Annotated in this window: 54 protein-coding genes and 1 pseudogene (1 of these 55 only partly in view); 48 read left to right on the top strand and 7 right to left on the bottom strand. The window is 58.0% G+C overall.

Annotated features, from left to right (window positions below):
- Nucleotides 1-231: 231 nt before the first annotated feature.
- The 27 genes from P0R31_RS28140 (at nt 232) to P0R31_RS28010 (ending at nt 28,472) form a co-directional block, all read left to right on the top strand.
- Complete coding sequence (locus P0R31_RS28140; RefSeq protein ID WP_275517646.1) at nt 232-1,341, top strand: hydrogenase small subunit; 1,110 nt, start codon at nt 232-234, stop codon at nt 1,339-1,341.
- A gap of 7 nt (nt 1,342-1,348) precedes the next feature.
- Nucleotides 1,349-3,139 carry a nickel-dependent hydrogenase large subunit gene (locus tag P0R31_RS28135; RefSeq protein WP_275517633.1) on the top strand — a complete coding sequence of 597 codons (1,791 nt, stop codon included), beginning with the start codon at nt 1,349-1,351 and terminating at the stop codon, nt 3,137-3,139.
- An 8-nt stretch (nt 3,140-3,147) separates the two neighbouring features.
- A complete protein-coding gene (cybH, locus tag P0R31_RS28130; protein ID WP_275517632.1) occupies nt 3,148-3,876 on the top strand; it encodes a Ni/Fe-hydrogenase, b-type cytochrome subunit in 729 nt (242 codons plus the stop codon).
- Nucleotides 3,877-3,882: 6 nt separating this feature from the next.
- The gene (locus P0R31_RS28125) at nt 3,883-4,458 is read left to right on the top strand and encodes a HyaD/HybD family hydrogenase maturation endopeptidase (protein ID WP_275517631.1); all 576 of its coding nucleotides are present in this window, start codon (nt 3,883-3,885) and stop codon (nt 4,456-4,458) included.
- 36 nt (nt 4,459-4,494) lie between these two features.
- The gene (locus P0R31_RS28120) at nt 4,495-4,785 is read left to right on the top strand and encodes a HypC/HybG/HupF family hydrogenase formation chaperone (protein WP_275517630.1); all 291 of its coding nucleotides are present in this window, start codon (nt 4,495-4,497) and stop codon (nt 4,783-4,785) included.
- 262 nt (nt 4,786-5,047) lie between these two features.
- Nucleotides 5,048-5,911: a hydrogenase expression/formation protein gene (locus P0R31_RS28115; protein WP_275517629.1), complete on the top strand. Its 864-nt coding sequence runs from the start codon at nt 5,048-5,050 to the stop codon at nt 5,909-5,911.
- Nucleotides 5,908-6,123 carry a rubredoxin gene (locus P0R31_RS28110; RefSeq protein WP_128266466.1) on the top strand — a complete coding sequence of 72 codons (216 nt, stop codon included), beginning with the start codon at nt 5,908-5,910 and terminating at the stop codon, nt 6,121-6,123. The genes P0R31_RS28115 and P0R31_RS28110 overlap by 4 nt, the downstream gene beginning before the upstream one ends.
- On the top strand, nt 6,113-6,640 hold the full coding sequence (gene hybE, locus P0R31_RS28105) for a [NiFe]-hydrogenase assembly chaperone HybE (protein WP_275517628.1): 528 nt from the start codon (nt 6,113-6,115) through the stop codon (nt 6,638-6,640). The genes P0R31_RS28110 and hybE overlap by 11 nt, the downstream gene beginning before the upstream one ends.
- On the top strand, nt 6,637-7,734 hold the full coding sequence (locus tag P0R31_RS28100; protein WP_275517626.1) for a nickel-dependent hydrogenase large subunit: 1,098 nt from the start codon (nt 6,637-6,639) through the stop codon (nt 7,732-7,734). Before hybE ends, P0R31_RS28100 begins: the two co-directional genes overlap by 4 nt.
- Nucleotides 7,727-8,068, top strand: coding sequence for a hydrogenase maturation nickel metallochaperone HypA (gene hypA / locus P0R31_RS28095; protein WP_275517625.1), 342 nt, complete (start codon nt 7,727-7,729; stop codon nt 8,066-8,068). Before P0R31_RS28100 ends, hypA begins: the two co-directional genes overlap by 8 nt.
- Nucleotides 8,068-9,027 (top strand): hydrogenase nickel incorporation protein HypB, encoded by a 960-nt coding sequence (gene hypB / locus P0R31_RS28090; protein ID WP_275517623.1) that lies wholly within the window; start codon nt 8,068-8,070, stop codon nt 9,025-9,027. The genes hypA and hypB overlap by 1 nt, the downstream gene beginning before the upstream one ends.
- Nucleotides 9,024-11,285: a carbamoyltransferase HypF gene (gene hypF, locus P0R31_RS28085; protein WP_275517622.1), complete on the top strand. Its 2,262-nt coding sequence runs from the start codon at nt 9,024-9,026 to the stop codon at nt 11,283-11,285. Before hypB ends, hypF begins: the two co-directional genes overlap by 4 nt.
- A gap of 49 nt (nt 11,286-11,334) precedes the next feature.
- Nucleotides 11,335-11,523 carry a HypC/HybG/HupF family hydrogenase formation chaperone gene (locus P0R31_RS28080; protein ID WP_343299341.1) on the top strand — a complete coding sequence of 63 codons (189 nt, stop codon included), beginning with the start codon at nt 11,335-11,337 and terminating at the stop codon, nt 11,521-11,523.
- Nucleotides 11,520-12,662 (top strand): hydrogenase formation protein HypD, encoded by a 1,143-nt coding sequence (gene hypD / locus P0R31_RS28075; RefSeq protein ID WP_275517620.1) that lies wholly within the window; start codon nt 11,520-11,522, stop codon nt 12,660-12,662. Before P0R31_RS28080 ends, hypD begins: the two co-directional genes overlap by 4 nt.
- Complete coding sequence (gene hypE / locus P0R31_RS28070; RefSeq protein WP_275517619.1) at nt 12,659-13,699, top strand: hydrogenase expression/formation protein HypE; 1,041 nt, start codon at nt 12,659-12,661, stop codon at nt 13,697-13,699. The genes hypD and hypE overlap by 4 nt, the downstream gene beginning before the upstream one ends.
- Before the next feature lie 900 nt (nt 13,700-14,599).
- Nucleotides 14,600-15,712 (top strand): alanine dehydrogenase, encoded by a 1,113-nt coding sequence (gene ald, locus P0R31_RS28065; RefSeq protein ID WP_275501600.1) that lies wholly within the window; start codon nt 14,600-14,602, stop codon nt 15,710-15,712.
- Nucleotides 15,713-16,262: 550 nt separating this feature from the next.
- Complete coding sequence (locus P0R31_RS28060) at nt 16,263-16,457, top strand: 4Fe-4S binding protein (protein WP_128266460.1); 195 nt, start codon at nt 16,263-16,265, stop codon at nt 16,455-16,457.
- Between the two features lie 197 nt (nt 16,458-16,654).
- On the top strand, nt 16,655-18,145 hold the full coding sequence (gene sufB / locus P0R31_RS28055; RefSeq protein ID WP_275517644.1) for a Fe-S cluster assembly protein SufB: 1,491 nt from the start codon (nt 16,655-16,657) through the stop codon (nt 18,143-18,145).
- 1,212 nt (nt 18,146-19,357) lie between these two features.
- On the top strand, nt 19,358-20,860 hold the full coding sequence (gene nifD / locus P0R31_RS28050; RefSeq protein WP_157286149.1) for a nitrogenase molybdenum-iron protein alpha chain: 1,503 nt from the start codon (nt 19,358-19,360) through the stop codon (nt 20,858-20,860).
- Between the two features lie 65 nt (nt 20,861-20,925).
- The gene (gene nifK / locus P0R31_RS28045) at nt 20,926-22,482 is read left to right on the top strand and encodes a nitrogenase molybdenum-iron protein subunit beta (protein ID WP_275517618.1); all 1,557 of its coding nucleotides are present in this window, start codon (nt 20,926-20,928) and stop codon (nt 22,480-22,482) included.
- A gap of 99 nt (nt 22,483-22,581) precedes the next feature.
- Nucleotides 22,582-24,228, top strand: coding sequence for a nitrogenase iron-molybdenum cofactor biosynthesis protein NifE (gene nifE, locus P0R31_RS28040; RefSeq protein WP_275517617.1), 1,647 nt, complete (start codon nt 22,582-22,584; stop codon nt 24,226-24,228).
- Nucleotides 24,229-24,237: 9 nt separating this feature from the next.
- On the top strand, nt 24,238-25,644 hold the full coding sequence (gene nifN, locus P0R31_RS28035) for a nitrogenase iron-molybdenum cofactor biosynthesis protein NifN (RefSeq protein WP_275517616.1): 1,407 nt from the start codon (nt 24,238-24,240) through the stop codon (nt 25,642-25,644).
- Entirely contained in the window at nt 25,641-26,036 is a 396-nt protein-coding gene (gene nifX / locus P0R31_RS28030; protein ID WP_275517615.1) for a nitrogen fixation protein NifX, read from the top strand. Before nifN ends, nifX begins: the two co-directional genes overlap by 4 nt.
- A gap of 7 nt (nt 26,037-26,043) precedes the next feature.
- The gene (locus tag P0R31_RS28025; RefSeq protein ID WP_275517614.1) at nt 26,044-26,514 is read left to right on the top strand and encodes a NifX-associated nitrogen fixation protein; all 471 of its coding nucleotides are present in this window, start codon (nt 26,044-26,046) and stop codon (nt 26,512-26,514) included.
- An 8-nt stretch (nt 26,515-26,522) separates the two neighbouring features.
- Complete coding sequence (locus P0R31_RS28020) at nt 26,523-26,723, top strand: CCE_0567 family metalloprotein (protein WP_275517612.1); 201 nt, start codon at nt 26,523-26,525, stop codon at nt 26,721-26,723.
- A gap of 12 nt (nt 26,724-26,735) precedes the next feature.
- On the top strand, nt 26,736-27,035 hold the full coding sequence (gene fdxB, locus P0R31_RS28015) for a ferredoxin III, nif-specific (protein WP_275517643.1): 300 nt from the start codon (nt 26,736-26,738) through the stop codon (nt 27,033-27,035).
- 1,014 nt (nt 27,036-28,049) lie between these two features.
- Nucleotides 28,050-28,472 (top strand): Rieske (2Fe-2S) protein, encoded by a 423-nt coding sequence (locus P0R31_RS28010; RefSeq protein WP_430516867.1) that lies wholly within the window; start codon nt 28,050-28,052, stop codon nt 28,470-28,472.
- Here P0R31_RS28010 and P0R31_RS28005 read toward each other — a convergent pair.
- Nucleotides 28,469-29,059, bottom strand: a complete 591-nt coding sequence (locus P0R31_RS28005) for a hypothetical protein (protein WP_275517611.1) — start codon at nt 29,057-29,059, stop codon at nt 28,469-28,471. The two genes, P0R31_RS28010 and P0R31_RS28005, sit on opposite strands and share 4 nt — an antisense overlap.
- A 275-nt stretch (nt 29,060-29,334) precedes the next feature.
- Here P0R31_RS28005 and P0R31_RS28000 point away from each other — a divergent pair, with 275 nt between their 5' ends.
- The 10 genes from P0R31_RS28000 to P0R31_RS27950 all read left to right on the top strand — a co-directional run bounded on the left by P0R31_RS28000 (nt 29,335) and on the right by P0R31_RS27950 (nt 36,001).
- A complete protein-coding gene (locus P0R31_RS28000; protein ID WP_275517610.1) occupies nt 29,335-29,655 on the top strand; it encodes a HesB/IscA family protein in 321 nt (106 codons plus the stop codon).
- 306 nt (nt 29,656-29,961) lie between these two features.
- Complete coding sequence (gene nifS / locus P0R31_RS27995) at nt 29,962-31,155, top strand: cysteine desulfurase NifS (RefSeq protein WP_275517609.1); 1,194 nt, start codon at nt 29,962-29,964, stop codon at nt 31,153-31,155.
- Nucleotides 31,152-31,376, top strand: a complete 225-nt coding sequence (gene nifT, locus P0R31_RS27990; RefSeq protein ID WP_157286137.1) for a putative nitrogen fixation protein NifT — start codon at nt 31,152-31,154, stop codon at nt 31,374-31,376. Before nifS ends, nifT begins: the two co-directional genes overlap by 4 nt.
- Nucleotides 31,373-32,236 carry an SIR2 family NAD-dependent protein deacylase gene (locus P0R31_RS27985; RefSeq protein ID WP_275517607.1) on the top strand — a complete coding sequence of 288 codons (864 nt, stop codon included), beginning with the start codon at nt 31,373-31,375 and terminating at the stop codon, nt 32,234-32,236. Before nifT ends, P0R31_RS27985 begins: the two co-directional genes overlap by 4 nt.
- Nucleotides 32,237-32,622: 386 nt before the next feature.
- Complete coding sequence (gene nifB, locus P0R31_RS27980; protein ID WP_430516869.1) at nt 32,623-34,122, top strand: nitrogenase cofactor biosynthesis protein NifB; 1,500 nt, start codon at nt 32,623-32,625, stop codon at nt 34,120-34,122.
- A 12-nt stretch (nt 34,123-34,134) separates the two neighbouring features.
- Complete coding sequence (locus P0R31_RS27975; RefSeq protein WP_275517604.1) at nt 34,135-34,359, top strand: 4Fe-4S binding protein; 225 nt, start codon at nt 34,135-34,137, stop codon at nt 34,357-34,359.
- A gap of 228 nt (nt 34,360-34,587) precedes the next feature.
- The gene (locus P0R31_RS27970; protein ID WP_275517603.1) at nt 34,588-34,908 is read left to right on the top strand and encodes a nitrogen fixation protein NifZ; all 321 of its coding nucleotides are present in this window, start codon (nt 34,588-34,590) and stop codon (nt 34,906-34,908) included.
- On the top strand, nt 34,905-35,144 hold the full coding sequence (locus P0R31_RS27965; protein WP_275517602.1) for a nitrogen fixation protein NifZ: 240 nt from the start codon (nt 34,905-34,907) through the stop codon (nt 35,142-35,144). The genes P0R31_RS27970 and P0R31_RS27965 overlap by 4 nt, the downstream gene beginning before the upstream one ends.
- Nucleotides 35,145-35,159: 15 nt before the next feature.
- Nucleotides 35,160-35,513 (top strand): DUF3024 domain-containing protein, encoded by a 354-nt coding sequence (locus tag P0R31_RS27960; protein ID WP_260380862.1) that lies wholly within the window; start codon nt 35,160-35,162, stop codon nt 35,511-35,513.
- A 332-nt stretch (nt 35,514-35,845) separates the two neighbouring features.
- Complete coding sequence (locus P0R31_RS27950) at nt 35,846-36,001, top strand: DegT/DnrJ/EryC1/StrS family aminotransferase (protein WP_275517598.1); 156 nt, start codon at nt 35,846-35,848, stop codon at nt 35,999-36,001.
- A 1,818-nt stretch (nt 36,002-37,819) separates the two neighbouring features.
- On the opposite strand, the gene P0R31_RS27945 is transcribed toward P0R31_RS27950, so the two are convergent.
- Nucleotides 37,820-38,542 (bottom strand): OmpW/AlkL family protein, encoded by a 723-nt coding sequence (locus P0R31_RS27945; protein WP_430516868.1) that lies wholly within the window; start codon nt 38,540-38,542, stop codon nt 37,820-37,822.
- 705 nt (nt 38,543-39,247) lie between these two features.
- On the opposite strand from P0R31_RS27945, the gene nifH reads away from it, so the two are divergent.
- The 9 genes from nifH (at nt 39,248) to P0R31_RS41120 (ending at nt 47,507) form a co-directional block, all read left to right on the top strand.
- Complete coding sequence (gene nifH / locus P0R31_RS27940) at nt 39,248-40,132, top strand: nitrogenase iron protein (RefSeq protein ID WP_157286127.1); 885 nt, start codon at nt 39,248-39,250, stop codon at nt 40,130-40,132.
- Nucleotides 40,133-40,258: 126 nt separating this feature from the next.
- Nucleotides 40,259-41,005, top strand: a complete 747-nt coding sequence (locus P0R31_RS27935) for a nitrogen fixation protein NifQ (RefSeq protein ID WP_275517596.1) — start codon at nt 40,259-40,261, stop codon at nt 41,003-41,005.
- Between the two features lie 650 nt (nt 41,006-41,655).
- Nucleotides 41,656-42,861, top strand: a complete 1,206-nt coding sequence (nifV, locus tag P0R31_RS27930) for a homocitrate synthase (protein WP_275517594.1) — start codon at nt 41,656-41,658, stop codon at nt 42,859-42,861.
- Between the two features lie 220 nt (nt 42,862-43,081).
- Entirely contained in the window at nt 43,082-43,423 is a 342-nt protein-coding gene (nifW, locus tag P0R31_RS27925) for a nitrogenase stabilizing/protective protein NifW (protein WP_246732393.1), read from the top strand.
- Between the two features lie 293 nt (nt 43,424-43,716).
- On the top strand, nt 43,717-43,842 hold the full coding sequence (locus P0R31_RS27920) for a hypothetical protein (protein WP_275517593.1): 126 nt from the start codon (nt 43,717-43,719) through the stop codon (nt 43,840-43,842).
- Between the two features lie 532 nt (nt 43,843-44,374).
- The gene (locus P0R31_RS27915) at nt 44,375-45,484 is read left to right on the top strand and encodes an electron transfer flavoprotein subunit alpha/FixB family protein (protein ID WP_157286124.1); all 1,110 of its coding nucleotides are present in this window, start codon (nt 44,375-44,377) and stop codon (nt 45,482-45,484) included.
- 10 nt (nt 45,485-45,494) lie between these two features.
- Nucleotides 45,495-46,802: an FAD-dependent oxidoreductase gene (locus P0R31_RS27910; protein WP_275517591.1), complete on the top strand. Its 1,308-nt coding sequence runs from the start codon at nt 45,495-45,497 to the stop codon at nt 46,800-46,802.
- Between the two features lie 39 nt (nt 46,803-46,841).
- Nucleotides 46,842-47,135, top strand: coding sequence for a ferredoxin family protein (locus P0R31_RS27905; RefSeq protein WP_275517590.1), 294 nt, complete (start codon nt 46,842-46,844; stop codon nt 47,133-47,135).
- A gap of 51 nt (nt 47,136-47,186) precedes the next feature.
- On the top strand, nt 47,187-47,507 hold the full coding sequence (locus tag P0R31_RS41120; RefSeq protein WP_430516866.1) for a helix-turn-helix domain-containing protein: 321 nt from the start codon (nt 47,187-47,189) through the stop codon (nt 47,505-47,507).
- 524 nt (nt 47,508-48,031) lie between these two features.
- Here P0R31_RS41120 and P0R31_RS27900 read toward each other — a convergent pair.
- The 5 genes and pseudogenes from P0R31_RS27900 to P0R31_RS27880 all read right to left on the bottom strand — a co-directional run bounded on the left by P0R31_RS27900 (nt 48,032) and on the right by P0R31_RS27880 (nt 53,384).
- Nucleotides 48,032-50,107: pseudogene (locus P0R31_RS27900) on the bottom strand (S9 family peptidase).
- Between the two features lie 234 nt (nt 50,108-50,341).
- Nucleotides 50,342-50,878, bottom strand: a complete 537-nt coding sequence (locus P0R31_RS27895; protein ID WP_275501581.1) for a carboxymuconolactone decarboxylase family protein — start codon at nt 50,876-50,878, stop codon at nt 50,342-50,344.
- A gap of 6 nt (nt 50,879-50,884) precedes the next feature.
- Nucleotides 50,885-51,439 (bottom strand): peroxiredoxin, encoded by a 555-nt coding sequence (locus P0R31_RS27890; protein WP_275501580.1) that lies wholly within the window; start codon nt 51,437-51,439, stop codon nt 50,885-50,887.
- A gap of 317 nt (nt 51,440-51,756) precedes the next feature.
- Entirely contained in the window at nt 51,757-52,254 is a 498-nt protein-coding gene (locus P0R31_RS27885) for a DUF2478 domain-containing protein (protein ID WP_275501662.1), read from the bottom strand.
- 638 nt (nt 52,255-52,892) lie between these two features.
- Entirely contained in the window at nt 52,893-53,384 is a 492-nt protein-coding gene (locus tag P0R31_RS27880) for a hypothetical protein (RefSeq protein WP_275501579.1), read from the bottom strand.
- Nucleotides 53,385-56,225: 2,841 nt separating this feature from the next.
- Between P0R31_RS27880 and P0R31_RS27875 the strand changes: the two genes are divergently transcribed.
- The gene (locus tag P0R31_RS27875; protein ID WP_275501578.1) at nt 56,226-56,351 is read left to right on the top strand and encodes a hypothetical protein; all 126 of its coding nucleotides are present in this window, start codon (nt 56,226-56,228) and stop codon (nt 56,349-56,351) included.
- Nucleotides 56,352-57,457: 1,106 nt separating this feature from the next.
- A protein-coding gene (locus P0R31_RS27870) for a hypothetical protein (protein ID WP_157286115.1) crosses the window boundary here: on the top strand, nt 57,458-57,671 show its beginning. Its footprint extends 536 nt past the window's final position; the window shows 214 of its 750 coding nt (coding positions 1-214); its start codon is at nt 57,458-57,460; its stop codon lies off the right edge, out of view.

Genomic DNA, 57,671 nt, shown 5'->3' with positions numbered 1-57,671 from the left:
TTTAGCTTCCATTTTATCCTGCGCGGGGCTCTTTCGGCCGCCCAGACCTCCAGCTGTCTGTCCGATATGCGGTCTCTCGGCAATTTTAGTAGCCGCAGTTCGTGAAGCGGCGGCTTGGTATCTGTCCCCTCTTTAGGTCTTCGTCGCGACCGCGATCACAGCCCACATGTGCTTGGCCTACTTTTTGCTCGCACGTCAGTAATTCGTCACGGCGATAACATGGAAGGGATCATGGGCGAGGCTACTGAAACGTTTTACAGCGTGATCAGACGCCAGGGTATTACGCGTCGCAACTTCCTTAAGTTCTGCAGTCTAACGGCAGCCAGTCTCGGACTGAGCCCGCTGGCGGCAAACGATATTGCCATCGCGCTCGAGACCAAGCCTCGTGTGCCCGTGATCTGGATGCACGGACTCGAATGCACTTGTTGTTCGGAAAGCTTTATCCGCTCGGCCCACCCCTTGGTCAAAGACGCGGTGCTCTCGATGATTTCGCTCGATTATGACGACACCATCATGGCGGCAGCAGGACATCAAGCCGAAGCTATCCTCACAGAGACCCGCGCCAAATACAAAGACCGCTATGTCCTCGCCATCGAAGGCAATCCACCGCTAAATGAAGACGGCATGTTCTGTATTGATGGCGGCAAGCCGTTCGTCGAAAAGCTGCGATCGATGGCGGAAGATTCCATGACGATCATCGCTTGGGGCTCTTGTGCGTCCTGGGGCTGCGTGCAGGCGGCGAGGCCCAACCCAACTCAGGCGATGCCGATTGACAAGGTGATTACAAACAAGCCGATCATCAAGGTGCCTGGCTGCCCGCCCATCGCCGAGGTCATGACCGCCATTGTGACCTTTATCACCACCTTCGGAAAACTTCCCGAGCTCGACCGCCAGGGACGACCAAAGATGTTCTATTCGCAGCGCATCCACGACAAGTGCTATCGTCGTTCTCATTTCGACGCTGGTCAATTTGTGGAGGAGTGGGACGATGAATCTGCACGCAAGGGCTATTGTCTCTACAAAATGGGCTGCAAGGGGCCGACCACCTATAACGCCTGCTCAGCCGTTCGTTGGAATGGAGGCGTGTCCTTCCCGATCCAATCCGGCCATGGCTGCTTTGGTTGCTCTGAAGATGGCTTCTGGGACAAGGGTTCGTTTTACGACCGGCTCACGACCATAAAGCAATTCGGCATCGAGGCAAACGCCGATCAGATCGGCAGGGCCGCTGCCGGCGCAGTTGGCCTAGCCGTTGCTGCGCATGCGGCGGTCACGGCCGCGAAGCGGCTGACCCGCAAACGGGAGGGCGTCGTTCAGGAGAAACGATCGAAAGTTCAGAGCTAGAACAACGATGCGCGTCCAGACACCCAATGGATTCACAACCGATAATTCTGGCAAGCGCATTGTCGTTGATCCGCTGACCCGGATTGAAGGCCACCTTCGCGTCGAAGTCAATCTCGACGCGGACAACGTGATCTGCAACGCCGTCTCGAGTGGAACGATGTGGCGTGGCATCGAAACCATCCTGCGCGGACGCGATCCGCGCGATGCCTGGGCGTTCACGGAGCGGATTTGCGGTGTTTGCACCGGCACCCATGCGCTCACCTCCGTGCGCGCTGTTGAGAATGCGCTCGGCATTACGATCCCGGAGAATGCCAATTCGATCCGCAATATCATGCAGCTTTGTTTGCAGGTGCATGATCACCTCGTCCATTTCTACCACTTGCACGCGCTGGATTGGGTTGATGTGTTCTCAGCGCTGAAGGCCGATCCAAAGGCGACCTCGAGGCTGGCGCAGTCGGTCTCGCCTTGGCCGCGGTCATCGCCGGGCTATTTCAAGGATTTGCAGATCAGGCTTACCAAGTTCTTCGACTCAGGGCAGCTCGGCCCTTTCAAGAACGCCTATTGGGGACATCCGGCCTATAAACTTTCGCCCGAAGCGAACCTGATGGCGGTGACGCACTATTCGGAAGCGCTCGACTTCCAGAAAGAGATCGTGAAGATCCATGCCGTCTATGGGGGCAAGAATCCGCATCCGAACTGGCTGGTCGGCGGCGTGCCTTGCGCGATCAATGTTGATGGCAATGGTGCGATAGGTGCCATCAATATGGAGCGGCTCAATTTGGTGTCGTCAATCATCGACCGTTCGATCGAGTTCGTGGAGCAGGTTTATCTACCGGACATCGAACTGATCGGCTCGTTCTACAGAGGCTGGCTGTATGGGTGCGGGCTGTCAGGCAGGAGCGTGATGTCCTACGGCGATGTCCCCGAGAATGCCAACGACTATTCCACGAAAAGTCTCAGGGTGCCGCGCGGCGTCATCCTGAACGGCAATCTCAGGGAGGTCTTGCCAGTCGACCATGGAGATCCCGACCAGATCCAAGAATTCGTCGCGCACTCCTGGTACAAATATCCTGATGAGTTCAGAGGACTGCATCCGTGGGACGGCATCACCGAGCCGAATTTTGAGCTTGGCGCTAACTTCAAGGGTACCAGGACCGATATCAAGGAGCTCGATGAAGGCGGCAAGTATTCCTGGATCAAGGCGCCGCGCTGGCGCGGCAATGCCGTCGAAGTAGGACCGCTGGCGCGGTACATTATAGGTTATGCGCAGGACAAAGCGGAGTTCAAGGAACCGGCTGAGAGACTGCTCAAGGCACTCAAGCTTCCGGTGACTGCGCTGTTCTCTACGCTCGGCCGCACCGCAGCGCGCGCGCTTGAATGCCAGTGGGCAGCACATCAGATGCGCCATTTCCAGGACAAGCTGGTGGCCCACATCAAGGCGGGTGACACCGCGACTGCCGATGTCAGCAAGTGGAACCCGGAAAGCTGGCCGATGGAGGCCAAGGGTTACGGCTTCACCGAGGCGCCGCGCGGCGCGCTCGGGCACTGGATCAAGATCAAGGACCGCAAGATCGACAACTACCAATGTGTCGTGCCCACGACGTGGAATGGCTCGCCCCGCGATCCCAAGGGCAATATCGGCGCATTTGAAGCCTCTCTGATTGGCACGCCAATGGCCGATCCCGGAAAGCCGCTGGAGATTCTGCGTACGATCCATTCCTTCGATCCGTGCCTGGCGTGCTCGACCCACGTCATGAGTCCCGACGGCCAAGAACTGGCCTCAGTCACAGTCCGCTAGGAGGCTTCATGTCGGGCAAGACCGCGCAAGTCCTGAATGTCCTTAGTTCCGTCGGCGTGGCAGGGAAAGATCGCAGCGCTGATCGTGACGTCGTCTACGTCTATGAAATGCCGGTGCGGGTGTGGCATTGGGTCAATGCGGCAGCCATTATGGTGCTGGCCATAACTGGCTGCTTCATCGGAACCGCGGTACCGACCATGCCAGGAGAGGCAAGCGACAACTTCTTCTTCGGCTATATTCGCTTTGCTCATTTCTCGGCGGGTTATGTACTCGCCGTCGGCTTCCTGCTGCGCATCTATTGCGCCATGATGGGAAATCCCCATGCCAAGCAGATCTTCTACGTGCCGATCTGGCGCAGGTGCTTTTGGGATGAGCTGTGGCAGACGATTCGCTGGTACGCCCTCCTTGCGGTCAGGTCGGATAAATGTGCGGGTCACAATCCCGCAGCTCAGCTCATGATGTTTTCCATGTTCACGCTGACGACCGCGTTCATGATCGTCACCGGCTTCGCACTTTATGCACAGGGCTCTGGCCAGGAAAGCTGGCAATTTGGGCTGTTCGGCTGGATTTTTGGGGTCCTGCCGAACAGTCAGGACGTCCATACATTGCACCATCTTGGCCTATGGGTGATCGTGACATTTGTGCTTATCCACGTCTATGCGGCAATTCGCGAAGACATCATGTCGCGCCGGAGCATCTCCGCCATAATTTCGGGTGAGCGCGATTTGCGCGATTGATCAAGGATGGCGACACCGAGTTCTAAGAAGACGAGATCGATCCTGGTGCTTGGCATCGGCAACATCCTGTGGGCTGATGAGGGGTTCGGTGTGCGAGTAGTGGAGACGTTCCACCGCGGCTACATCGTTCCCCAAAATGTATCCGTACTCGATGGCGGCACGCTAGGGCTCTACCTCGTCAGTTTTCTGCAGTTAGCCGACTGCCTGATCGTGTTCGATGCCATCGACTATGGCCTCCCACCGGGAAGGTTGAAGCTCGTGCAAGGCAACGAGGTGCCGAAATTCACCGCCGCAAAGAAGTTGAGCCTGCATCAGACCGGCTTTCAGGAGGTCTTAAGTGCGGCAGACCTGCTTGGCCGTTGTCCACGAGAGCTCGCTCTGATCGGCTGTCAACCGCTGGACCTGGAAAGTTGGGGTGGGCCGCTGACCCGTCCAGTGCGCGCCCAGATTGCGCCTGCGATCGAACTGGCTTGCGAACTGCTGGCGCAGTGGGGTTCACCGGCAAAAATGCGGACCGTGCCGCTGCCTGAAACGGAACGTCTGCTTGCAAATGATATCAACTATGAAAACTATGAGAGATGAAGGCGCGGGTCGGTCTAACGGGACGCGGAGTACAACGTGTGCCTTGGCCTCCCAATGACGATTATTGAGACCGACGGTAGGTCCGCGCTGTGCGAGTATAGTAATCAGCAGCGGCGCGTCTCGGTCATACTGCTGTCCGAGCCTTCAGTTGGCTCCAAGGTGCTTGTGTGTATCGACACTGCGGTGCGGCTCTTGGATGACGACGAAGCGCGGCTGATCGCACAGGCGCTTGACGCTCTTCATGCGATCCTAAACGGCGAAGACTACGATCGCTTTTTTGCGGACTTGATTGATCACGAGCCTCAACTTCCCAAGCACCTGCGCTAGCCGGCCGCTTGCGTTATTGGGAGCGTTTGGCACTGCTGATCCAGGCAGGAAGGAAATCGCGAACAAGCATCATTGGCACGTCGCTTGCTAACACCCCGTGCAGCACAACCAGAGACCATCAGAAAGGCGGTTTATGAACGAGCAGCCGGGAACGAATAATCTGACGCGGCTCGCTCTATCCGAGGCTTGGACTACAGAAGCGCGATTGGCTGCGGCTGATCGTGTAAATCGTTCCTCAGCGGACCCAACGAGGGCTGGCGTCGTGAAGGCAGGTGTATGGATCGCGCCAAAACGCGACGCGCAGCCGTTCAGCTTCGTTCCTGTCGACGCGGGAAATGTCGACAAGATCCCTAATGGCCGGTCAGCCGCAGGTGCACTGCCTATGCTCGCTTCACTTGATGGTGGGAAACTCGCAAGGAAATGCCCGAATGCCATCGCGCTGTTATCAAACGTAGCCGCTGCCGTTTCACGCCAGAAGAGCTGTGTTCGAGCGCAATTGTTTAGGCTCGGGCATCTCAATGAACTTGAGCGCGATCTGGTCGCCGACGTGCTTGGGAAGGGAGAGGTCGCCGGCATCGTAGCGCTGCCGGATGGCGCTGCGGCGCAACTCCAGGAATCGGTGTTTGCCGGAATCTGGCACGTGGGCTTCGAAGGCCAGGCGGCACGCGAGTACGTTGAGATTGGTGCGATCCCGGAGATCGTGCGGCGCGCCGCAACCGATCTGACGTCAACCGATCTGATGATCGACGTGGTGCCGGATGGCGCGATGAACGTGCTGCCGGTGCTCGCGGAAGCTTGCGGACGGGCGCTGGCCTGGCGGCCTGGCATGAGCACGCACATCATCAACTTCACGCTGCTGCCGATGAACTCCGTCGACCTGGCCTTTCTGCAACAAAGCCTCGGCAGCGGGCCGGTCCAGCTCATCTCACGCGATTACGGCAGTTGTCGAGTGCAGACGACGAGCGTCCGGAACGTCTGGTCGGTGCAGTTCTTTAATTCCATCGATAGCATCATCCTGGACACGCTGGAGATCGGCGACGTGCCGACGGCCGTCTTAGCAGCCGACGAGGATCTCGAGGACTCCGCCGAACGCCTAAGGGAGATTATGGAGGCATACTTCAAATGACGAAGCTCGAAAATTTTGGTATCCGACAGAATCTCGCAGATGGCGCCCGCATGGAGTGCAGCATCTGCTGGATCGTCTACGATCCGGCTGACGGCGACGAGACGGCGCGGATTGCTGCCGGAACGCCTTTTGCCGCATTGTCCGAAGATTGGCGATGTCCAAATTGCGACGCACCCAAATCTAAGTTCATGTCGATTGAAGATGACGCCTGACCGCGAACGGTATCCGCGCAGGAGCGATCGCACCGATGCATCGGCATGGGACGAGAAGCTCGCGGAGGGATATCGCGGTATCTCCGATCGCATCATGCGCGAACTTCCATTCTTCAACAAGGCCTTGAGCGTCGAAGCGATCGGCTTTCGCGGGCATGAAGGTGGGATCGTCGGAGTGATGGTCAGGCCATGGTTCATGAACGTGGTCATATCTGCGCCACCCGCAGCTGCGCAATCGTCGACAGGACCGGGATCGAGTCTGCGCTTGCGATTTCCATGTGGCACGCTTGAATTCTCGCCTGCTGAAGTGGCACCCGTGGGACCGATTGCAAGTGCCTCCCTGTTCTCGCCGATGTTGGGGTTCGACGACATGGCATCTACCCGAGCCATCGCCGAAGCGGCACTCGCTGTACTTATGTCTTCGGTCGCAGCGTCACACTCGTCCAACGCACCACGCTTCGGTTTGATCGACCGCAGGCACTTTTTACGCGGTGCACTGGCGGAGCGGGGTACATGAGGCCCGCCGTGTGCAACCGGATCGACATCACCGTATCCCTTGTTGGCGACACAGTTGCCGCGGTCGGGATCCTGCCGCGGGTCAAGCCGCCGGTGGGGCGGCTGTTCGCCGGCAAACCGGCCGTTTCATTGCTCGACGTGCTGCCGCGACTCTTCCCGTTGTGTGCGGCAGCGCACCGGGTGGCATTCCTTTCCGCGATCGAGGCGGCGCGCGGCCAGGAAGTCAGCACTATGACGAGGGCGCATTGTACCACGCAAGTCGTGGTCGAGCGGCTGACGGAGTTGATACGAGGTCTGATTATCGAGCATCTCGCGCTGGACATCAGCGGTTCCGCGGCTATCCGCGCCCTTATAAAAGACAACTCGGTGCTGGTCGGTCGAGAAGGGTACCAGAGTGGGCCGGATCGATGCGCAGTAACAGCGCGGGTTGCGGCTGCGCTGGCTGGACTCAGGATATCGGACGACGATGGCACATTGATGCCCGGTAGCGCACTCGCGCTTCGGATGGCAGCACTCGAGGGGGGCGTATTGGAGCCAAAGTTGACGCAGCAGTCGTTCCTGTCCGCTGCTGACGACTGCGAAATCATTGAACGGCTGCTCGGCCGAGATGCGAGATCTGGCAATTGCCCCGACTTGGAGGGCCGTATTCCTGAGACTGGTCCCTGGGCGCGCCAAATGCTGCGTGATCGGCTCTCGCTTGGCCGGTCGGGTCCGGCCGAGCGACTGAAGGCGAGGATTGCCGAAATCGTCCAACTGTTTACTTGGCTCAAGGCTGGTGCGCATCCCGAGACAGCCGAGGAAGGGATCGTCAAAAGCTACAGCCTAGGGCGGGGCTGTGGTGCGGCTGGGGTCGAATGTGCCAGGGGACGTCTCTATCACGCGGTTGAGCTCGATCGGTACGGGCAGATAGCGCGATTCGAATATCTTGCGCCGACCGAGTGGAATTTTCACAAGCGAGGGCCGCTTGCCAGGAGCCTGCAGGGTGCGGTGCTGAGAGCGAGACAACATCAAGAGGGTGCGGTTCGCGCCATGATTGCATCATTCGATCCTTGCGTCGCCTTCACGCAAAAAATTGTTGAATCCGGACATGCATGAAATGGCGCTTTGTGAAGGCATCATGGAGATCGTTGAGGAAGAGGCGCGTCGGCGATCGTTCTCGAAGGTAAGGACCGTGTGTGTGGAGATCGGAGCGTTGAGCCATGTCGATGCCGAAGCGATGAAGTTCTGCTTTCCGGTTGTTGCCGTGCGCACGATTGCCGATGGCGCGGTTCTCGAAATCGTCGAATTACCTGGCGTCGCCTGGTGCATGGCCTGTTCGAGGAGTGTTGAGATTGCGCAACGGTATGCGCCGTGCCCCTGCTGCGGCAGCTATAAGCTGCAGGTGACGGCAGGCGAAAAGATGCGCCTGAAAGAGCTGGAGATCGATTGATGTGTACCGTATGCGGCTGCGGCGGAGGAGTTCCCTCCACTAATTGCGCCGACGTGCAAAATGCGCGAGCCAAGGACCATCGCTGTGAAGATGCGCGTGATCATCATAATCACCACCATGATCATGTGTGCGGCGGCCTAGAAATGCGATGTCCGCTCCCCACTGACTACGGCCATGATCATCATCATGATGTTGGTCATCAGCAAGCTCATGGCGGAGAAGCGCTTGTGGATTGCGGCACCGACCCGGCCGGCTTGAGAGTTGTGGGCATGAGCAGCGATCGGATCATTCAGGTTGGCCGCGATATTCTGAGCAAGAACAATCGGATCGCCGCCGAAAACCGCGCGCGCTTCGTTGCCGATGACTTGGTCGTGTACAATCTTCTTTCCAGTCCTGGCGCGGGCAAAACCTCGCTGCTCGTTCGCGCCCTTTCCGAGCTGAAGCGGAAGATCCCGGTTGGGGTTATCGAGGGTGATCAGCAGACCTCGAACGATGCCGAACGCATCCGCGCAACCGGCGTGCCCGCAGTTCAAATCAATACCGGCAAGGGCTGCCATTTGGATGCTGCGATGGTCGGCCAAGCTTATCGTCTCTTGCCGCCACTCAATGGCGGTATTCTCTTCATAGAGAATGTCGGAAATCTGGTTTGTCCCGCGGCATTCGATCTTGGAGAGGCTTGCAAAATCGTGGTGTTCTCGACCACCGAGGGTGAAGACAAGCCGCTCAAATATCCGGACATATTTGCCGCATCTTCTCTCATGCTGATCAACAAGATTGATCTAGCACCGATGGTGGACTTCGATTTGAATCGCACGATCGAATTTGTGACACGGGTCAGCCCAAACATCGAAGTGCTGCCCGTTTCGGCGCGAACCGGCGAGGGCTTTGGCGCGCTCTACGGCTGGCTGCAGAAACAGCCTGCGCATCGGAGACATCTCGTCGAGGACACAACGGGATGAGGGTAGACGCCATCACCTGCGAGGGAATACGACTGCGTCTGCGACTCAGCGGGACCGTGCAGGGGGTCGGCTTTCGTCCCTATGTCTATGGTCTCGCTAGCCGCTATGGCTTGGGAGGGTTCGTCGCCAACGATGCAAGCGGAGTCATCATTGAGGTCGAGGGCAACCGTACGTCCGAATTTTTGACCGCTTTGCCGCTCGAAAAGCCTCCGTTGGCGCGCATCGACCACATCTCCGTTCAAGCGATCGATGCGCTTGCGACCAAAGGCTTTTCGATCCGCACCAGCGAAGGAGGCAAGCTGTCGAGCCGGATCGCCGCTGATGCTGCAACCTGCCAGGAATGTCTCGGCGAGTTGTTCGACTCGAAAAACCGCCGTTACCTCTATGCCTTCATCAACTGCTCCCATTGCGGACCGCGCTACACAATCACCGAACAGCTTCCGTATGATCGTCGTAACACCGCGATGAAGGCCTTTGTGATGTGTCCCGATTGCTCGGCTGAATATTCAAGTCCGGCGAGCCGCAGATTTCGGGCGGAATCGATCGCGTGCCCGACGTGCGGCCCTCGGCTCAGTCATGGGATCAATGCTATCGGCGCGGCGATCGCCGGCGGCGAAATCGTCGCGATCAAGGGAATTGGAGGATACCAGCTGCTTTGTGACGCTCGTAACCATGATGCTGTCCATCGTTTGCGTCAGAAAAAGCAGCGCGACCAGAAGCCGTTTGCCGTGATGGTTGGTTCCTTGGACCAGGTTAGCGAGATTGCAGAGGCGGATGCCACGGAGCTCGCGCTCCTTGAGTCTGTAGCCTGTCCGATCGTTCTCCTGCGGTCGCGCAATAGGCTAGCCCCCGCATTGGCCCCTGGTTTGTCGCGCGTCGGCGTCATGCTGCCTGGAGCCCCGCTGCATCACCTCATTTTTCATGTGCTTCGTTCACTAGGTGCATCTCGTGAGCATAAGGGTTGGGTCATCGTGTGTACCAGCGCCAATTTTAGCGGCGAACCGCTCCCGATCGACAACGCAGAGGCTCTGCAGCGACTGGGGCGCATCGCCGATCTTATTGTGACGCATGATCGTAATATCCTGACGCGGGCCGATGATTCCGTTGTGTCGGTGGTTGCGGGACGGCGTCAATTCATTCGCCGCGCCCGCGGCTATGTTCCCGAACCGGTTCGGCTCGCGCGATCGGTGCCGCCCGTGCTCGCCGTCGGTGGTGCGCTGAAATCGACCATCACACTGACACGGGGAGATGAAGCTTTCATCTCGCAACATATTGGTGACCTCGACACGGTCGAAGGCATCCGCTTCTTCGAGGAGACTATCCGGCACCTCACGTCAACCCTCGACGTGGAGCCTGTTGTTGTTGCCCATGATTTGCATCCCGATATGGCATCTACCTGCTTTGCGGAAGCAACCGGCCGCGCGCGGATCGCTGTCCAGCATCACCATGCGCATGCTGCCGCCGTCATCGCAGAGCATCGCCTTGAGCGACCTACGCTCGCTCTGGTGCTCGACGGCCATGGCTATGGCTCCGACGGCGGCAATTGGGGCGGCGAGCTCTTGTTATGCGAAGGGATCAGGTTTCAACGCATCGGGCATCTTGCGCCGCTAAAAATGCCTGGTGGAGATCGTGCCGCTCGCGAGCCCTGGCGCATGGCGAGCGCAATACTCCACTGGCTGGGGCGGGGACACGACATCCGAGGTCGCTTTGCAGCGCAGCCACAGGCCAAACCTCTGCCGTCACTGCTCGATCAGGCGGGCGGTGCCAACACCACCAGCGCAGGCCGGCTGTTCGACGCAGCGGCGGCGCTGCTGGGAATTGCGACTTTGCAGACCTATGAGGGCGAAGCCGCGATGAAGCTCGAAGCCTGTGTGCGGGGGACGGCGGTACTCGAAGACGGCTGGTTGATCGATGACGGCGTGCTATCGTTTGGGCCGCTGTTTGTGGCCTTGATCGCAGACGAGATTGACGTGAACGAGGGAGCGGGGCTGTTTCATGGCACGTTTGCCGCTGGCTGCGTTGATTGGGTCACGCGCGCTGCGCGAACGACCGGTGTCTCTACTGTCGTTCTGAGCGGTGGCTGTTTTCAGAACATGGTGCTGGCGGATGAAATCCAGCGCGGTTGCATGGCAGCTGGTCTTGCTCCGCTGCTGTCTCGCGAGGTACCACCCAATGACGGTGGTTTGAGCCTCGGACAAGCCTGGCTCGCCGCTCTGCAGATCGCCGAAAGATCGTCAGGCCTGAGAGGAACAGCCTGATATGTGTCTCTCAGTACCGGCTGAGGTCGCAAGAATTCTTCCAAATGACATGGCAATCGTTTCTGTCGACGGCGTCAGGATCGAGATATCGATCGCGCTCGTACAGGATCTCGCCCCGGGGGACTACGTCCTCGTCCACGTCGGCTTCGCCCTTGCCAAAATCGACGCGGCCGAAGCCAGGCGCACGCTGAAGCTCCTGCAGGAGCTAGGCAGAGCCGGGCTGGAGACCAACTCATGAAATATGCCGAAGAATTTCGTGACAGGACCATCGCCCAGGGGCTCGCGCGTGCAATTGCTGCCCAGGCTAATCCCCAGAAAACATACCGGTTTATGGAATTTTGCGGCGGACACACGCATGCGATCTTCCGCTATGGACTTGAAGATCTGCTGCCTGCGAATGTCCGCATGATCCACGGGCCGGGCTGCCCTGTTTGCGTTCTCCCCGCCAGCCGAATCGACATGGCAATCGGGCTCGCCGAACGACCGGAAGTTACTCTGTGTATTTACGGCGACCTGATGCGCGTGCCCGGCTCACAAGGACAATCCTTGTTGCGGGCCAAGGCCCTGGGCGCTGACATCCGGATGGTTTACTCGACGCTCGATGCAATCAGGAGCGCTGAGCAGGCGCCTAATCGCGAGGTCGTCTTCTTTGCCATTGGATTTGAGACCACCACGCCTGCGACGGCGGTAATGATCCGAATAGCCGAAAAAAAGCGGCTGAAGGGTCTCAGCGTGTTCTGCAACCACGTACTGACTCCACCGGCGATGCACAGCATTCTCGGCAGTCCTGATATGCGCAATGCCGGGCTGCCCGAAATCGGCGGCTTCATCGGGCCTGCGCATGTCAGCACAATCATAGGTACGCAGCCTTACGAGTGTCTGGCAGAAGAATTCGGCAAGCCGATCGTCATCGCGGGATTTGAACCGCTCGATCTAATGCAGGCTATCCTGATGCTGGTGCGGCAGGTGAACGATGGCCGATATGAGGTCGAGAACCAATACAGCCGCGCGGTGAAGCGTGCTGGCAATCAACGCGCCAGGGAGGAGGTGTCGGACATTTTCGAACTGCGTGACCAATTTGAATGGCACGGGCTCGGGCTCGTACCCAACAGCGGACTCAAGTTGAAGAAGGCTTATGCCCAATTCGATGCTGAGGCGCGTTTCGCCATTCACGAGCTGCGCGTCGCAGACAATCCGGCTTGCGATTGCGGGGCCATTCTGCGCGGCGCGAGGAGGCCTGTCGACTGCAGACTTTTCGGAAACGTGTGCACGCCGAGAACTCCCATAGGATCCTGTATGGTCTCGTCGGAAGGCGCGTGTGCCGCATATTGGAAGTATGGCCGGCATCGCGCTTATCAGGTGATGCGAGCGTCATGAGAGTTAATCAGCCCAAGCTTGATCTCGAGAACGGGTGCGTCGACCTGTCCCACGGTTCCGGGGGGCGCGACATGGAGCAGCTTATCTCCGGTCTGTTCCATCAGGCGTTTGGCAATAAATGGCTCGCCCGCCGCAATGATCAGTCGGCTTTCAATGTCGGCACAGGCAGGATGGTAATGTCAACCGACGCATATGTTGTTTCTCCGCTATTCTTTCCTGGCGGCAATATCGGCTCGCTCGCGGTGCACGGCACAATCAATGATGTCGCGATGGCTGGCGCACGGCCGCAATATCTTTCGGCGAGCTTTATCATTGAGGAGGGCTTTCGCCTCCTCGATCTGAAGTCAATCGCGGATTCGATGGGGGAGGCGGCCCGGGGCGCCGGCGTTTACATCATCACGGGTGATACCAAGGTGGTCGAACGCGGCAAAGCGGATGGCCTGTTTATTTCAACGACCGGGGTCGGGTTTTTGGCCGATGGGCTGGATCTCTCGGCCGAGAAGGCAAGGGCCGGCGACCGGGTGCTGGTCTCCGGCAGCCTCGGCGAGCATGGCGTGGCGATCATGTCAAGACGTCAGAACCTCGCATTCCAGACCCAGATCATCTCAGATTCCGCAGCGCTCCATGATCTCGTCGCCGTTATGGTTGGGGCCGGCGGCGGCGGCATTCGAGTGATGCGCGATCCCACGCGCGGTGGTCTTGCCGCCACGCTCAATGAGATTGCGCATCAGTCCGGCCTTGGGTTCCGGCTGCAGGAGAATGCCATTCCGGTCAAGCCTGAGGTCGCCGCCGCCTGCGAACTCCTCGGGCTTGATCCGCTCCACCTCGCCAACGAGGGGAAGCTCGTTGCAATTGTGGCGCCTGATATGGCCGATGCCGTGCTTGCAGCCATGAAGGCTCACCGGCTCGGGTGTGATGCGGCTGATATCGGCGAGGCCATAGCTGACGATCATCACTTCGTTCAGATTGCGACCAGCGTTGGCGGTGTAAGAATTGCCGATTGGCTGTCGGGGGAGCAACTACCCAGAATCTGCTGATCATGCCAGCGCGACCCTGCTTGGATGTACTCAGTCCAATTGGGCGAGACAAACCTTAATCTTGCCCATCTGCATTGGCGCCGGCCAGTCGAACCGGACTTGGCGACCGTGCGGAGCTCAACTTGTCTCTCGAGCAATTCAAATAGTCAGCTGAGGCATCGCACAATATGCCGAGATCTGACCGGTTTTGCCCAGAGCGACCTATTCAGCATCGGTCGCGAGGAGACAAAGCTTCCTTCGATTGTCACTCCAGGCGAACGGAATGTGCGAAGGAAAGCAGATATAGCGATCAGCTGAATGACAGGCGCACAGATCAATGCCTCGTTCGAACGGGGCGTCTTGAAGGGTGGCAGGCGAGCGGGCTCTGCCGATAAACAAGACACTATCCCATGTTTGACCGACCTCATCACCTTGCTGCGCCGCGAGTTCGCAGTAATCGCCATGGCCTCACTGTGGACGCATCAGCATCATCGGGGCTCGACAGGATACCAATAAGTCTTTGCTAGTTGCCGTGCATGATCGTGAGGGGCTAATCGAATTCTTAACAGATCAAAATGGCAAGGACGTCCATAGGCCGGCCACCCCGAGATCAAGGGATGTCCGGAGGCGGGACAGGACGTTGGCACGGAGATCAAAAAGCTAAAGATCATTCCGATAAACCCTATGGTGTCCTCCCAGTCCCAATGACGGCCGCTTGACGCTCTATTCGCTTCATGTCCGGGGGCTGATCCGCGCGCCAAATCGCACTTTTGTAGGCTTTTGGGATGCGTCGGTACGTGTTTGGAATCCTGCGCACCCAGACCAAAGATCGCTGAATTTCGGCGCGATTTGCGTGTTCGCTTCGCAATATCGCAGAGCTCTTCCGATTAGAAAGGGGCGCTACAGGCAGGGAGAATGCAAATGAAGGTCGGTGTTCCCAAGGAAATCAAGGCACACGAATATCGTGTGGGCCTAACCCCTGGGGCTGTGCGCGAATATGTGGCTGCCGGTCATAATGTGGTGGTGGAGACTGATGCCGGCGCCGGCATCGGCGCAACCGACAACGATTATCGCAAGGCTGGCGCAACGATTCTGGATTCCGCGCGCGAGATATTTGCATCGAGCGAGATGATCGTAAAGGTGAAGGAGCCCCAACCGTCCGAATGGACGCAACTGCGTGAGAATCAGATCCTCTTCACCTATCTGCATCTGGCGCCGGACCCGGAGCAGGCCAAGGGCCTGCTGAACTCTGGGTGCACCGCAATCGCCTATGAGACCGTGACCGACGCGCATGGCGGTCTGCCGCTGCTGGCGCCGATGAGCGAGGTCGCGGGCAGGCTTGCGATCGAAGCGGCAGGTAGCGCCCTAAAGCGGTATTCAGGCGGGCGTGGGCTCTTGATAGGTGGTGTGCCCGGTGTGCAACCGGCTCGTATCGTCGTGATTGGCGGCGGCGTAGTTGGTACCCATGCGGCGCGCATGGCTGTCGGTTTGGGTGCCGAGGTCACGGTTATTGACCGATCGATCCCTCGGCTGCGCGAGCTTGACGAGCTATTCGGCGGGCGGGTTCGAACCAGATTCTCAACGATTGACTCGGTGGAGGATGAGGTCCTGGCGGCCGACGTGGTCATCGGTGCCGTGCTAGTTCCCGGAGCGAGCGCCCCAAAACTGGTCAGCCGCGGCGTGTTGAGCTCAATGCGCGACGGTGCGGTGATCGTCGATGTCGCGATTGATCAGGGCGGATGCTTTGAGACATCTCACGCGACGACCCACGCCGACCCAACTTACAAAGTGGACGGCGTCATTCATTACTGTGTGGCCAATATGCCCGGGGCTGTCCCGCTCACCTCAAGCCAGGCATTGAATAACGCCACCCTGCCATTTGGTTTGGCTCTAGCCAATAAGGGTTTTTCGGCCGTCCTCGAAAACCCGCACCTTCGCGCGGGCCTGAACGTCCATCGAGGCCGGCTGACTTATAGGGCCGTCGCCGAGAGTCTCGGTCTGCCCTTCTCACCGATCGAACAGGCTGCGGCCTGATCCCAGAGGCCCGTACGGGCGTTTCCTCCCTGACTTGGGCCACTTCGTTCGGAGTGGCCCATTTTTTTTATCATCAATCTACTGAGTAGGATTTTGTATTGATCCATTTCTGCATAGCGCCTTTTCATGTGTAGCGGTACCAGTCTCTGCGCGAGCAATCTCCAGTACTGTTCGTTTCTAAAGGATCTTCTTTTGTTAACGACTGGCTTAAGAGCTGTTCCTGGTCGGCGGTTTTGAGATTGGCACCGTCAAAACGACAAAGCGATCGCGGCGAAGCACATCCTCGAAGAGCCGCACGAAAACCAAGACCTTGGCGCCATGCAATCTCTTCAGTATGTGCCTAGTCTGGTTGACTCACTCCGCACAGGCGCAGGTGAGAAAAGTGCGGCACTGACATGAAGATGTGTGATGCCAACCGTCGGGCTTGCGACACACTGTCGAACCGGTGACATTCGACGCAAAATAATCAAGATAAACCAAGCCTCGGTAGTTTGGCACGACACTTGAAGCTAAGAAGCTGTCCCGCACTCCTGCTGACGGAATTGCAGTGATGACTTACAAGATAATCGCGTCCCAGTGCACCGTCTGCGGCGCATGTGAGTTCGAATGTCCTAACGCCGCAATCAGCCTGAAGAACGACGTGTATGTGATCAATCCGACGAAGTGCACCCGATGTAAGGGGCATTTCGAGACGCCACAATGCGCCGTTGTGTGCCCGGTGCCCGACACCTGCGTGCCGGCATAGAGGCAGCCGATGTGGGGGGCCGCAGCACATGGTAGGGTTGAGGCGCCATCCCCGGCCACTTTAGTAATCAGTCGCCTGATCGCGCCGGTTGCGAACCCCGAGCTGGTGACTTGCCGGATCGCCTTTGTAGCGAACCAAGCACACCGCCGCCATCGCCCGAACTGGCCAAGCTCGTCCTCGCACAGGCAGAGCAGGCAATGGTAGCTGTTCATACGACCGTTGAGCGGGTCCTGATCATCGATGTCAACCAGTCTCGATATGGTTTTGAAGCGCGGATCGAGTCCGATAAGGCTCGGAGGGGGCTGTCGGAAGACACCGTCCGCGTCATATCCGCGAAAAACAACGAGCCCGCCTGGATGCTGGAGTGGCGGCTGGAGGCCTTCCGCCGCTGGCTGATCATGACCGAGCCGACCTGGGCGCGTGTTAACGATCCCAAGCTCGACTACCAGGACATCGCCAATCTTGTGCTGCCGAAACCGAAAAAGAGGGTGTCGTCGAGCGACGAGATTGATCCGGAACCGCTCAAGACCTCCGAGAAGCGGGGCGATCCGTTTCGCGTGGTCGCGAACCTGGAGGGTGTAGAGCTGAGCCGCGCCGAACCTTCAGCGAATCGCACGATCGCGGTCAATACCCCCTTCGACTCGCTTTCGGTCGACACCAGGTTCCGAGAAGAGCTGAAGAAGGAAGGGGTAATTTTCATGCCGATCTCGGAGGCGATCGGCGAGCATCCCGAACTGGTTCAGAGGTATCTCGGCAGCGTGGTGCCGATTTCCGACAATTTTTTCGCTAGATTGAACTCGGCGGTCTTCTCTGACGGCTCGTTCGTCTACGTGCCGCCAGGCGTCCGCTGCCAGATGGAACTGTCGGCCTATTTCCGGAACGGGCACAACACCGGTCAGTTCGAGCGCACTCTGATCATCGCCGACAAGGGCTCCTACGTAAGCTATCTAGAAGGCTGCACTGCGCGGGAGCGTGACAAGAATCAGCTGCATGCTGCAGTTGTCGAGCTCGTCGTGCTTGATGATGCCGAGATCAAGTATTCGACAGTGCAAAATGGCTACCCTGGCAAGTCCGAGGACAAGGTCGGCATCTACAATTTCGTCACCAAGCGTTGCGACTGCCGCGGCAAGAATTCGAAAATTTCCTGGACGCAGGTGGAGACGGGATCTGCCACGACGTGGAAGAATCCGACCTGCATCCTTCGCGGCGACAACTCGAAGGGCGAGTTCTACTCGATCGCGATTTCGGCCGGTTTTCAGCAGGTCGATAGCGGCAGCAAAATGATCCACCTCGGCAGGAACACGTCGAGCCGGATCGTCCACAAGCGTATCGCCACCGGCAGATCTCAGAACACCTATCGCGGCCTTGTCAGCGCTCACCTCAAGTCCACAGGTGCGTGCAGCCATACCGCCTGCAATTCGCTTCTAATCGGCGACAAGTCTGGTGCGCACACTGTGCCTTACATCGATGCGAAGAACTCCTCGGCGACGATCGAGCACGAGGCCACGATCTCTAAGATCTCCGAGGACGTGCTGTTCTACTGCATCCAGCGCGGGATTTCGCAGGAGGCGGCCATTGGCCTCATCGTCAATGGCTTCGCCAACGACGTATTACGGAAATTGCCCCTGGAGCTCGCAGTGGAAGCGCAGAGGTTGATCTCGATCTCGCTCGAGGCCTCGGTCCGATGACTGCATGGTCCGCGAGCCCTGCTGAACGCAGCTCAGCTGTTTTCGATGACGTATTCGGGGATTGGTAGAATCGAGCTACTCGAATTTTGATTTGCATGTTCGTGCCGAGCGCCGCGATCTCTGCTGGCTCGATCTCACCGTCAATGCGGGCCAGATGCACGCGATCATGGCCGGGCAAGCCGAACTATCGCGGGCGAGCCGGGCTGCGAGCTAACCGCCGGCCAAATCCTGTTGAAGCGCGAAGACCTGCTCGCGATGGAGGCGGAAGCAGGGCGCCGCCATGAGCGTATTTCTCAATTCCTAACAACTGATAGAATGCCAGGCGTCATCACGATAAACGTCTTGCGCGCGACGCTCAACGCTCAATGCAGCTGCCTCGCGCGGCATAGGTTGCGGGTGAGCGAGCGGCGCTCCGGAAGGCGATCAAAGTTAGTGATGGTCGATCGCATGTTCGCACCGAGCCGGTCTGATGCCGCCAACTGCGAAAGAGGGGGCGATCTGCGGTCGCAGCAACGCGGTTCTGAGGAAGTCAGTCAATGACGCGATGGCTACGCTTGTGTTGCCGATTACGACTGACGCGATGGTCTCGCTCAAACCGCGATGGTGACGGGCGGCGTTGTGATCACGTTCACCGAGCGACGAGACATTCGATCCAGATCATTAACGTCGCAACCGGATCTTTGACAACAGGCTTGGCACGCGTCTATCTGCAAATCGGTAAGCGCGCGAACGGCATCAGGCTAGAAAACGTTATCGCGGCCGGCAGCACAGGTAGCTAGCAAGCCAACAGATGCGTTGATCGTGTACTCGCGAAGTAGCGCAGGAGCATCAGGTGCTTACGCATCATCTGGACAGCGGCTGAGAAGGGCTTAGCAAAGATGGAAGGTGACGAGGGAGCTAGATTGGCTCATGCCGGTCCTTTTCTGGTTCGCTTCAGATGTGCTGCAAACAGGCAAGGTCCGCCAGATACCGCACCTTCAGTGGAGAATCGCTGTGATGTCGTAGCGTGAACCGCGACTGTTCTGTTTCTAACTGAGGTATGAGGACTGATCTTCAATGCGCTTTGTCGCATTCGCAACAAAACGCAGTGGCGCGAGGCGAAAACCCATTCCAAATCCGCTCGTTTACTCTTTCCGCGGCGCTGGCATGCTCGTTGCAGAAACGTGGCCGAGTGGCCCCTATTGCAACAGGAAAGCTTCGAAGGACATCGGCATGAGTCTCGCAACGACCCAGAGCATCTCGGAAATCAGAGCGCGGAATAAGGAGCTGATCGAGGAGGTATTGAAGGTCTATCCGGAGAAGACCGCAAAACGTCGCGCCAAGCACCTCAATGTCCACGAGGCGGGAAAATCGGACTGCGGGGTCAAATCGAACCTGAAATCAATACCCGGCGTGATGACAATTCGAGGCTGCGCCTACGCGGGTTCGAAGGGTGTGGTCTGGGGACCCATCAAGGACATGGTCCATATCAGCCACGGTCCAGTCGGTTGTGGCCAGTATTCGTGGGGCTCGCGTCGCAATTATTACGTCGGTACCACGGGGATAGATACGTTCGTGACGTTGCAGTTTACCTCCGACTTTCAGGAAAAGGATATCGTGTTCGGCGGAGACAAGAAGCTCAATAAAATCATTGACGAAGTCCAGGAGCTGTTCCCGCTCAACAACGGCATCACCGTCCAATCGGAGTGCCCGATTGGCTTGATCGGCGATGACATTGAGGCGGTGTCGCGAGCAAAATCTAAGGAATATGACGGCAAGACCATCGTGCCGGTACGCTGCGAGGGCTTTCGTGGCGTGTCCCAATCGCTTGGCCACCACATTGCCAACGATGCGGTGCGGGATTGGATATTTGATAAGAACGGGCCCGACAGCAAGCCGAGATTCGAGCCGACCCCGTACGATGTCGCGATCATCGGCGACTACAATATCGGCGGCGATGCCTGGTCGTCTCGAATTCTGCTGGAGGAAATGGGTTTACGCGTAATTGCGCAATGGTCCGGCGACGGCTCGCTAGCCGAGCTCGAGGCAACGCCGAAGGCAAAGCTCAACATTCTGCATTGCTACCGCTCGATGAATTACATCTCGCGCCACATGGAAGAGAAGTTCGGCATTCCCTGGTGCGAATACAACTTTTTCGGACCGTCCAAAATCGCGGAATCATTGCGCAAGATCGCCAGCTATTTCGATGACAAAATCAGAGAGGGCGCCGAGCGGGTAATCGAGAAGTACCAGCCGCTGGTGAATGCCGTGACCGCAAAGTACAGGCCCCGCCTCCAAGGGAAGACCGTGATGCTGTTCGTCGGCGGACTGCGCCCTCGTCATGTGATCGGCGCATATGAGGATCTCGGCATGGAAGTCATCGGCACGGGATATGAGTTTGGCCACAATGACGACTATCAGCGTACCGCCCAGCACTACGTGAAGGACAGCACGCTCATCTACGACGACGTCAATGGCTACGAGTTCGAGCGCTTCGTCGAGAAACTCCAGCCCGACCTGGTCGGGTCAGGCATCAAGGAGAAGTACGTCTTCCAGAAAATGGGTGTGCCGTTCAGGCAGATGCACTCCTGGGACTATTCCGGCCCATATCACGGCTATGACGGTTTTGCGGTCTTCGCGCGCGATATGGACATGGCCGTCAATTCGCCCATCTGGAAGAAGTTGAAGGCGCCCTGGAAGGATGTCCCCAAGCCGAGCCTCTTGGCTGCAGAATGACGCAAGTTACCGCTCTCAGCCGAGAGCCGTATTCACAGTAGTCACTATCCAAAAGGGTGTTGCCAATGGCGCAGAGTGCAGAACACGTGCTCGATCACTTAGAGCTGTTCCGCGGTCCGGAATACCAGCAGATGCTGGCTAACAAGAAGGCATTCGAGAATCCCCGTGAGTCCGCTGAGGTTGAACGCATCAGGGAATGGACAAAAACACCTGAGTATCGCGAGAAAAATTTTGCGCGGGAAGCGCTGACGATAAACCCGGCCAAGGCCTGCCAGCCGCTCGGCGCGGTATTTGCTTCGGTTGGCTTTGAAGGTACGCTGCCATTCGTGCACGGCTCTCAAGGCTGCGTGGCATATTACCGTAGCCATCTGTCGCGGCACTTCAAGGAGCCGAGCTCCTGCGTCTCGTCCTCGATGACAGAGGACGCGGCAGTATTCGGAGGGCTCAACAACATGATTGACGGGCTCGCCAACAGCTACAACATGTACAAACCAAGGATGATTGCGGTCTCTACCACCTGCATGGCGGAGGTGATCGGGGACGATCTCAATGCCTTCATCAAAACGTCGAAGGAAAAGGGGTCCGTTCCGGCGGATTTCGATGTGCCGTTCGCGCACACCCCGGCGTTCGTCGGTAGCCACATCACTGGCTATGACAATGCGCTCAAGGGCATCCTAGAGCATTTTTGGGACGGCAAGGCGGGAACGGCCCCCAAGCTGGAGCGCAAGCCGAACGACAAGATCAACTTCATCGGCGGTTTCGATGGTTATACCGTCGGTAACCTGCGCGAGATTAAGCGCATCTTCGAAATAATGGGAATCGAATATACCGTCCTCGCCGACAATTCCGAAGTGTTCGATACACCGACAGACGGCGAGTTTCGCATGTATGACGGCGGCACCACACTCGAGGACGCTGCGAACGCGGTTCACGCCAAGGCGACGATCTCCATGCAACAGTGGTGCACGGAAAAAACGCTGCCGTTCATCGCCGAGCACGGCCAGGATGTCGTGGCCTTCAATCATCCGGTAGGCCTGTCCGCAACGGACGACTTCCTGGTCGCGTTGTCGCGCATCAGCGGCAAAGACATCCCGGAAGAACTGGCGCGAGAGCGCGGCCGCTTGGTCGATGCGATGACTGACTCCAGTGCGCATATCCATGGCAAGAAATTCGCCATCTATGGCGATCCGGATCTCTGCTATGGGTTGGCCGCCTTCCTGCTCGAACTCGGCGCCGAACCGACCCATGTGCTGTCCACCAACGGCAATAAGGCTTGGGAGGAGAAAACAAAAGCATTATTGGCGAGCTCGACCTTTGGGCAGAACTGCCACGTTTATCCGGGGCGAGATCTCTGGCACATGCGTTCGCTCTTGTTCACCGAGCCTGTCGATTTTTTGATTGGCAACACTTACGGCAAGTATCTGGAACGGGACACCGGCACGCCGCTGATTCGTATCGGATTTCCAGTGTTTGATCGCCATCACCATCACCGCTCTGCTGTGTGGGGATATCAAGGTGGTATGAATGTGCTCGTGAAGATTCTCGACAAGATCTTCGACGAACTCGACAAGAAGACCAGCCTTCTCGGCAAGACGGACTATAGTTTTGACATCATTCGTTGATGGCAGACGATGCGCGTGTCATCGCCGGTACGATCGGCGGTGACACAAGCCCGAGACGGGTTGATTTTTGCAGATCGTTCCGGCTGAGAGGAGAAAAGGATGAGTTCGCTACCGGCCACGGTCCGGGACATTTTCAACGAGCCGGGCTGCGCGAAGAATGGCAGCAAGCCGGAGAATGAGCGCAGAAAGGGCTGTACCAAGCAGCTACAGCCGGGTATCGCCGCTGGTGGTTGCGCCTTTGACGGCGCCAAGATCGCGCTGCAGCCGTTTACTGATGTCGCTCACTTGGTGCATGGTCCAATAGCCTGCGAAGGCAATTCGTGGGACAATCGTGGCGCGGCGTCGTCCGGCTCGGATTTGTGGCGCACGGGGTTCACAACCGATATGAACGAAACGGATGTCGTATTTGGGGGCGAAAAGCGACTTTCCAGGGCGATTAAAGAGATAATCGACAAGCGCGACCCGTCGGCCATCTTCGTCTATCAGACCTGCGTGCCCGCCATGATAGGCGACGACATCGACGCCGTCTGTAAGGCGGCTACGCGAAAGTTCGGCAAGCCGGTAATTCCCGTCAATTCGCCGGGCTTCGTCGGTTCAAAGAACCTCGGCACTAAGCTTGCTGGGGAGGCTTTGCTGGAACATGTCATTGGGACGCAAGAGCCAGATAACATCACGCCCTATGACATCAATTTGATCGGGGAATACAATCTGTCCGGCGAGCTTTGGCAGGTTAAGCCTTTGTTTGACGAACTTGGTATCCGCATCCTCTCCTGCATCTCAGGCGATGGCAAATATCGCGAAGTGGCTTCGTCGCACCGGGCCCGCGCCGCCATGATGGTGTGTTCACGGTCGATGATCAACGTCGCACGTAAGATGAAAGAGCGCTACGAGATCCCCTTTTTTGAAGGATCGTTCTACGGCATTCAGGACTCCAGCGACGCACTGCGTGAGATTGCACGATTGCTGGTCGAGCGCGGCGCGCCAGGCCATCTGATAGAGCGCACAGAGGCGCTGATCGCACGCGAGGAGGCGCGCGCTTGGGCTGCAATCGAGCCATACAAGCCACGCTTCAAGGGCAAGAAGGCTTTGTTGATTACCGGCGGCGTCAAATCATGGTCCGTCGTTGCCGCGCTGCGGGAGGCCGGACTCGAATTGGTTGGGACCAGTGTGAAGAAATCTACAGAAGAGGACAAGGAGCGCATTAAGGAGCTGACGGGCCAGGATGCACACATGATTGAGGACATGCCACCGCGGGAGATGTACAAAATGCTGAAGGACGCGAAAGCGGACATGATGCTCTCGGGCGGCAAGTCGCAGTTCGTCGCGCTGAAAGCGGCGACGCCCTGGTTGGACATCAACCAGGAGCGTAGCCACGCCTACATGGGCTATGCCGGAATGGTTAAGCTGGTGGAGGAGATCGACAGATCATTATTCAATCCGATGTGGGAGCAGCTGCGCCGGCCGGCACCCTGGAATGCGCTGGCTAGAGCGATGGCACAGGTGCACTCGCCGGCCGCCCCCAGCATCTCCGATCCAGCAATCGACGAGAGGGCACGGCGCGCCAAGAAGATCTGTGCATGCAACACAGTTGACCTCGGCACAATAGAGGACGCGATTTGTTCGCATGGTCTGACCAGCGTCGAGGCAGTCAAACAGCACACCAAAGCGATCGGTGGCTGCTGCAAGAGACGAATTGAGGACATCCTTCAGTCGTCGCCGCGTCCCGTGCTGCAGGCTGCGGAATAGGAAGACGACATGGCTGTCGTCATGACACCGAAGAAGGCGTGCGCCGTCAACCCGCTAAAGATGAGTCAGCCGATCGGCGGCGCATTCGCCTTCATGGGGCTGCGCGGGGCAATGCCACTGCTACACGGCGCTCAAGGGTGCACATCGTTCGGGCTCACGCTGTTTGTACGGCATTTCAAGGAGGCGGTGCCGTTGCAGACCACCGCGATGACCGAGGTCACGACCGTGCTCGGGGGCTATGAAAATCTTGAGCAGGCTATACTTAATATCTTCAATCGCGCCAAGCCAAAGATCATTGGTATCTGCTCGACGGGGGTCACCGAAACCAATGGCGACGATGTTGACGCCTACATCAAGCTTATTCGCGAGAAGCATCCGCAACTCGCCAGATTGCCTCTGGTCTATGTCTCGACGCCCGATTTCAAGGACGCGTTCCAAGATGGCTGGCAGAAAGCTGTAACGCGGATGGTCGAGGTCCTGGTTGAGGCGCCTGCGGTGGAGGCGCTGCGTGATCCCGCGCGGGTCAATGTTCTTCCAGGATGCCACCTCACGCCGGGTGATATCGATGAGCTCCGAGCTATCCTTGAAGATTTCGGGTTGCAGCCATCCTTCCTACCAGATCTTGCCGGATCTCTGGATGGGCATGTCCCGGATGAGTTCACGCCGACGACGATCGGCGGCATCGGGGTCGACGAAGTCGCGGTCATGGGTCGGGCGGGGTGGACTATTGCCATCGGTTCGCAGATGCGGCGGGCTGCAGAGGCAATGCAGGCCAAGACGGGCGTGCCATTTCGCGTGTTTGAACGACTATGTGGTCTGCTTCCCAACGATGAATTCATCGCCTTTCTGAGCGAGATCAGCGGCCGTCCGGTGCCATCAAAATATCGGCGTCAGCGCGGGCAACTCGCTGATGCGATGCTCGACACGCATTTCCATATTGGTGGTCGCAGACTTGCGATAGGAGCCGAGCCCGACCTGTTGTTCGACCTATCGAGCATGCTCAACGATATGGGCGTGCAGGTGATCGCGGCCGTGACAACAACGGACTCGGCGGTGCTGGAGCGGGTGGCGAGCGAGGAGGTACTGATCGGTGATCTGGAGGATCTGGAGGAGCTTGCCGAGAGCAAAGGGTGCGATCTGCTCATCACGCATTCTCATGGCCGGCAAGCAGCGGCGCGGCTGAAGATTCCGTTTTATCGCGCCGGCTTTCCGATATTCGATAGGTTAGGCGCAGCACACCACAAATCGGTCGGGTATCGAGGTGCGCGCGATCTGATCTTCGCCATCGCAAATCTCGTGATCGAGGACCGCGAGCAGAATCGTAAGCCTACGCCAGATACTTGGCGAAAATCAAATCTACCCTCCACGCCGTACCAGCGCGGTTTCAGCGACCGAACAGAGAGGCACATTGCATGAAGGTCGCGTTCGCTACCCAAGACTTGCAGCGTGTCGATGCGCATTTTGGTTGGGCCAAGAACATCGCTGTCTATGACGTCGGCCCGGGGGGGCACGTTTTTGTGAACGTGTTTGAATTCAAGGGCGATCTCAAGGAGGACGGCGACGAGGACAAGCTCGCGCCAAAGATCGAGGTAATTAGGGACTGCGCCATCCTCTATGTCGCGGCCATCGGCGGTTCAGCTGCCGCCCGGGTGGTGGCCAAGAAAATTCACCCAATCAAAGTGAACAAGCCTGAAAACATCCTGGTGCTGCTCGAAAAGCTAGAACGCGTACTGAAGGGGACCCCCCCGCCCTGGCTACGCAAAGCCTTGACCAAGGATCAAAAGCGCACATTCAATTTCGATGACTGAGGATGACATGAGGCAGGCCGCAAATATAGCGCAAGGCGATCGGGCTCTCGATGCGCCGATCGTCAAAGAGCTGGTCAAGCTTTGGCGCGCGCAGGATATGCACGGTTTTTGGGAGAACAGGAGCGATATCGACCTGCTCGAACCCTATATCGTTAACAGTGTGAAACGACGCGAACTGCCGATCGTCGGCGATCCCGATCCCGACACGATTCGGCGGCTGGAGTTGTTCTTCGACGCGGTCGCGCTTTCGATCGAGAGGGCGACCGCGGTTATGATCCAGCCGATGCTAAAGATGAACCATGAAGGCTTTGGTCGCATGGTGCTGATCGGGGGGCGACTGCTAGTAGTGAACAAGCAGCTGCGCGATGTTCATCGCTTTGGCTTCGAAAGTCTAGCAAAGCTCGCGGGCGAGGGTGACAAATATGTAAGGGAAGGCGTCAACATGATCCGGAAGTTTCCGAGCGTAGCGAACCATTGAGGGTTCTTATGAGCGACCGTGAAGGACTGAAAGCAGAACTCAAGATACTTTCAGCAAGAGCAACGCAGGCCAAAATGGATCTACACGATCTCTCGGAGGAACTGCCCGTGAACTGGCCATCGATCATGTCGGTAGCGCGGAAGGCGCACGATGCCTTCGCCGAACTCGATCGCAAGAGACGGGAGCTAAAGCAGCTTGAGAAGTCGTAAAGGTACTCGATGATGTCATCTGTAACTCGTGGTGGTCGAGACTGGACGCCGAACTACTTGAACTCAATTGATGCCACGAAGTGCATCGGCTGCGGCCGCTGTTTCAAAGTCTGTGGTCGCAATGTTATGACATTGAAGGGGATCAGCGAGGAAGGCGAACTTGTCGATCTCGAGGACGACGAGAACGATGAGATTGAGAAGAAAATTATGGCCTTAAATGACAAGGGCGCATGCATCGGCTGCGGTGCATGTGCGAGGGTGTGTCCCACCAATTGCCAGACCCACAATTCGGCCGCAGGTGAGGCGGTGTAGAGGGCGCATCAAGATCAGTTGCTGTCGGGTTCTTTATCCCGACCACTTGTTCTCGGGTATGGTTGTCGTCTGGCGTCCGGCCCGCGGATTTGCAATGAGAGTTGCCGATTGCCCACGATTTCCGAGGGTCGGGATCGAGTGGCCGTCCCATGGACATGCGAGCAGATCGTTGGGGGCTTCGTGTCAGGTTCGGTCAGCGACTTCGCCTATTTCTCATCCGTTGCGGCCGCCAAGTCGGGGTGAGTATCTGCCTAGTGCATGGGGTGATGAGGAGCGGGACGACGGGCAATGGATCCGCCGCACCCCAGATGGTCTGGTGGGCGATGTTGGGGCGGCCCAGCTTCGGCATGATCAGATGTTGGCATCGCCTCCAGCAACGATGGTGACGGCACCATGTACGCACCACGGTCGATAGCCTGCATCTCGCCGCCGGCTCCAATCTGCCGATGCTTGTTCCTCAGCAGTTGCATGGGCCGCGTATCTCGCGCGGGGCGTTGGCGTCCTAGGCGCCGAGGTCCGGAATGCCGAAGCCGGTTTTTCCGTGGGCGGTGAACGCGACAGATGCAAGCGTTGCCACCTTCGAAAAGCTCCTCCGCTCTAGGAGTGCGCCGCACAACAGGTATCGGCGATGAACAGGCGCCCTTCGGAGCATGCGGGCTCGACCGGGGATGGAGGTCGACATGGACCCGCCGTGCGAGCTTTCCTTCAAGCAGCACTTGTATCGTGCGCAGCATGCCCTCATCTGGCTCCAGTGTGGATCCTGCGCACTGGCTCGGCTTCTCCTTCGCGAACACCCGTTCGCGTAAAGGTGTAGCGCTGCAGGCTGGCGAGTATTCGTCGAGACGCTTGGTCGGCCGTGTCGCGATTACCGCTCAGGATCTTGGCCTTCGCCACCGCGGGCCCGATCCGCAGGATCAGATTGCACTTACGAATGCCCACGCAGTGGATTGTCCAAAAAAGGAGGGGTTCTTGCATGGCGGATTGAAGCGATGATCAATAGAGACGAGCCTTGTCATGAATGAGCAATCGATTTCGCCAAATACCGTCTATGCGATTTGTCGGTTTGCTGGCATTCCTAACCGCCGTGCGATTGGCTTCCATCTGATGACCGTCAATGAGGACGGCAGCCGAAGACCGTTGTCCATCGTCGTGGTGCGCTGGGGCAAAAAGGTGGTTGGCTATGTCAACGAATGTCCGCACAACCGCGTCAACCTGGACTGGGAGCGTAACGAGTTTCTCGATCGATATGGCGTCCGGCTGATGTGCGGGAAGCACGGGTCAACCTTCGAGCTCGGCACTGGCCGTTGCGTCGAAGGCCCATGTAAGGGCAGAGAGCTTAGGCCCGTGGCGCTGACAGTTCTTGATGGCGACATCTGCATCGTCGGCGTGCGGCTTGTCGAGGATGAACCCTCACCTGACTCTGAAGCCGATGTTTAGACTGGCCGGTTCTCGTTTCGGTTTTTCACGGGGCCCATTCTCTTCAGTGCAACCGCGTAAGAGATCTGCTCATAGGAGATATGAAGTGACTTCGCCGCGTCGAGCAGATAATCGAGCTTGCCGCCGGGGTTTAGATGCTTGATGTCGTTCTTATCGATACCAATCAGGTCCATCATTTCTTTCCAGACTGTGGACTCGTCGCACGGCAGAACGTGGAAGGTGATATCACCGAGTGTCGTTCGATATTTCGCCAACAGGTCTATGTTGTTGCAGAAAATGAAGTAGCTTCCGTCCGGGGTTAGCGCGCTATTAAGCACATCTGCGACGTCAGAAAGATAGGCGAACGAGTGCAGATAGCCAGCCAGAACCGGAATTGTGCTTTCACCTTCCTGCGCGATCGTCAACACTTGCTCGATCGAACAGTCTGGCGGCCGTTTCTCGTCCGCCACCTGGGCCTGGAATTTCAATGCGATGTCGCCGCGAAAGCCGAACCGACCTGGCTTTGTGGTCCTGCCTTTGAGTACGGCGTTGAACAAGCGTCCCTCCCTCTCAAGCTGGCCCAGTGCGGTGTTCTCGATTGAAGTCATCAAAATCGTCCTCGATCTAAACTCTTCACCGGCGGCTTGGCCGGTGCGAATTCAATGCAAATGTCTTGCCGCCGCGTGCGCGCCGGGTTTTCCTCTTAGTTTCTAAAGAAACCGCGCGATCGTGGTGCGAAGCCCTCCAAGGATCCTTGTCGGGAATTCGACATGAGTGCCGGATCCAACAGGCGAGTCGGAAGAAGACAGCAAGACCATGCACGTGCGAAGTGGCATGCCACTTGCCAGTCCGCTCAAGCGAGCACAGCTAGACGAGGGTGAACATGATCAATCTGACCGATAGCGCAGTGAATGCGGCTAAGACCGCGATTTCAGCGTCGGCGTTTCCCGGGGGCGGGCTGCGCATCGCAGTCGAGGCGGGCGGCTGCGCCGAGTTCAAGTACACAATGGGCCTTGTCGCCCGGGCTGAGCCGGACGACACATTGATCGAGCGTGACGGGCTGAAGGTGTTCGTCGACAACAAGAGCTATCGGCATCTGATTGGCACGACGATCGACTTCGTGGTGGCGCTGGAGGGCTCGGGCTTCACCTTCGACAACCCAAACACAAAGTCGAGTTGCTCTTGTGGAAAATCCTTCAGCTGATGGCGGGAAAGTCGAAGCATGGGCGAAGGCCGAGAAACTACTGAAACAACCGTCGCCGACCGGCAGCAGCTATTCGTGCCATGAGAGAAGATCAAGCGAACCTGCAGCGCGAGGGTGGCGACTGTCAGATGACCGAGATAGTCCGCAGCACGGTCATGCTCAGGCCGACGGGCGCCTGCATGCTCTTTGCGCATCCTGGCGCGACGTTGGCGGGCATTCAGGCCCCTGGTCGAAATGCTGCGGCGAATTTATTTGCCTGATGTCGCTCGCCGGGCAAACCAAGATGCAGGATTGAGGGAGAATTAATTGCCGATTTATCTCGACAATAATGCGACCACGCGGACAGACCCGTCCGTCCTGCAGGCAATGTTACCGTTCTTCACCGAGCAATTTGGCAATGCCTCCTCCGCCCATGCCTTTGGCAGAGAGGTCGCGGGCGCCGTGGAGCAGGCGCGGTGCGGCCTACAGGCATTGTTAGGGGCTAAATACGATCACGAAATCGTCTTTACCTCCGGTGGAAGCGAGGCCAATAACACCGCGATCCTTTCGTCGCTCGCGACCCAGGACGGGCGCGATGAGATTGTCACCACCTCCGTCGAGCATTCCGCCGTCCTTACGCTAATCAAGCAGCTGGCGATAATGAACGTCAAAACGCACGTGATTCCAGTCGATTCGCGCGGCAGGCTCGACATCGACGCGTTTCGACGCGCGCTCGGGCCACGCACAGCGCTTGCGTCGGTCATGTGGGCCAACAACGAGACCGGAACGATTTTTCCTGTGGAGTTTCTAGCCGGGTTAACGCGTGAGGCGGGCGCGCTGTTTCATACAGACGCGGTGCAGGCCGTCGGCAAACTGCCTATCGACTTGAAGAACAGCGCGATCGACATGCTGTCGCTTTCCGCGCACAAACTTCATGGTCCCAAGGGAATTGGTGCGCTCTATTTGCGAAAAGGCACAAAATTCAGGCCGCTGATCTGGGGCGGATCACAGGAACGACGGCGCCGCGGCGGAACGGAGAACATCCCGGGCATCGTCGGCCTTGGAAAAGCGGCAGAGCTTGCGGCGGAGCGGCTCGGACTGGAGTGCGTTCGCATTGGCGCATTGCGCGACCGTCTTGAGCAGGGAATTCTGCAAAATGGGGACTGCATGGCGCTTGGCGATATCAGAAACCGGCTATCAAACACGACGAACATCGCGTTTGACCATCTCGAAGGCGAAGCAATTGTCCATCACCTCAGTCGCGCTGGAATAGCCGCTTCGCTCGGATCGGCCTGCGGCTCCCGCTCAATGGAGCCGTCGCATGTCATGCGTGCCATGGGGGTGCCGGCGAAAAACCTGCACGGCGGGGTCCGGCTGTCTCTATCGCGTGAGACAACCGTCGAAGAGGTCGACCAAGTCGTCGCTGTAGTGTCGGACATTGTGGCCTACTTACGCGCCGAATTGCGGCGAGCATGCGAAAGCGCCCAGAATGCATCGCGTTTCAGGAACTTAAGCTCATGAAAATAATGATTCGCCGCTCCCCCGATGCTGGCCTTTCGATTTACGTGCCGAAGAAAGATCTCGAGGAGCCGATCGTAGAATCCGAGCATGAGACGCTTTGGGGCGGCTGGATCAGGATAGCCAACGGCTGGGTCCTCGATCTGCCTGAAATGGCGAGCGACACGCCACTGCCGATCACAATCAATGCCAAGAAGCGTGGAGAAGACAGGGACGATCGATGAAGACGCTGCCGCAAATCGTGTTCGCGCATGCCGCCGACGCGAAGGCGATTCTCACTGATCTTGCGGCTAGAATGAGAGCCGGCAGCATCGTTCCGTATCTTGGGCCAGGCCTCGCCGAGTTGTCACGTCCCGAGGCGCCTATGACGCCTGAGGCTTTGGCTGATTTTTTCGCCAGCAAGGTTGCGCTACCGCGCCGGGCCAAGGGCAACGCCTGGGCATCGGCGCAGTATGTCGAGAGCAACAAGCATCGTTCAACCGTGACGGCATTGATGGTGCAGGCGTTCTCTCTGCCGGCCGATCCAACACCGTTGCATCATCATCTTGCGAGCCTGCCCCTGCCGATAATAGTGGACTCTTGGTATGACGGTGCCATGCGCGCGGCGCTCGGTAAGCGTAGCGGATGGGGTGAGGTGCAGGGCATAACCCGCTCCGGCAGTCACGACGATCGTTGGTACCGCTTTTACGATTCGGCGGGCCAAGAGGTTGATCATGCCTTGGCAGCGCATTGGTCTACTGTGCTGTACAAGCCGCATGGCAGCGTAGTGCCGGCCAAGAACTTCCTGGTCACTGACGCTGATTATGTCGAGGTGTTGACGGAAATCGACATCCAGACCCCGATTCCCGATGTGATCAAGGAAAGGCGGGCCGGACGGAGCTTTCTCTTCATCGGCTGTCGCTTCAACGACCAGCTAATGCGTACCTATGCGCGGCAGATCACCAAGCGCTCCGCCGGCGTCCATTACGCGATCGTCGATCCGCAAGTGCTCTCGGGTAACGAGCTCTGCTTTCTGGTTAAGCAACGTCTAACGCCGCTCGCGATGACGCTCCCGCACGCAATGGAGATATTGCTCGCCAAGTAGAGGCGCAAGCGTGCCGCCCACCCCCGGTGCGAGCGAGGAGGTCGCACCGCAAGGATCGGTGAGGAAGAGCCCACGTGAGATCAGTAGGTGAAGATGAGAACGCAAACCTTTGCGTCTCTCCGTCGACATTGCGACAGCTGTCGCGTTTCCGACATGGGCGTCATCGCGGCGCGTGCACAACGAAGCGGATCGCTCCGGCTAACGCGTTCACATAGACCGAAATACCATCGTCTGCGCGATGGCACGCGAGTTGCTCATTCTGTCATGTGGTCGCTCGGGAGGGCGTGTCGTCCTCCCAAACCGACTCAGCGAGCAGGAGGGAGCTGAATATGAACGCTGTTGCCGAACGCGAAGAAAATGTCGAAGCTGCGGAAGCGGGCGGCAAGATGCGGGCCATCGCCGATTACGAAGGGTGCCGAAGCTCTTTGAGTAACGGCAAACGGAGCTGCGGGTCACAGGCCAGCGAAAGCGATTTGCCCTCTGAAATCTGGGATAAGATTAAGAACCATCCCTGCTACAGCGAAGAAGCGCATCATCATTACGCTCGCATGCATGTCGCTGTGGCGCCCGCTTGCAATATCCAGTGCAACTACTGCAATCGCAAATACGACTGCGCCAACGAATCGCGTCCAGGCGTAGTTAGCGAGAAGCTCACTCCTGAGCAGGCGGCCAGAAAGCTGATCGCGGTCGCCACGAGCATTCCACAGCTGAGTGTGCTCGGAATCGCCGGTCCCGGCGATGCCTTGGCCAATCCGAAAAAGACATTCAAGACTTTCGAACTCGTCGCCGCGGCAGCGCCGGACATCAAGTTGTGCCTATCAACAAACGGACTGGACTTGCCTGATCACGTCGACACCATATCCCGGTGCAAAATCGACCACGTCACCATCACCATCAATATGATCGATCCCGAAATCGGTGCCAGGATATACCCGTGGATCTTCTTCAACCATAAGCGCTACACCGGCATCGAAGCTGCAAAAATACTCACCCATCGCCAATTGCAAGGCCTCGAGATGCTCACGGACCGGGGCATCCTGTGCAAGATCAATTCGGTGATGATCCCTGGCATCAACGACCAACACTTGGTCGACGTCAATAGGGCGGTCAAGTCGCGCGGCGCCTTCCTGCATAATATCATGCCGCTGATCTCGGCGCCCGAACACGGCACCGCATTCGGCCTCAACGGGCAGCGAGGCCCGACCGCGCAGGAACTGAAGGCGCTGCAAGATGCTTGCGAAGGCCAGATAAAGATGATGCGGCATTGCCGCCAGTGCCGCGCTGACGCAATCGGCCTTCTCGGAGACGATCGTAGCGCTGAGTTCACCACCGAGAAGATCATAGCCACGGACGTTGAATACGACCTCAAGACTCGCAAGGCTTATCACGCCAAAGTCGAAGATGAGCGTGAGGCGAAGATTGCAGCCAGGCAGGAGGAGCTAGCAACAATCGCTGGCGAGATGAGCGAGATCAAGCTTCTCGCTGCGGTCGCAACAAAAGGCTCAGGACTGATCAATGAGCATTTTGGGCACGCCAGGGAGTTTCAAGTATACGAACTCTCGACATCCGGTGTCAAATTCGTCGGCCACCGCCGTGTCGACCTTTATTGCCGGGGCGGATATGCCGAAGACGATCGGCTGGCGAGGATCATCCGTGCCATCAATGACTGCCATGCTGTATTCGTGGCCAAGATCGGCGGCTGTCCAAGAAAGAATCTGATCAATGCTGGGATCGAGCCGGTCGATCAATACGCGCATGAGTTCATTGAGAAATCGGCGATTGCCTGGTTCAGGTCCTACCTCGATAAGGTGAAAAGCGGAGAGATCCAGCACGTCCAGCGCGGCGACGGCGCGATCCGGGAAGGGTCGCTGATCTCGGCGGCTTAGGAGGTGGTACCAATGCCATTCAAAATCATCTCATCACAGTGTACGGGCTGCTCGGCTTGTGAGCCCTTATGCCCGAACGTTGCAATTTCCGAGAAAGCTGGAACGTTCTTTATTGAGGCAAAGAAGTGCACCGAATGCCTCGGCTATTTTGACGAGCCGCAGTGCGTCGCAGTCTGTCCGGTCGAAAACACCTGCGTCGTCGACACGACATTGCCGCGTTATCAAGGACCAGCGTAAACGTGGCGCTGCGCATCTCGCGCGACGGCTCGGTCTATTGCTGAATGATGAGGAAATAGAGGCTCCGCGCATGGTGGTGAACCATCCTTGTCGGCGTGTTCGCTACGAAGTGGCGAAACGCATCGCGGCTGACGAGTTGATATGTGACATCGAGCGTGAGGACAGTAAGGAGCAGGAGATCCCCCGCACTCGCGGCCTTCCGCCCTACAGGTCGCGGAGCAATGGTGCATGAACAATATCGTTCGGGACAGTGATGTGGTCGAGCTAAGCGGGCCGCCTGCCTTCAGCTTTGGCGAAAAGGTGCGAGCCCGCCTCACCATTCGCAATGACGGCACTTTTCACGGCAAGGAGATTGGAGACATTTTGGCCAAGAAGGGAGACGTTGGTTACGTCATTTCAATCGGCACGTTCCTGCAGCAATTCTATATCTACGGCGTCGAATTTGTTGAAAGCGGCAACCGTGTTGGCATGAAGCGCAAAGAGCTCGATCGGATCGGCGCGTGCGAAGAGATGGATGATCCGCCTTGGCCAGAAGAGGCTGTATCATGATGGAGTCGCGCGTTCCCAAATATCGAGCCGGCCAGCGCGTTAGAACCGCTGTGGATGTTATTAACGACGGCTCAGTGGCCAACGCACCGCCTGATGGAATCCTAGTCCGCGCCGGCGCGATCGGCAAGATTATCCGGGTCTTGATGCATACTGAAGCGAGCGTGCCCATCTATCTCGTCGATTTCGATGAGCCGCTGGTCGTCGGTTGTCTTGAAGAGGAAATCACCGTCGTGTGAGGGAAGGTTCTCGCGATGAAAGTTACGAGAAAGGTGCCAGTCGGGGTGATCGCTCATCCGAACGAGCTCGATCGCAAGAGGATTGAGCGTGCCTTGCTCTCGCGCAAGTACTATCGGTACGTCTCGCCTAACGTAACTCCGGTCAAGGCTGGTTATCTTATCGAGAGTCCCTGCTGCTCGCGCACTATCGACAGAGACGGCGGCCTGATTGATGTCGCTGTATTTCGCTACGACACCGTGAGCCGGACTTGGAAACTGTTTTTCAAGAACCATGCACGGGGAATATGGGAGTTTTACAGCATGTACCACAGATTGGCGTCGGCGATCGACGAGTTGAACACGGACCCTGAGCGGCTCTTCTGGCAGTGATGCTCGTTGGAACAGTCCTGTAGGAGCCACAGTGGCACTCCCCACAGAGCAGTTGATCGAGATCGAACGCCTGCTAGCAACAACTGAGGGGGGTACTAGCGCGGTTGCCGACCTAAGGCGCCGCTTTCCGCAGCTCACCTGGGTTCTATGTGATTCGTCGGATGTCACGGAGGAGCCATTCCGGCGTCTTGCGTGGTTCGATCTGCACCTGATCGATGGATCCGACCAGTGCATCCTGATTACGGCCGACCAGGCGCGGGCGACCGGATTGGTGCTTGCGAGAAGGAATATTGGGCGATGACCGGCATTGGACCCCACAGCGGATATCGTCGATGACGCACATCACTGTCGGCGCGCTCTCTGCTGTCAGAGCAGCATTGTGGTGGCAGCGAATTGCCAATGGGCCGACTGCTGAGCCATTCGAACGAGCGTTTGCCGCCTATTTTAGCCGTAAATATGCTGTTGCGGTTCCGAGCGGCGCCATTTGACTTCTGATTGCGCTGAGGGCGCTCGGTCGGGCTCGGCCAAGCGTGCCCTACGTGTCGGGAGACGATCTATGCCGTCAGTCTCGCGGGTGGACGGGCGTTGTTTGCGACTGTTGGCGCGAACGTTGGCTACGGCGAATGCCGAAGAACGTATCGCGGACAAGACACCGGCGATTACCGCGGGTCCCAATGGCTACCGGGCACCATGGTCTGGGCTGCGCGCGGTCGCGCAACTCAATCGGGTGCCGCTCTTGGCTGAGTCTACCGAGGCGATTCGAAAGACAAGTACGAATTCTTCGGTCGCTGCGACGACCTCGCGGTCCTCGACGTTGTCCAAGCGCTGGTCCTGAGCCGCGGCGGAGGCGGAGCGGGTGGTGACGGGCGACGTCGATCTGGTACTTGGCTTGTGTCGCCATCGCGCGCGCCGTCCGGATGAGCGCACCTCCATCGTAGTCGGCAGGCTGCAGCGGCAGGGCGCAATTGAGCCGCTTATCATCCCACTACATGGGGCGCCCTTGCGCAAAGGGTAGTCGAGGTCACGCAGGCACATCCGTTGTTGCGGCACTGACTGGCGCGGGGATTGCAATTTCGCGTAAGCAAAGGAGCGGGCCGATGAACTGCTGCGATAGTTCGTCGCGGTCCCCGAGAGTCCCCAGGATCCCGCAAAAAAAGCTCCACAGCAATCCCAACGCGCGGACCAAGTCGTGGCGCGCGGCCCACTGAAAAGCTCAAAAATGAGCACGCCGCAATTTAGCTCTTCAGCTTCGGGCTCCGGTTATGAGCTTGGCAAAGAAACGGGAACGATATGAATCCGCAGATCATCATTCACGTCCACTTCGCCTCGAATGGTAGCGTGCTCCAGATCAGCGAGCGCCCACCGAGGCTCACGCCCGATCAATGGTTTCATGTCCTCAACGCCCGTGCCAGCTCTGCTTATCGGCCACTGGCCCATGACCGTGGCCTTTTTTGCCTGACCCGGGCCGCTGTTGATGCCCTCAGACAGCAAACGACAGCACCGGCGTCAACGAAAGATCACCGATAGCGAGGCTGGCTACGAGATTGACGTTTTCCTCTCTCTAGCCGATGCATGCCGAGCGGACTGGCGTCAGGACGTTTGGTCTTTCGCAGGTCGATGACATCGGCGAGCCGCCGGTGCACCAATGTTGAATGCGTCACGATGCTCGTCACCGGCAACAAAGCAAGACGTTGCTGTCGCGAACCTGACGGTGATTGGCATTTGCACGTTGGAAGGTCGAGGCGAATCGGTACATGAGCGAGCATCGCGCTCGACCCTGCGGAGCTTGCAAGAAGAGGGTGGATAGTGGAGTAAACCAAGAAGGACTAAAAGGTCGTGACGGTAGGATCAAACGTTGAGGTCAAGCGTTGAGGCCCTCATGGGAGAAGCCATTTCAAACGCGTAGGGTATCACGTAACTGTTCTCGCCAGCGAGGCCAATGATTGCGGCGCCAGCCTCTCGGGTGCCTGCGCAATCGACAGTGGCATGGGGCAGCATCATGTCAGGTGTGCGTGCGCTAAGGAAAGATACTTTGAGGTTTAGGTCCCATGGTGGCGCTGTCCACTCGCCAGCGACCGTTCATTGGATGACCTTGATGCCAAGGGCGTTCCGCGACGCAAAAAGTGGCTGATCACTCGTGTTAGTCGCGTCCGTCACCTCATACTGATGCCCACAATGCCTCGCCCCAGATGCGAACGGAACGGGCTCGGGTCTCTGGAGTCGAGCGAGATGACGGTTCTTTGAATCGTCCTCGCGCTCGACGCTTGATCCAAACCTGTTTCGACCCGCGGAAAATCAAACGAGTGTCAGAACCTGTATGTGATGCCGCCGCTCACCAGCCATGGGTCTATGTTGGCCTGTCCGGTGACTGGAATTGTGTTGTTCACAGTTGCCGAATAATCCGGTCTCAGCCACAGCTTCTTCACATCGAAGTTGAGGCCCCAATGGCGATCGACCATGTAATCGAAGCCGAATTGGATCGCAGGGGCAACCCGGTTGCTAATATGCAGATCCGTCACGGCAAGACCAGCGAACCGCGTATTGGCAGAGGATTGGTTGAAGAATACCGAGTAATTGATGCCCGCGCCGACGTATGGCTTAAAAGCGCCGAAATCGGTGAAGTGATATTGCAGCGTCAGCGTCGGCGGCAACAGCGAGGCTTTCCCGATATCGAGCCCATCGAGAGCTCTGGTGCCTGTGATGTGATGCCTGGTCACGCCGAGAATGAGTTCGGCAGCGACGTTCCTGGTGAAGAAATAAGTGATATCGAGTTCCGGTACGATTTGATCGCTGATCGAGAGCGTGGAGTTCGGCGAGGACAGGGACGGGACACCAGCGACGTTGACCGAGCTCGCCCCGGCGTCGGGCAGAACGCCGAGTACACGTAAGCGGATCATCCAGGGATTGAAAGCTTCGATACGGGGCGCTTTGGTATAGAGGGGCGCCGGCGCCAGATCAGCAGCCTGTACCGGCATGATGCCTCCACCGAGCGCCGCAGCCACCACGACAGGCGCCGCGGTCATCAGCATTGTTTTTGTTCTCATCGAATTCTCCATTCCCAATCTAGCGCGAGGAGTCGCGCGATACTTGTGTGACACAGAGAGATGGCAAACAGTTTGATGCCAATCAAATCTCGCGGCTCGTGGCACGGAGTGTTTTGTCACGATGCATAAGGATCACCGCTGTGAAGCGTGGTGCGTCTTCCCGAATCCTCATTCGTCTCCACGTTTCGTCTGAGCTGCGCCTCAAAGTTCGGACTTGCGCAGGGGATCTCGGTCCTTCTCGGCCGCCAATACCTCTATCCGGTCAATCGCTGGCGATCGCAACCCGACAGGCATTGTCGTTCCTCACGTCCGCGAGGACCCGCTTGCAAAACGAGTGGCAATTCCCGTTCCACATCCGAGCGAACCGCACGTCAGGAAGGGGCCATGCGTGATGCCAATTCTTGTTCGGTGTCTGACAGGAGGGAGTCGTGTCGCGTTCAAAACACCTTGTGCAGTTCAAAGGCTCGTCGGGGCTTTCAAAACGAAAACAGATGCTTGAGAAGGAAAAGCGAGCGCTGGCACGGTGATTGCAAACCAGGATGGTGCAACACTGAGCGAGGGCTGAGTGCACGCAGACGCGCAAGACGAGCGATGCTCTCCTTCCCCCCGTGTGCCCAGTTTCTGTGAGAGAAACAAGCTCGCGCGCCCAACAGCGCGCAACTTTGGCAAACCGGATGATGGAGAGCACACATGACTTCACTGAGACAAATCGCATTCTACGGCAAAGGTGGCATCGGAAAGTCGACCACTTCGCAAAACACGCTGGCTGCGCTGGCGGAGATGGGTCACAGAATCCTGATCGTAGGCTGCGATCCTAAGGCGGATTCGACCCGCCTGATCCTGCACGCGAAGGCGCAGGACACCATCTTAAGCCTCGCAGCGAACGCTGGCAGCGTAGAAGACCTCGAACTCGAGGACGTGATGAAGATCGGCTACAAGGACATCCGTTGCGTGGAGTCGGGCGGGCCCGAGCCTGGTGTCGGCTGCGCTGGGCGCGGTGTCATCACCTCGATCAATTTCCTGGAGGAGAATGGCGCATATGAGAATATCGATTACGTCTCCTACGACGTGCTCGGCGACGTTGTCTGCGGCGGTTTTGCGATGCCAATCCGCGAGAACAAGGCGCAGGAGATTTATATCGTGATGTCCGGTGAGATGATGGCGATGTATGCCGCCAACAACATCTCCAAAGGCATCCTGAAGTACGCGAACTCTGGCGGCGTGCGGCTCGGCGGTCTGATCTGCAACGAGCGGCAGACCGATAAGGAGTTGGAACTGGCTGAGGCGCTGGCCAAGAAGCTCGGGACCCAGCTGATCTACTTCGTGCCGCGGGACAACGTCGTACAGCATGCGGAGCTACGCCGCATGACCGTGCTGGAATATGCGCCCGACAGCGAGCAGGCCGATCACTATCGTAATCTGGCGACCAAGATCCATAACAATGGCGGCAAGGGCATCATCCCGACGCCTATCTCCATGGATGAGCTTGAGGATATGCTCATGGAGCACGGAATCATGAAGGCGGTTGACGAATCTATCATCGGCAAGACTGCCGCCGAGCTCGCGGCCTCGTAAAGGCCGCGAGTCGCGGCCTCGCAAGGGCGCGCGACGGATGCCGGTCTCCCTATTTCCCCCTTCCCTCAGGGGGACCGGCATTTCGATTGAGAAGCTCCTGAGCTGAACCAGGACGCGTGATCAGACATGAAGCGGCGTACAGCGGTTAAAAACTCGCCAAGCATGCTCGAAGCGCAACTCTTTTCCTTTACGGGGGCCTGTGCCACTGAGGCGACCCCTCAAGTAGGCGCCATTACGACGTATCGCCTGCTCACCGGCAGGTATCCCGCAGAGGCCGATATCACGAGCGACAGCAATTTCGATCGCCATGCGCTAGCGTCTATTCTGGCGGCTGCCACGATGGATGGTGGTTCAGTTCCAGAGCAGGCGGGCGTGACCGGCAAGGAGCTGGCGGCATTGCTGGAGCACTACTTCCCTTCGATCGACATCACAGACGATAAGCAGCTGTCCCATTTCAACTGCCATGAGGACGAGGAGGTCGCACTGATTCGTGATCTTCTGCTCGCGCACCGATCGACTGAAGGCAAGATTGGAGGATGGCTTGCTGCGATGGTTGCACGTCGTGCCATAGAGGCAAACCACCTCTGGGAAGATCTCGGATTGCGTGATCGCGAGGAACTCTCCCGCTTGCTAAACCGTCATTTCGCGCCGCTCGCCGCGCGCAATATCAACAATATGCGATGGAAGCGTTTCTTCTATCGAACGTTGTGCGAGAACGATGGCCTCGTGATGTGCACCACGCCTGTGTGCACGCAATGTAACGAGTTCAACGTCTGCTTTGGCGCTGAAGATGGCGAGAGCCGGATGGCAGAGCGCCGGCGTGACGTTCTACGGCAGGCGCCTAGTCCGATCATCGACAACAGGGTTATCTGAGGCGAACCTTATGTCCGTTGGCATGTCTCGCATCGACGGCTGCACAAGACTCGAAGGTTGCGGCGAAGCAAGGCATCCGCCGGGTGGCTTCTTCCGGCCTTGCGGACTATGTCTCGTAACACTGTGCGAGGAGATCGCTCGAAGTGACGCTACCGTGGACGCGACAGCGTTTAATCGTAAGCGGGCAATCGTTGGCGGGCTTTGCCGAAGATGACGCTTTGGCAGATCGCGCAGTATATGCTTTTGCGACCGCTTACTATCTACAGCACGTTAGACCACCTAAGCGGCTAGCTTGCGCCGGATCGGGTCTCATGCAGTGCAAAGGGTATTGCGAACCCAACAGGACGTTAGCACCACGAGCTCATCGACGAGGACTTGTCATGAAATCCGCAGAACTCGTTCTCCTGATTGCGGTAGATGCAGGAGACGCTCCCAGGACCACTAGCTGTTCAAGGATTGGCCTATCCATCCGTGCGGCCTATTGGTCCGCGCACCAATGATAATGTGAGGCGCTGTTTTACTGCCTCGCATCTACAACAATCTGTTCGTAGCGAAGAATATTGGGTCTCCAAGGCGTTGAAGTCGCGGCCGGCTGGCATGCGAGATGCTGAATCGGTACTTGGTCAAACAAAGCAAGCAAGGAGCTTCTCATGATCGTTGCCGCCACTGCTGTTCAACGATCGTCCGAGACGGCAACGGCCAGGCCAATCGTGCTCAACGACACGACACTGCGCGACGGCGAGCAGGCCCCCGGGGTTGCGTTCACCGTTGAGGAAAAGCTAGCGATCGCGCAGGCGCTGGCGCGAGCTGGTGTTACTGAGCTCGAGGCGGGAACGCCTGCAATGGGCTCGGACGAGATCGCTGCGATTCGCGCAATTGTGGAGGCGGGTCTTCCGCTCACCGCTATCGGATGGTGCCGAATGCGTGAAGCCGATGTCGACGCGGCGAAGGAGGCGAACGTTTCAATGGTCAATATCTCGACCCCAGCCTCCGATGTTCAGATCGCGGCCAAGATTGGCGGTGACCGCGAACTGGCGCTGGAAAAGATCAAGCGAGTGGTTGGTTATGCCCGTGAGCGAGGGCTAGAGGTCGCGGTCGGCGGTGAGGACTCATCTCGCGCCGATGTTGAGTTTCTCATCAAGCTGATCGCCACGGCTAAGGCAGCGGGTGCCCGTCGCTTTCGCATTGCCGACACGCTTGGTGTGCTAGATCCCGATTCCACTCACGCTCTGGTCCGCCATTTGCGTGCCGCCACCGATCTTGAGCTCGAATTCCATGGTCACGACGATCTCGGGCTCGCGACTGCCAACACGCTTGCTGCCATCAATAGCGGCGTGAGCCACGCATCCGTGACAGTCATCGGGCTGGGAGAGCGTGCAGGCAATGCGCCGCTAGAGGAAGTCGCAGTCGCACTCAAACAGCTCTACGGATGCGAGACCGGCATCCAGCTGCCGGAGCTCGAGAATGTCGCGGCGGTGGTCGCGGCTGCGGCTTCACGTGCGATTCCTCCGAACAAGGCGATCGTGGGTGAGCATGTGTTCACTCATGAATCTGGAATTCATGTCAATGGCCTGTTGAAGGACAAACGCACCTATCAGTCGCTTGATCCCCATCTGCTTGGTCGCTCTAACCGGTTTGTGATGGGCAAGCATTCAGGGCTTTCATCGCTCACCTCGTTGCTTGATGAATTTCAGCTTGCGGCCAGCGCAGATGAGGCAAGACAAATCCTTTCGCGGGTGCGGAAGCATGCCGTTGAGCACAAGCGGGCGGTTCAGCGCGAGACGTTGATCGCAATCTGGCGCGACGTTCGCGAACGCTCGTCGGTCCGTCACGGGCAGGGCCAACATGTCGGGTGACTGCCCTCTCGGGTTCGAGTCACCTGCGGAAAATCCGCGCGCACTACCACCTGACGCCGGAGCCTGTCCGCGCCATCATTGCCATACTGCCGTAGCTAAGAGACTTTCTGCAAGCGGTTTGGCCATACATAAGGGGAGTGCAACTGGGGCCGCGCGATTATCAAGCTGAGCGCGGCTTCGACCAGAAAGTGCGCGGCCCTGACCGAAAGGAGAGTTTTCGATGAGCAACAAGCCAATGACAACCGGCATCCTGGATCGGCTCAACAAGGCGTCCTCTGCGGAAGAGTTTTTCGCGCTGCTTGGCGTGGATTACGATCCCAAGGTCGTCAATATCGCACGCCTGCATATCTTAAGGCGCATGGGCCAATATCTCGGCAAGGAACAGTTCGTCGACGCGACGGAGGCGGAGGTCACAGCTCGATGCAAGACGATGCTGGAACGAGCCTATGCCGACTTCGTAGCGTCCTCACCGCTTGAGCAACGTGTGTTCAAAGTCCTGCAGGATGCGATCGTAGAGCCCAAGAAGACGGCAGCGTTCGTGCCGTTGAATGAGCTGAAGTGACCTCTCGGCCTGTGTCGCTCTGCCCCTGTCGTGACCGTCCTTGCGCAAGTCGTTCCCTTTATCCAGATCGGCTCCGCAGCAGTGGGCAAACGCGGTACTTGTCGGATACCAAACAATGTCCGGTGTTGTCATGTCCACCGTGCTGATAGTCAGTATCAAGTTCTCTCAAGTCATTGCGTCGCCACCAGATATTTGATGGTGTCGTTTGCTGGTACGACATTTGCTGTCGTCCTGGGACCAGCGTCATTGACGCCGAACACACCCATGTCGTTATGAGGTTTGAGGAAGAACAAATGACATTGCCTATGTTGTACACCGCTTTTGCGGCCATCATGTGGGCCTCGCTCGCGGGCATGCTCGAGATTGACCTAATTGTTGTTGAGGCCGGCTTTGGCCGAAAGGTGCCGGCCAATGGCTAGCTCAAGCGTCAACACTACATCTGGACACGGCATGCAGGCGATCGCTTGCGTTCCCCCAGATCCGCGTCCACTCAATGGCCAGCAGCGATTTGCGCCAGCGTGGCCGCCCAAAAGCAGGGGTCCGTACGAGGTGTTCGCGCTGGAGGCCGCGCACGAATTGCATCACTTGTTCAATCCCGACTACGCGAAGGCCGGACTGTACGTGCCGCACAAGGAACGGATCTGTCTAGTCGACAGTGCCGGAAGGAACGAGCAAGAATCATTGCGGTGCGCTGCCGGCAGCGCCGGAGCTACCCGTAGAGGAATCGCGCAGGAGGCCAGCGTGGAGAACGTTTTGACGAAGGGTCCTGGGCGGCATGTGGGCCGTGGTCAAGCGTCTCTTTGTACCATCGGCTCGCATTATCAAGGTAAGGGCTGACGGGGCCCCCGCAAGCAACACGCCAGTTGCTGATCCGAGCCTTCTTCGACAGTCAACTCACGCTGGAAAGCGATTTGCGCCTAAGGTGCGCAGGTTCTGAGGGGATCCAAGGGTATGACCAACCTTACCAATCCGGTGGTGCCGGCCGGGTCCGGCCGGGCTGCAGCCAAAAGAGAGCTGCCGGAGCACTTTAAGGCCTATAAGCATGTCTGGGTTTTCATCGAGCAGGAGCGCGGACAGGTGCACCCCGTTTCCTGGGAGCTTATGGGAGCGGGCCGCAGACTTGCTGACAAGCTGAAGGTTGACCTTGCAGCCGTGGTAATCGGCTCAGAAGGTGAGGCCACGCGCAACGCCGCTCTTGAATCCTTCTGCTACGGCGCCGATCTGACATATCTCGTGGCCGACAATGTGCTATCGGAATATCGCAACGAATCCTACACCAAGGCGCTAACGGAACTGGTCAACAAGTACAAGCCCGAAATCTTGCTGTTGGGCGCCACTACACTTGGCCGCGATCTCGCCGGTTCTGTGGCGACAACGCTGCTGACGGGTCTGACCGCCGACTGCACGGCTCTTGACGTTGACGCGGATGGCTCGCTTGCGGCTACACGTCCGACTTTCGGCGGCTCACTGCTTTGCACGATCTACACTTTGAACTACCGGCCCCAAATGGCAACCGTCCGACCGCGCGTCATGCCAATGCCCGACCGTGTCATTCGCGATGCCGCTCGCATTATTATTCATCCACTTGGTCTCATTGAGGATGATATCGTTACCAAGGTGCTCTCGTTCGTTCCGGACCGCGATTCCGAAACGTCTAATCTGGCCTATGCCGATGCGGTGGTTGCCGGAGGTTTGGGGCTGGGATCGCCGGAGAACTTTCACTTTGTACGCCAACTCGCAGCAGCCCTGGGAGCGGAGTACGGTTGCTCGCGTCCTTTGGTACAAAGGGGTTGGGTTACGTCTGACCGACAGATCGGGCAGACAGGAAAGACCATCCGGCCAAAGCTCTATATCGCAGCTGGCATTTCCGGAGCAATCCAACATCGGGTCGGTATCGAGGGCGCCGATCTGATCGTCGCCATCAATACTGACAAGAACGCGCCGATCTTCGACTTCGCCCACATCGCGATCGTTCATGATGCTGTGCAGCTATTACCGGCGCTGACGGCTTCGTTTCGAGCGCGGCTTTTGCCGAATGCGCGTGCCTGTATTGCGAGCTAGGGAGGTAGTCATGATCGATGAGAGGTTCGATTCAATCGTGGTCGGCGCCGGCATGGCTGGCAACGCGGCGGCGCTGGCCATGGCCCGCAGCGGTATGAAGGTGCTACAGCTTGAGCGCGGCGAGTATGCAGGTTCGAAAAACGTGCAGGGCGCAATCCTCTATGCGGATATGATGGAAAAGCTGATTCCGGATTTTCGGGAGGAGGCGCCGCTTGAACGTCATTTGGTCGAGCAGCGCTTCTGGATGATGGATGACCGCTCCCACGTCGGCATGCACTACCGCTCCGACGAATTCAATGAAGAACGGCCGAACCGCTACACCATCATCCGCGCGCAGTTCGACAAATGGTTCTCATCGAAAGTACGCGAGGCTGGCGCGATCGTCCTGTACGAGACCACAGTCACCGAACTTGCCCGGGACGACCATGGAAAGGTGATCGGTGTCCGTACAGATCGTCAAGACGGCGAAATACATGCCGATGTCGTGGTGTTGGCCGAAGGCGTTAACGGCCTGCTGGGGACGCGCGCGGGCCTGCGTGAACGGCCGACACCCGACAAAGTTGCCCTCGCCGTAAAGGAAATGCATTTCTTGCCGCGGGAGAGCATTGAGGCTCGTTTCAATCTCAAGGGCGACGAAGGGCTAGTGATCGAGGCGGCGGGTACGATTTCTCGTGGTATGACCGGTATGGGCTTTATCTATGCCAACAAGGAATGCATTTCACTCGGCATCGGTTGTCTTGTCGCCGACTTCCAGCGCACGGGCGAAACGCCTTACGGATTGCTCGATCACTTCAAAAAGCATCCATCAGTAGCGCCTCTGATCGCCGGCTCCGAGGTCAAAGAATATTCAGCGCATCTCATTCCTGAAGGTGGCTACAAGGCAATCCCGCAGCTTTATGGTGAGGGCTGGTTGGTGGTTGGCGATGCGGCGCAACTCAACAATGCCATTCATCGCGAGGGCTCCAACCTCGCCATGACCTCAGGTCGCATCGCGGCCGAAGCAATTGTCCAGGTCAAGTCGCGCCGCGATCCCATGACGGCGACAAATCTGTCGCTCTACAAGAAGATGTTGGACAATTCTTTCGTCATGAAAGACCTCAAGAAGTACAAGGATCTACCGAAGCTGATGCACACAAATTCGCAAAGTTTCTTTCTCACCTACCCGCAGCTCGTCTCCAGCGCGATGCAAAACTTCGTACGCGTCGATGGTACGCCCAAGATCGAGAAAGAGAAGGTGACGGTGAAATCCTTCGTAAAGGCACGGTCGTGGTCAGGTCTGTTCAGCGATGCCTGCCGGCTTGCCCGTGCGTGGCGCTGACGAAATCAGACATTGAAGCGGAACAAAGGAGGTTAACGCATGAATGAGTCGTCGGTGCGCGTCGAGGACAAGCTATATTACAATCGTTATCTTGTGGACGTCGGTCGTCCCCACGTCAAGGTGCGCGCGCACAAAAACCCCTCACGGCAGCTATTATCGCTTTTGAAGGCCTGCCCTGCGCGTTGCTACGAACTCAATGAGGCGGGACAGGTCGAAGTAACTGTCGATGGCTGTATCGAATGCGGCACGTGCCGCGTGATCGCTGAGCCTAGCGGCGAGATCGAATGGAATTATCCCCGTGGCGGATATGGGGTGCTATTCAAGTTTGGATGAACTTGAATGAGGATGGCGGTGTGATCGCGCGTCAGCGAGACGACTAAGGCCGTGACCCACATTCCCAGCGAACGGTTTGGCGAAGACCCGCAGGTAAAAGAGCCTTCGTCGGTGCTGCTACCCGAACACCATCGACAAGTCACGCGGTTTGCGTCCCTAAGTTCACAAACGAAGTGCAACAACTTCCTGGAGGATGTGTTGCCATGGGGGCGGAGTTACGAGCAGCTGTCGCTTGACGATCGATGCGAGATTGCCAGCCTATCGTCCAATGGCAGCTCGGTCCGGCAAATCGCGGCAGCTCTGGATCGCTCGCCATCAACAATCTCGAGAACTGAAGCGCAGTCGGGGCAAGCAGGTCGACTACAAGGCTAGCTATGCCGAACAAAGGGCACGAGCTCGGCGCTGAACGGGCTCTCGCCTCGACCGGGAGCCCGGCCTGCCCCGCGCGGTGTTGGAGCGCCTCGGACAGGGCTGGTCACGCCCCGCGCTGTCGAGCAGGTCGCACGCCGGCTCGCCCGCGACAATGGCCGCAAGGTGATCTCCTACGAGACCATCTACCACTTCATCTACGCCCAGCTCCGGCGTACCTCGGACTACAGCTGGCGCCGCTATCTGCCGCGCGGCAAGAGCAAGCGCGGCTGTCGCGGCAAAAAGGAGGGCAGTCCCGCAAGCTTCATCGAAGGCCCTCTTTCACTGGCTGAACGGCCCGTAGAGGCCGCCGATCGCAATGCCCCCCGGCCATTGGGAGGCGGATCTGATGATGTTCTCAAAATACGGTCAGGCCGTCCTCACTGTGCATGAGCGGACCTCGCGCCTGCTGCTCGGCATCCGCCTCGGCAGCAAGCTTGCCGTTGCGCTCGCCGGGACGACGGCGAGGGTATGGCTTACACCCCGGCCTACGCTATCCCCGCCGCCCATAGCGCAAACGCGTACACGATCGCCACCTCGTCCAACCGCTTAAACCGCCCGGAGGCGCCGCCGTGGCCGGCGCCCATGTTGGTGCGCAGCAGCACCGGGCCGCCGCCGCTCATGGTGGCGCGCAGGCGTGCGATCCATTTTGGCGGGCTCCCAATAGGTGACGCGGGGATCAGTCAGTCCGCCCATTGCCAGGGTCGCCGGATAGTCCTTGGCCGCGACGTTGTCGTAAGGCGAATACGACAGGATGGTGCGGAAATCCTTCTCGCTCTCGATCGGGTTGCCCCATTCCGGCCATTCCGGCGGCGTCAGCGGCAGCGTGTCGTCGAGCATGGTGTTGAGCACGTCGACGAACGGCACCTCCGCGACGATGCCGGCGAACAATTCGCCGGCGCGGTTGGCGACCGCGCCCATCAGCATGCCGCCGGCCGAGCCGCCATGGCCGATGATGCGCTTGGCGCTGGTGTATTTCGCATCGATCAGCGCCCGCGCACCAGCGCCGAAATCGTCGAAGCTGTTGGTCTTCTTCTCGCGCTTGCCGTCTAGATACCAGCCCCAGCCCTTGTCGGCGCCGCCGCGGATATGGGCGATGGCATAGACGAAGCCGCGGTCGACCAGCGACAGGCGGTTGGCGCTGAACGAAGCCGGCATGGCCATGCCGTAGGAGCCGTAGCCGTAGAGCAACAGCGGCGCCGCGCCGTCGAGCGTCAGTCCGCGGCGATAGAGGATCGAGACCGGCACCTCGGCGCCATCATGCGATTTCGCCATGATGCGCGTGGTGACGTAGTCGGCCGGGTTATGGCCGGACGGAATCTCCTGCCGCTTGCGCAAGGTGCGCGTGCGTTTGACCATGTCGTAATCATAGACTTCCGACGGTGTCGTCATCGACGAATAGGAAAAGCGCAGATTGGTCGTCTCGAACTCGTAGGAGCCCATCGTGTCGAGCGCGTAAGCCGCCTCGTCGAAGGCGATGGCATGCTCCTCGTTTGAGACGAGATCGCGGATCACGACCGACGGCAGCGCATTGGCGCGCTCGAGCCGCACCAGATGGCCAGCATAGAGATCGAGGTCGATGATGTAGATGCCGGGCCGATACGGGATCAAATCGCGCCAGTTCTTGCGCTCGGGCGCGTGAAGCGGGGCGGTGACGATCTTGAAATCGATGGCGTCGTCGGCATTGGTGAGGATGAAGAGCCCGTCGCCGCGGTCGGCGAGCGAATATTGCACGCCCTCTTCGCGCGCAGCGACGAGGCGCGGCGGCGCCTCGGGATTGGCGAGATCGATCAGCCGCTGCTCGCTAGTCTCGTGATCGCCGCCCGCGATGACGCAGAAGCGGCCGCTGGTGCTTTCATGCAGGTGGGTGAACCAGCCGGCATCCTGCTCCTCATAGACCAGCGTGTCGTCGGCCTGCTTGGTGCCGAGCTTGTGCCGCCACACCTGCATCGGCCGATGATTGTCGTCGAGCTTCACATAGAAGAAGGACTTGGCATCCGCGGCCCAGACCACGCCGCCGTCGGTCTCCTCGACGAGATCGTCGAGATCCTTGCCCGTCGCCCAGTCGCGCACGCGGATGGAAAAATATTCGGAGCCCTTGGTGTCGGCGCTCCAGGCCTGCAGCTTGTGATCGTAGGAGTGGCGGCTGCCGCCGAACTTGAAATATTGGTGGTCCTTGGCGAGCGCGTCGCCGTCGAGCACGATATGGCCTTCGCCGCCGTCGCGCGGCATGCGTCCGAACAGCTCGTGCTGCCCGCCCTCGCGAACCTGCGGAAATAGGCGAACGGCCCATCCGGTGACGGCACGCTGGAATCGTCCTCCTTGATCCGCGCGCGCATCTCGCGCACCAGCGTCTTCTGCAGGCCCGAGGTGTGGCCGAGCAGGCTCTCGGTGTAGGCGTTCTCCTCGTCGAGATATTTGCGGATATCAGGATCGAGCACGGCGGGATCGCGCAGCACCTCCTGCCAGTTCGCGTCCTTCAGCCAGGCATAATCGTCAGTCACGGTGATGCCGTGCCGCGTGAAGGAATGCAGCCGGCGTAGGGCGACGGGGGCTGGGAAGATGTTCTGGCTTGTATCACTCGATCCTCGTTCAACTATGTACTCGCGATGTCGCCGCTCTTCCCTCTCCCCGCAAGCGAGGGCGAGGGAAAGAGGCTCGCCGTGCTCCACCTTATACTGTCCAGATTTCCTCGAATTGCAGCGTGACTGGGCCAAGTCGCCGGGTCGTTGCTGGATCGCTTGTGTGCTTTGAGGAACGATATCCCGCTGTCGGTCCAGCTTGATGCTGTTGAATTCCTACCCGTTCATCTGCACCCCCGCCTCGAGCGCCAGCGCAACTGACTGCACGATCGCAGCAAAACGCACTGCGGTGTGGATCGCGTCGGAACCAACGCTCGCCTCCCGCAGCGCCTTCTCGTGAGCATCTATGCAGGCGCCGCAGCCATTTATGGCTGAGACCCCAAGCGACCACAGCTCGAAATCGGCCTTGTCCACGCCGGGATTGCCGATCACGTTCATGCGCAGCCTCGCGGGCATCGACTTGTATTCCGCGTTGGAGACGAGGTGAACAAAGCGATAGTAGACGTTGTTCATCGCCATTATGCAGGCCGCAGATTTTGCCGCTGCGATTGCCGCGGGCCCCATGATGGAGGCCGCAGCCGATTCCATCGCGGTGATCACCTCGCGGTTGCGCGTGGCAACTGCGCTCGCCAGCAATAGCCCATACTTGCTTTGTGGCGACAGCTTATCATCGGCCATCATCGCCGCCAGGTTCAGCCTGATGTCCTTGGCGAAATCGGGAAGTTGCTCGCTCAGTTGTTCGAGTGGTGACATACTGCCTCAACTAATCGTAAGCGTTTCGCCGCCGATCTCGCGGTTGCAAGGACAGAGTTCGTCGGTCTGCAGCGCGTCGAGGACGCGCAGCGTGTCCTTTGGGTTGCGACCAACGTTGAGATTGGTCGCATAGACGTGTTGGATGATGTTGTCGGGGTCAGCTATAAAACTGTAGCGATAGGCGACGCCCTCAGGCGAGCGCACGCCGAGGCCATCGATCAGCGTTCCCTTGGTGTCGGCAAACTGCCAAATTGGCAAATTGTTAAGGCTCTCGTGCGCCCGGCGCCAGGCAAGCTTGCAGAACTCGTTATCGGTCGAGCCACCTAGTACAATCGCGTCGCGCTCGCTGAAATCCTTGGACAGCCGGGCAAACTCGGCGATCTCAGTGGGGCAGACAAACGTAAAATCTTTGGGGTAGAAGAAGATGATCTTCCATTTCCCCGGGAAGCTCTCTTCAGTCAGTGTCTCGAACGCGCTCTGCCCTTCTTCCTCCTGCGCGTGAAAGCCGGGCTTCACGCCTGTAATCTCGAATGTTGGCAACTTACTTCCAATTCCAAGCATGCTGTATCCTCCCAAGATCGCCCAGCGTAGATCGTAATGCCATTAGCGAAGCAAGCTATATGCCATTCGTTCCCAAGTGCGGTTTGTTGGATGGGTAACAACCGACGCTTGGCTGCAGGCATCTGAGAAGCGATTTTGGATAGATACTGAACAAGATCGACTTACGACGGCTCATAAGGTGGAGCGGAGTGGACACGGCGACTTAGGTTGTCGCATAGATGACGAACGAGCCGGTGATGATCTTGGGCTTGGGTCTGCAGTACCCGCTCAGGCGATGATCGAGCGCTCCGGTATGATCATCTCAAGAAGCAACTGGGTTAAAGCCCGCCGATGGCCTGCCACCAGTTCGCGATGACGGACCACTCGCAGGCTAGCGTTGTGCCGAAATCCCCGTTGAAATTGCGCCAGTCGGAAAAGCGTCTCTCGGGAACGGCGGTGAGAAGGGGAAGGCCACGGGAAATCGCGTCAGCAAATTCGGCGCGTAGGCCCTGGCCAAATGCTTCCTGCCTGGAGAACTTGTTGATCACGATTAGATCGACATCGTCCCTAATCGCGCGCGACACAACAGCCGCCGCTTCGGCAAGCCCACCAGTATCGAGTTTGCAGGACATAGCTCCGCCGCCGAGTGTCTGGGAGACTGAAATCTTAGTGCCTGTCGCAACGTCGACTGCGAGCATGGTCGTCGTGCCGTTTGCGTTCCTCACGTTTCGCTGAACGATGCCGCCGATGCGTACGCCTCCACGCGCGAGATCATGGGCGAAGTTGGCGAGCAGCGTATCGACGTCGTCGCTCGGCCGATAGACAACAGGCGCTATGCGGCTCAGAGCGATCTCAGCAATGTTGCCGATCAGGGGCCGATCCTGTTGTTGTTCGTTTCACCCAGTGGTGCTTGTTTGTCCGCCATCTGCTGCTGGTGGAAGCTGCCATCGCTTGTAGTGGCGGTTTTGAAACCCGCAGTCCGAAGGACATGCCGGATCTCGGCGAACACATCCGCCCGTCGGTGAGCCCGAGCTCATCAAAGGAGCGGCGTGCGATGCGTGGCGGCACCTGCGCTTGAGAGCCTCTAGTCTCGAGCATGAGCATCGCTGACCTCGGCTGCGTCGTATGCGCAGACAAGCTCTCATGCTCGTCCGAAAGACATTCAGGATTGAACTTGCGTGCGGTGGCCCGCGCGCGAATGCTGACTTGCTGTTGTGCAGTCGGTAACGCACGCCGGGCTTAAGGAGCGCCACATGGAAGATAGAAGGCAGATGCGGCGGGTGGAGCGTGGTCTCCCGGCCGCACCTCGTCATGGATGGCACAGAAGCCAGCCGGCAGATGCTCACTGCGAGCGATGCAGCGGGCTACAAAGGTAGCCGTCATATCTTTGGCCGGTATGCGCAATCGCGGACTATCGGATGCTCGCGAGATAGCTGCTGACGCGCGAGCTCGGCACGACTCGATTGTGCCATTCTCACTTTCTTATCCTCGCGCTTAACGTCTCGATCAAGATTACGAGGAGGATGACCGCAACCGCGAGAGCCACCATTCCGCCGGAGCTTAATTCGGTCGAGCGCCACATCTCCACCGGGCCATTAGGGCCGCACACCGGCAGTTTTATGGTGGGCGTCCCCGCCTGGTGGGGGAACGTGGCGGTGGAATTCCGGACGCGGTCGCCGATCGCACAGGTGAAGCGGCGTTCCGGATACGCTGTACCCTCCATCAGTTTGATGGGAAGGAGATCAACGGTAGAGGTACGCATGAATGACATGGCTTGCACAGGGTAAGGTGGAATACCCTCGGGCGCACCAAATCGCGCTACAGCCTCGTGTCCGTCTCTCTCATTGAAGGATGCAACATTCTTTTGGGCGAGTAGTAGGGACCTCGCGCCGGCAGCAAAATTGATGTTCATCAGCTCCAAATTTGCGAACATCAGCATCATCAGAGTTGTATTAACCAGAACCAATGGGCGAGCCTCATCAGAAACTCGGAGCGCGGTTCGCTACGACGGATCATTTCGCGGCAGCGCCTTGCTTCTTATCTCAGCAATCTGCGTGCCAATCGGGGGATACTGTGTCGCGACTTGCTCGGCCAATGATCCAGCCCAGAATCCGGCATAAGCTGCTTGGAATGGCCGCGTGCGGTGTCGTCGCAGTCAATCATCGGATATAAATGCCCAACGCTCATAGGGCTTGAATCATACGTAGCGTCAGGTTGTACGATGCTGTGGTCAGGTGATGATCCGGTTCCATGAAGAGAGTTAAGATTGCGGATGTCTCACCTGTCTAAAGCTTGCTCCGCAAATGCCGGTTATGAAATCGTCACGTTTTGCACGGGGTAGCGCTTGCCAATTCGAGCCGGCAGCGGGTCCGCAACAGAACCGCCGTTTGTCGCATCAGCGCCAACTTCGGTCCGGCTAAGTTCGATCTCCGATGTTCCGGCGTGCTGTGATCTGCAAGGGGTCCGAATTATGTTCGAGTTCGTGCGAGTCGGTTTAGATGGAGCTCTCAGTGATTTCACGATCTGCGATCGACTTGGCCCCACAGAGGTGTTGGGCGTAACTGATCGTGAGATTGTCTGCTTTTGGCGGAATGTCTCTAGCTATGTACAAGATCCGTTTGCCAGATGTCGCGGCAATGATCGTGTCGTTCTGCGCTCTTTCGCTGTGTCTGGCTGCTTCCACTTGGCCTCGAGATAAATGGTGCCGTCAGGCAGGCATTGGAGTGCTTAAAATGTCATATGTTGCCTTGTTGAACTTCAGGCAGTCGATCTCGATTGCCTTGGCTCGACTGGGAGCATGCTATCGCGGTGGAAGGTTGATCCGAATACGACTCAGGGGTGGGGTCGATACGCAAGAGTGCGTTTCGCTGCCCTTTATGTTTTGAATACGTCGGCGTTAACAGGTGATGTCGCTCATTGTGGCGGAAGACAATGATGGACACAGTATAAGGAGATACGGTGAATCGAATGCAGCGCACTTGCTGGGCACTCAGAGCACGTCACTATGCAGCATGGCTTGTTGTGCTTGCGACAACAACAGCTCTTTGTACGGAATACGCCCAGGCGCGAGATCGGAGGACGGAAGAGATGTTGATGCCCTGCAGACCAGACGTACTCCGCTTCTGTGATCGTTTTAACGGGCCAGGAGATGAAGACGTCGTTGTGTTTTGTCTCAGCGACAATCATAGAAGCCTGCGCAGGGCATGCCGCCACGCGATGCCGGTTGCGGCAAATGGAAAAGTAGTCTCAAGACAAGGCGCATTAAAAAGATCGCCGTCCACCGTCGCGGGTCGGGAGGGAGCGTCCAAGCTGCAACTTAGGCGTGGTACAAGCTATGACACGGCGATAGAGCCTGGATCGCGCTGAATAAATTGGAAAAGATCGGTCGGGGAAGCAGGAGGCCTCACCATCCGAGTGCCGGACGTGACCCTCATCACGGATGAGTGCGAGCGCGGCCCATTGTCATCGTGATCGGAGCGTATGTTCTGGTCGTGAATTTGGGCAGTTCAACACCCGCATAGGCTTCGAATCCACATCAGAATCGGAACGTCAAAGGAAATGTGGTCTCCAAAAGGCGCTCAAATGCAGAACTCTGTTCAAGAAGACGCTTCTCAATAGCCTTGCGATCCGCATCAGGCAATCCCGTAAGAAGCAACTGACGATAACGCCAAATGCCGTTCCGAACCGATCTGATCTCACTCAGTCTATCATCAATCGAAGTCATCCCGCATGCCGACCTGGTTTACAACTCACCTTTAAAAAATTGTCCATCTCGACGCGTTATTAGGCGTCGCTCCGTCATACGATGACAATTGTCTTCGTGCTTGGGAGCGTGCAATATCGCTGCCAATGGCCTCGAGGAACATCGCAGATGGTTCAGTTCGGGCGAGGCTTTCAATTACCAATAATCGTGTTAGCACGACGTGTGCGACAGGAGTTGTCGTCTATCACGGAGTTTAGCTGCGTCGTTGGCATGTGCATTGCGGAATTCCTGCAAATCCAAGCTGTCTGCCGGCAATCATAGTTGATGTCTTAGATAATCTCTCCACTCGCCAAAACCGTCGATGTATTTTGATTCTCGGGAATTGAGCGGTGCTAAAGGGCATCTGGAATCGGTCGCCGTCGCAAGTTTGGCAGGGAAGGGCAATCACACGACGCACCTAACGAAGGCCGCAGCCTGCCCGTGCGTCGTTACAACGTGCCGAACGAGCTGATTCGAGCAACCCGTCGTCTGCTGCTGTCAGCTTTCCTCACGAACCATGACGCCGCACAAGATTCTTTTGCAAAATCGGCACGCGGAAGCTTGAATCGCACGTAGCGTAAGGTTGTACAAGCCGGCGGTTCGCAGGTCGATACTGAGACATTGTCGGCCTCATGCTGCCAACTCACCGTATTTGCCATCCGCGGAAAATATCATGCTGGAAGAATTTGTTGTCGCTGCTCTGGTCGCTCTCTCTGGTTTTGGAGCAGGTTACGCCGTGGGTAGCTGGCGTTTTCGCAAACGGCATGAGAGCGCTCGACGGTATAACGCTTACTCTCGCTCGCCTCCTGTTGATCGTCCCACTTCCCCGAAAAAGCGCGCGTTTTGATTGGACCTAGCAGATAGCTCATGTTCACCGGCATGGGACTTAGCGCTCTAGGTCTCGTCGGCGCGGGTGAAGGCCTGGTGAAGCCTTTCCAGAGATCTTCACCGCGCTCGCGCTGCGAGCGTAAACAGCCCTGCGTGAGCGTTAGAGGAAAAGTGAGATAAAAGTCGGTCAGGTGAGGTTAGAGGAGACGATCTTAAGTAAACCGCTGATGACGTGTCGTGACGTGTTCTATCGACGTCGGAAGCCGGATCCGGGATGCCTATCCGACGACCAAGGGTTGGCCGATCCTGCCGACCACCAAGCCGGCGTCCAACGTCAATGCGGCGGCCCTGCACAGGCACTGATCTCGTCGAGCTGGCGGAGATCGCTAAATGGGTTCGTCCAGTCCTGGTAGCGAAGTGCGCTACAAGAGGCGGTTCTATTCCTTGAAGTTTCAAGAGGGGTGCGCAGATCGATTCCATATCCAGAAGCGGAGACGCCGTGTGTTGCCGGGCAAGAATTCAATTTTGGGAGTGGCGCTGCCGCGGCGGCAGGGCCTCTCACTTCTATGAGCCTCCTCCTGTCACGAGGATGCACAGCGATCCTGCGGCCCCGCAAGAACTCGCCGCCGTGGCCCGCACATGGAATCTCTTCGGGACATTCGATCGGCGCATATTACTCGGCGCCGTGAACAGCCAGCGTTCGAAGTCCCTCGTCGTCCACCCATCACGGACCCCTAGGTCGATCAGGACCGCCCGATGCAGACGCTAACCGTCGATCGGCTGATGCCGACTAAAGGTGATCTGCCGCTCGCAGGGCAAGGACGTGCTGATAACTCCAAATTTCTCGAGTTTCCGCACCAGCGCTCTCGGCGCGCATCAGACCTCCCCTTGCTGGGCCGCAAAGCGGGTGTTCCACGCATCGCCAGCTTCTGCTTGCCAAAGCAGGTCGAGCGTGACGTCTCAGCGTGCGCCACGAAGCATTGCAGCATACGTCCGACCGACTCTTGCGCAAATGACAGGCCGCCACTGTGACACCTGTACACCAACTACCGCGACATTCCATCTCGATTTGTCAATTTCGCATAGTACAGCGTGCTGTGCACTTGATCATTGCGTATCCAAGCCTACAACCTGACGCTACGCGAGATTCAAGTTGTTTCAACGCCAACCTACATTCGAACCAGCGCAGACATTATCTAACTCCTTGTCATCGCGCTGTGGTCGCTCACCACGGCCTTTGCGACGCTTCCAACCACTCCCGCAAAAAGCGTCAGAGATTTCAGATTCGTCTCGTCTTCATCATCATTGCGCGGCACGTTCTGCCCGCCATCAAATATAGCTGTCCATGATTCAGGTCGGCACCATCTCAAAAGTCGATTGTCCCTCGTTCTGCCATGTTCGCCCCCAAATCAGACGCTTATCGCTGGCGCATGTCGCGTCGGCGAAAGCGAGTGTCTTAGGGGAATTCCATGGTGAAGCCAGTTGTGATTGTAGTCGGCGCGGACAAGGGGGGAGTAGGAAAGACGACAGTATCACGCACGCTTCTGGACTACTTCAGCAAAAACAACGTGCAGACACGTGCGTTCGACACGGAGGCGCCGCGTGGAACCTTGAAGCGCTTTTACCCTGAGATCACGGAGATCGTCGATATGACGACGACTGCGGACCAGATGAAGATCTTCG

The organism is Bradyrhizobium yuanmingense, from assembly GCF_029167105.1.
Classification (GTDB): domain Bacteria; phylum Pseudomonadota; class Alphaproteobacteria; order Rhizobiales; family Xanthobacteraceae; genus Bradyrhizobium; species Bradyrhizobium yuanmingense_A.
Note: the sequence above shows the minus strand (reverse complement) of the source record. Positions and strands in the feature narration are given on the sequence as shown.

What these genes read in the sequence shown, in the direction of transcription:
- sufB (WP_275517644.1), top strand. Translation starts at nt 16,655, where the DNA reads ATGGTAGCTGTTCATACGACCGTTGAGCGGGTCCTGATCATCGATGTC.
- P0R31_RS27905 (WP_275517590.1), top strand. Translation starts at nt 46,842, where the DNA reads ATGAATGAGTCGTCGGTGCGCGTCGAGGACAAGCTATATTACAATCGT.
- P0R31_RS28135 (WP_275517633.1), top strand. Translation starts at nt 1,349, where the DNA reads ATGCGCGTCCAGACACCCAATGGATTCACAACCGATAATTCTGGCAAG.
- P0R31_RS27970 (WP_275517603.1), top strand. Translation starts at nt 34,588, where the DNA reads ATGAACAATATCGTTCGGGACAGTGATGTGGTCGAGCTAAGCGGGCCG.
- P0R31_RS27965 (WP_275517602.1), top strand. Translation starts at nt 34,905, where the DNA reads ATGATGGAGTCGCGCGTTCCCAAATATCGAGCCGGCCAGCGCGTTAGA.
- P0R31_RS27895 (WP_275501581.1), bottom strand. Translation starts at nt 50,878, where the DNA reads ATGTCACCACTCGAACAACTGAGCGAGCAACTTCCCGATTTCGCCAAG.
- nifW (WP_246732393.1), top strand. Translation starts at nt 43,082, where the DNA reads ATGAGCAACAAGCCAATGACAACCGGCATCCTGGATCGGCTCAACAAG.
- nifD (WP_157286149.1), top strand. Translation starts at nt 19,358, where the DNA reads ATGAGTCTCGCAACGACCCAGAGCATCTCGGAAATCAGAGCGCGGAAT.
- nifN (WP_275517616.1), top strand. Translation starts at nt 24,238, where the DNA reads ATGGCTGTCGTCATGACACCGAAGAAGGCGTGCGCCGTCAACCCGCTA.
- P0R31_RS28140 (WP_275517646.1), top strand. Translation starts at nt 232, where the DNA reads ATGGGCGAGGCTACTGAAACGTTTTACAGCGTGATCAGACGCCAGGGT.
- nifE (WP_275517617.1), top strand. Translation starts at nt 22,582, where the DNA reads ATGAGTTCGCTACCGGCCACGGTCCGGGACATTTTCAACGAGCCGGGC.
- P0R31_RS27960 (WP_260380862.1), top strand. Translation starts at nt 35,160, where the DNA reads ATGAAAGTTACGAGAAAGGTGCCAGTCGGGGTGATCGCTCATCCGAAC.
- P0R31_RS27915 (WP_157286124.1), top strand. Translation starts at nt 44,375, where the DNA reads ATGACCAACCTTACCAATCCGGTGGTGCCGGCCGGGTCCGGCCGGGCT.
- hypD (WP_275517620.1), top strand. Translation starts at nt 11,520, where the DNA reads ATGAAATATGCCGAAGAATTTCGTGACAGGACCATCGCCCAGGGGCTC.
- hypA (WP_275517625.1), top strand. Translation starts at nt 7,727, where the DNA reads ATGCATGAAATGGCGCTTTGTGAAGGCATCATGGAGATCGTTGAGGAA.
- P0R31_RS28110 (WP_128266466.1), top strand. Translation starts at nt 5,908, where the DNA reads ATGACGAAGCTCGAAAATTTTGGTATCCGACAGAATCTCGCAGATGGC.
- P0R31_RS28080 (WP_343299341.1), top strand. Translation starts at nt 11,335, where the DNA reads ATGGCAATCGTTTCTGTCGACGGCGTCAGGATCGAGATATCGATCGCG.
- P0R31_RS27890 (WP_275501580.1), bottom strand. Translation starts at nt 51,439, where the DNA reads ATGCTTGGAATTGGAAGTAAGTTGCCAACATTCGAGATTACAGGCGTG.
- P0R31_RS28000 (WP_275517610.1), top strand. Translation starts at nt 29,335, where the DNA reads ATGATCAATCTGACCGATAGCGCAGTGAATGCGGCTAAGACCGCGATT.
- ald (WP_275501600.1), top strand. Translation starts at nt 14,600, where the DNA reads ATGAAGGTCGGTGTTCCCAAGGAAATCAAGGCACACGAATATCGTGTG.
- cybH (WP_275517632.1), top strand. Translation starts at nt 3,148, where the DNA reads ATGTCGGGCAAGACCGCGCAAGTCCTGAATGTCCTTAGTTCCGTCGGC.
- P0R31_RS28025 (WP_275517614.1), top strand. Translation starts at nt 26,044, where the DNA reads ATGAGGCAGGCCGCAAATATAGCGCAAGGCGATCGGGCTCTCGATGCG.
- P0R31_RS27985 (WP_275517607.1), top strand. Translation starts at nt 31,373, where the DNA reads ATGAAGACGCTGCCGCAAATCGTGTTCGCGCATGCCGCCGACGCGAAG.
- P0R31_RS27935 (WP_275517596.1), top strand. Translation starts at nt 40,259, where the DNA reads ATGAAGCGGCGTACAGCGGTTAAAAACTCGCCAAGCATGCTCGAAGCG.
- P0R31_RS28100 (WP_275517626.1), top strand. Translation starts at nt 6,637, where the DNA reads ATGAGGCCCGCCGTGTGCAACCGGATCGACATCACCGTATCCCTTGTT.
- nifT (WP_157286137.1), top strand. Translation starts at nt 31,152, where the DNA reads ATGAAAATAATGATTCGCCGCTCCCCCGATGCTGGCCTTTCGATTTAC.
- hybE (WP_275517628.1), top strand. Translation starts at nt 6,113, where the DNA reads ATGACGCCTGACCGCGAACGGTATCCGCGCAGGAGCGATCGCACCGAT.
- P0R31_RS27950 (WP_275517598.1), top strand. Translation starts at nt 35,846, where the DNA reads ATGACGCACATCACTGTCGGCGCGCTCTCTGCTGTCAGAGCAGCATTG.
- P0R31_RS28005 (WP_275517611.1), bottom strand. Translation starts at nt 29,059, where the DNA reads ATGACTTCAATCGAGAACACCGCACTGGGCCAGCTTGAGAGGGAGGGA.
- P0R31_RS27920 (WP_275517593.1), top strand. Translation starts at nt 43,717, where the DNA reads ATGACATTGCCTATGTTGTACACCGCTTTTGCGGCCATCATGTGGGCC.
- P0R31_RS28010 (WP_430516867.1), top strand. Translation starts at nt 28,050, where the DNA reads ATGAATGAGCAATCGATTTCGCCAAATACCGTCTATGCGATTTGTCGG.
- P0R31_RS28060 (WP_128266460.1), top strand. Translation starts at nt 16,263, where the DNA reads ATGACTTACAAGATAATCGCGTCCCAGTGCACCGTCTGCGGCGCATGT.
- nifV (WP_275517594.1), top strand. Translation starts at nt 41,656, where the DNA reads ATGATCGTTGCCGCCACTGCTGTTCAACGATCGTCCGAGACGGCAACG.
- hypE (WP_275517619.1), top strand. Translation starts at nt 12,659, where the DNA reads ATGAGAGTTAATCAGCCCAAGCTTGATCTCGAGAACGGGTGCGTCGAC.
- hypF (WP_275517622.1), top strand. Translation starts at nt 9,024, where the DNA reads ATGAGGGTAGACGCCATCACCTGCGAGGGAATACGACTGCGTCTGCGA.
- P0R31_RS27975 (WP_275517604.1), top strand. Translation starts at nt 34,135, where the DNA reads ATGCCATTCAAAATCATCTCATCACAGTGTACGGGCTGCTCGGCTTGT.
- P0R31_RS28020 (WP_275517612.1), top strand. Translation starts at nt 26,523, where the DNA reads ATGAGCGACCGTGAAGGACTGAAAGCAGAACTCAAGATACTTTCAGCA.
- hypB (WP_275517623.1), top strand. Translation starts at nt 8,068, where the DNA reads ATGTGTACCGTATGCGGCTGCGGCGGAGGAGTTCCCTCCACTAATTGC.
- nifK (WP_275517618.1), top strand. Translation starts at nt 20,926, where the DNA reads ATGGCGCAGAGTGCAGAACACGTGCTCGATCACTTAGAGCTGTTCCGC.
- nifX (WP_275517615.1), top strand. Translation starts at nt 25,641, where the DNA reads ATGAAGGTCGCGTTCGCTACCCAAGACTTGCAGCGTGTCGATGCGCAT.
- fdxB (WP_275517643.1), top strand. Translation starts at nt 26,736, where the DNA reads ATGTCATCTGTAACTCGTGGTGGTCGAGACTGGACGCCGAACTACTTG.
- nifB (WP_430516869.1), top strand. Translation starts at nt 32,623, where the DNA reads ATGCGGGCCATCGCCGATTACGAAGGGTGCCGAAGCTCTTTGAGTAAC.
- P0R31_RS27910 (WP_275517591.1), top strand. Translation starts at nt 45,495, where the DNA reads ATGATCGATGAGAGGTTCGATTCAATCGTGGTCGGCGCCGGCATGGCT.
- nifH (WP_157286127.1), top strand. Translation starts at nt 39,248, where the DNA reads ATGACTTCACTGAGACAAATCGCATTCTACGGCAAAGGTGGCATCGGA.
- P0R31_RS28125 (WP_275517631.1), top strand. Translation starts at nt 3,883, where the DNA reads ATGGCGACACCGAGTTCTAAGAAGACGAGATCGATCCTGGTGCTTGGC.
- P0R31_RS27945 (WP_430516868.1), bottom strand. Translation starts at nt 38,542, where the DNA reads ATGCTGATGACCGCGGCGCCTGTCGTGGTGGCTGCGGCGCTCGGTGGA.